Source organism: Agrobacterium sp. 22094 (assembly GCF_052046015.1).
GTDB classification, from domain to species: domain Bacteria; phylum Pseudomonadota; class Alphaproteobacteria; order Rhizobiales; family Rhizobiaceae; genus Agrobacterium; species Agrobacterium cavarae.
This window is the reverse complement of the sequence record NZ_JBQEPX010000008.1, coordinates 1-57,671: the sequence shown is the minus strand read 5'-3', so window position 1 is coordinate 57,671 and position 57,671 is coordinate 1. Positions and strand designations below refer to the sequence as shown.

Sequence of the window (57,671 nt, the reverse complement as noted above, 5' to 3'; positions counted from 1 at the left end):
GCTTGCAGCCGCATTTCTGCTCGAAGGGGGTGTAGACGAGTTCCTTGAACTCGTCCTGCGCGAAGGCATAGACGGAGATCGTCAAGGTCTTGTCCTGTGCCTGCGCGGCCCCGAGCGACAGCATCAGCGCCGTGCCGGATGCGAAAAGGATCTTTTTCATGATGTATGTTCTCCAGCTGTGGGTTTTTTATCTTCAGTCTGCTTCTCGTTATTGGCGGCGGAGGAGCGACGAATGACGAGCTCCATCGCCACTTTGGAAATATCCGCGACCACGCCGCCCGCGGCGGGCCGGTTCGCAGGGTCATCACCATCAATGGCGCGAACAAGAGCGGTAACGGCGACTTCCGCAATGCGTGCCATATCCATGCGAATGGTGGTGAGGGACGGCGTGACCACGGATGCCCAGATGAGGTCGTCAAAGCCGGTGACACTTGCCTCGTCCGGCACGGCAATACCCTCATCCTGAAGTTCGGTGAGAACACGCAAGGCATGCAGATCCGATGCAGCGGCAAAGGCGGTAAACCCCTGGCGCACCTTGTCCGCCACGCCGAGCCGGCAGCCTTCACCATGGCGCTCTTCGAGCGACGCGATCCAGAGCGTTTCAGTTCGGGCAGAAGCAGTCAGTCCGGCGCGAATGCCGCCGATGCGATCGTTCTGCACATTGGAATCCGAATTTCTGGCGATCATCACGACATTGCTGTGTCCGAGCCCAGCAAGATGCCGACCGATCTGCACGCCGCCATCCCAGTGGTCGGCGGCCACCGTGTTGCCGGGCGTGGAAGGAGAGTCGATCACAGCGACCGGGCAATCCACATCGGCAATCCGCGTACCACGACGGGGGACGACGACCATGCCTTCGACCCCACGTTCGATCAGCCGGTTGATTGCATCCGTCTGCTTGGCAATCTCCCCATGGGAGTCGGCGATCAGAACACCGTAGCCGGCATCGGCCGCGGCCTTCTCGATGGCTTGAGCGATTTGTGGAAAGAGCGGATTGCCGATATCGGGAAGCACGAGGCCAAGAACGCCACTGCGCCCCGTGCGAAGCGCGCGGGCGGCAGGACTGGGCACATAGCCCATCTCCGCTGCCATCTTACGAATGCGCTCACCAAGCTCCGCCGAAACACGCCCTTTACCGGAAAGGGCGTTCGATACCGTCGCGCTCGAGACACCGAGAGCAGCGGCAATTCCGTGCAGATTTGCGGCGGGCTTTTGCAAAGCCATGATCTTGCGCCCTTGCTTAATCGTTTAAGCAAGCTAGTGGAAACCGTCTCCAATGTCGAGTCCGGCTTGCGATTTTTCATGACTTCGTGCGTGTCGACGATCCGCGACGATACAAGCCAGCTATGACCGTTACTCCGCGGTCGCGGCATGCAGGCGCTGTTTGAGCAACGACAACGCCAGGATCATTCTACAAAATTGATCAACAATAAAATCTTTTGGCTGTGGTGTGGGCAAAGGCATTGCTACGTTTGAGCTGCTTGGGGAACACGCGCTGAAAGGTGGAAACGATGACAGCGACAGTGACTTACATTCACGAGGAGCGGGAGAAACTCGCCCTGGAAGCTGCGGAATTGAAAACGGCCATGCGCCAGGTCGCAGGCAGTGTCAGCATCATCACGGCTGGTCATGGCGTCCATCGCACGGGAGCGACCGTCACGTCAGCCACTGCGCTCTCGATGGAGCCGCCAACGATGATCGTCAACATCAACCGGTCGTCTTCGACATGGCCGGTCATCGCGCGCTTCAACCACTTCTGCGTCAACATCCTGTCCGGCGAACAGGAGGATGTCGCATCCCGCTTTGCAGGCGTTGGCGGACTGAAGGGTGCGGAGCGCTATGAAGGAGCCGACTGGTTCGATCTGGAAAGCGGCGCTTCGGGCTTACACGGCGCGCTCGCGGTCATCGACTGTGCCGTAGAGGATGTCGTGGAGCGTCACACCCACGCCATCGTCATCGGCCGGGTTCTCTCCGTTACCCGTGGAGACGGACGCCCGCTTCTCTACCACGCCGGACAATATCTTCAGATCTGACGAGAGTGACGCTTGCGCAGCGCGATTGCATCACGCTGTCTTGTTCACCGGCTCTTCACCGGTGTTCGCCGCAAACTGCTCAAGCGTCATCGTGTCGAGAACGGCTGCCATGGCATCCCGGACATCCGTCATCGACCGGCGGACCTGACAGGCCGCCGGATCGGAACAGTCCTCGCAGGCTTCAAAGGCCGTGCGGCTGGCGCAGCGAATAGGGGCGAGCGGCCCATCCAGCGCGCGAATGACCTGGCCGATATAGATATCGGATGCCGGCTTTGACAGCGCATAGCCGCCGCCCGGTCCCTTCTTGGACCGCAGCATGCCCTCATTGCGAAGCTCCAGCAAAATCGCGTCGAGAAACTTCTTCGGGATATTGTTGCGCGCGGCAATGTCGCTGACGAACGCGGTCTGCCCCTTATCGAGGCTCGCGAGGTCGATCATGGCCTTGAGACCGTATTTACCCTTTTTCGTCAGCATCGGCGTCTTTCACATCCAGCAGGTCGCGTTTCATCAAGCAGTAGCTTGACCGGACATACTGCTCGGCACCTGAACTTTCAATGAATTCCATGAAAATTATCGAATAGAACGGCCCCGGTAACTCGAAAACGTTCTATTCGAGCCAAACGGCTAGCCGCCCTGCGGGCCGCGGCTCGGCCGGGCATTTTGCGCCGTGGCAAGGCCCCGGATCGCATCCGCATTGCCGGTTGCCGCAGAAGCCTCGAAGACCTGTACGGCTTCACCGTAACGCTTCATGTTGAGATAGGCGTAGCCGCGAATAACCATGAGATCGATACGCTCGGTGGCATATCTCGCCCGCTGATCAAGAAGGATCAGCGCCTCTTCGTAGTGCTTGCTCTCATAGGCCGCCAGCGCGCGGTCGGTGAGGATTGCCACTTGAAGCTCGGTGGCCTTCTGGCGATCCATCGAAGATTTTGTTGCGGAAACGGCGGCATTGTCCGTCAGACCCATGCGAAGATAGGCAAGGCTCTGGCCATAGGCCGCATCACTGCGAACCGTCGAATCGCCGTTCTTGAGAGCCGCGGAGAAAGCTTTCACCGCCTCGGCAGGCCGGTTAGCCTCCATCAGACACCAGCCTTGCTGGAGTGCACTCTGCGCAGAAAGCGCGTCCGGATTGAGGCTCACAGAGCAACGGCCGGACTGGCGCGCACCCCGAACGGCGCCCGCTTGGCGCGGCGGCGAAGGCTCGTAAGCGACGGTGGTCGCTTGCGGAGAGACCATGCGCGGTGCGGTGGTCATTGCGCGAGATTGGGGCTGTACGGGCGCAGGTGTCGTGACTGCGGGCGCGGCAGCGATCACGCCCGCCTGAGCGGTCGGTCGGCCGATCTCCAAGATACGCTGCGACTGGTTACCCCATTGGCTCTGAAGCCGACTAACCTCCGCCAGATTGTTGAGCTCCTGGTAGGTGAGAGCCAGACCATAGGCCGATGGCTCATCCTCCGGCTTCCACTGCAATGCGGTGGAGAACCATTGCTGCGCCATCTGCGGCTGCTGGAAGGCGCGAGAATACCAGCCAAATTCCTGTGCGGTCGCGGCATCTTTCTGCGCTACGGTTTCCGTTGCAATGCGCTGAAGAATATCGGGCTCCAGCGCGACAGGCGGATCAAGTGCCAGGAGGTTGGCGGCTGCAGCGAGATAAGTTGCGCGCGCACCATCGGAGGAACTACGCCATTTGAACATGATGTCTTCGGCTTCGCGGGGTTCTCCACGCGCAACCAGCGCAAGCGCTAAGCCTTCCGAGGCGGAGGCGGAATCCTCCACATCCCTTGCGCGGCGGAACCACTTTTCCGCGTCGTCCATCTTCTCACGGCCGACATTGTACCACCCAAGCAAGAGCGCATCGCTTGCAAGCTTGTTGGTTTCCGCCAGCCGTTCCATGCGGGAGAGATAGGCAGGCGGTACTGTGACCTTGGGGTCTTCACCCGCCTTTGCAACGAATTGACGCGCGAGATCGTCCTTGACGGGCTCGAACTCGAGTTGGCCATCCGGTCCGGGTTTTTCCCGCGAGAGGAGGTCTTCCATCATCTCGATTGGCAGAAGCGTCGAGGCCTTTTGCACGGTTGCCAGACGTTCCGCCGGATTCTGGCAATTGGTCAGCAGGTAGCCATAGGCATCGCGTGCACGCGCCGGCTTCTCCGTCCGCGCGAAGGCTTCCGCCACGCGCCAGAGAACATCGACTTCGCTGCAGGTCAGCAGGCCCGGGTTTTCGGCCGCCACGCCGAGCACCGCATTATACTGTTTCAGATCAGAGGCGTTCACCAGACGCTGGCGCGCTTCGGCAAGATCCAGCATCTCGGTCAGATTGGCGGGCGGCTGCCAACCAGCTTCCGCAGCCTGACGGTCGGCGATAGCCTTGCGCGCCTCTGAATAGCGACCGGTGGCATAAAGTTGCCAGATCCCGTCCAACTGCGGATCGCCCGTGGGTGCGGCAGCGGTAGGATCGGCAGGCGGTGTCCAATTTGGATAAAGCGCTTTCAGACGTGCGATCTCAGCTTGAAGACGCGCCGTGTCGCCGCGTGTGGCGAAGTAACGGAGAGCGCTTTCATCGACGACCGGTGCGGCATCGCCCGTGCCGGTCTGAGGGGCCGGATTTGTGTTTTGAGGCGCCTGCTGCGGCGTTCTCGGTGTCTGCGCAAGATTGGTCGAGGGGGCAGCGCGGGATTGCGGCTCTTTGGTGCCGAGGGAAAGCGGGCTGTCACCCTTCTGGACGTCGGCATTGTTCATGCCCGCGGCGAAGGCGTGCGTCCCGACTGCCTGCATCGGGGCGGAATGAACGGCGCTGACGTGGCCGAGAAGCGCATCGCGCGACTGGAAGATGCCAGCGGCGCACAGTGCCAAGACGGCAGCGGACAGCAACAGTGGCTTCTTGTTCATAGGCACTCCTGATTCGCCTGCGCTACGAAAGACAAAGCCAAGAGATGCAACGTAGATGGATAATAAAGTGTTGACGCGTAGGTTCTCAGTTCCTGTGGAATGGGTTTTTTGCTGGCTTTGCAGGCCAGAAGTGCGGGCATGATGCGATAGCCTGCATCCGAAAGCACATCCTTGGCTGCACCGGACTTCAGATCGAAGGTCGCGATATTGCCGTCCTCGAGCGACATGCCAGCCGCCATCCTGGCGTAGAGATCGGGCGAGCCTGACGCCCCTCTGACCAGATAGAGCGGAATGCGAACGGAGTTGTAGCCGAACTCCTGCGCAAAACCATCGGCCGGACGCGGCTTGGTGCGCACGGATACCCAGTCAGCCGGTAGCTTTCGCGGGCCGAAGGCAAAGCCGTTGATCGCGACGAGACCATCGGCCGCAAGCTTGCCCCATAGAGGTGACGGCGAAAGCTCGTTGAGAAGCGGAAAGGCTTCAAAAATATAGTAGGATGGATTGACGACAGGCCCATCCGGCCGGTCGCTATCGGCAAAGCCGGAGGCGGCTGGAAGAAGAAGGGTTCGACCGCCGCGCTCCACCACCGCCTTGTCGAGCACCGCCTTGGCGATTCCTCGACCGGCGTCTGCAAGGTCCTGGCGTCCCCATTGTCGGGCAGCGAGCGCCAGCGCCTGCGCGATCAGAATATCGCCGTCCGTGGCATTGTTGATGTCCGAGACATGGGGCGTCGATTGCGGATCCCATTTCCAGGCAGCAAGACCATCGTCTCGCACCAGAAGTTCGGTCTTGGTAAAAGACCAGATCAGCTCGAAATTCGCCTGGTCGTCGGCAAGAACGGCGAGCCACATGCCGTAACCCTGGCCTTCGCTGTGGCTGATCCCGTTATTGCCTGTATCGATGATGCGCCCGGACGGGTCGAGAAAGGCGGCTCGATAGCTCTGCCAGTCCGCCGCGTTGATGGAGGCTGCCTTGACGCTCAGCGGGATCATCAGCACCCCCAGCAACAACACCATTCTTGTCAGTGATCTGGCAAATGTCATCACGGCTTGCGTCCCAACAGCCTCAGAAGGATGAAGGTAACCCATCCGAGCACTGACAAAAAGCCGATGAACACCAGCGCGTAGGAAAGCGTGTTGCTGGACAGCCAGTTGGCTGCAATCAGCCGCCAATTGGAAAACGTCGCCGGGCCGGTGTCGAAGAAGGTCTGCTGTTGGGCGACGATCGTCTCAACCTTGTCGGCAGCAGGATCAAAGGTGGCAATACGTCCAGAGAGCCCGCTCCATCGCTTCAGTTCCGTCATCGATTTGACGCCGGATCTCAAAGTGTCGATGGCCGGTGCCGTGGCAAGCGTCCACACACCCTCGCCACCGGGGCTCAACCCCTGCGCCAGCATGAAGCTGACATTTCCTGGCGGTGTGTAGACTTGCTCCGCGCCTGGAAGAAACCGGAGAGTGTCCCTGCTGATATCGAAGTTGCGCCTGATCCACTCCTCGAAGGAGGATATCTGCCCTTGCCAGACACCGCCATCCACGCGCTCGCGCCAGTTTTCAAACAACTGATCGGTCTGCTCGACGGGTGGCGTTGCGCGCCCTCCCTCACCCCAACTCGTCTGGCTGGCCAGAGCGATGTTGAATTGGGCAGCCAGTGCTGGCGGTATCTGGGCCAGCGTACCGATGAAGACCGCGTCTCTGTCTCCCACGGCAGCAATGGAGCTGACGAGATCGATCGCGAGTGGCTGACCGGCAGCGAGTGACATACGGCCGAGAAGCGTCGCCGCAGACGACATGACGTCCGGATCGATCCGCTCCATATAGACCGCAACGGGCTGCTGCGAGGCGTGATAGGGCTGTATCACACCACGATTGGCGGCCAAATCTGGGGCGCGACCAATTCTCGCGAAATTGGGCATGTGGAATTCGGACGTGTCGAACAGCGCAAAACGCGGTGTCCCGCTTGCCGTCGTTCCCGGCAAGCAATCCGAATCCGCCTGCGTCTGTATGACGGCCTCAATGGCAACCGTGTTGGCGCCCGGCACGAAATGCCGCAACGTGACCTTGATCGGCAGGTGTCGGAAGATGCCACCGCCGCGGTTCGAAATCGGCACGGTGGAGGCAATATTGCCGTTCACATAGACATCGATATGGCTCCCGGGAAGCACGTCGCTGGCATAGGCCGCGTCCAAAAGCAGCGTCGCTTCACCATAGGCGGCAGCGTAGAAATCAGCCGGAATGCCAATGGTGAAATCGGTGCGGAAGCGCCGTCCCGAAAATTCCGCACTTTTGACGCCAAGCGACGAGAGCACCAGGCGGCGGTTTCCGACAACCAGTGGCGCATCCGGGGTGTGCCAGTTGCGTGTAGACAGAAACGAACGCACCGATCCGGCCGGACGTTCGGCCGAGGCAACGAGACTGTCGATCGCCGTTTGTAGCGCTTGAGGTGTCGGGCCTCCGACGATCAATGCTGAAAGATTGCTGACGATGTTGCTCTCAAAGCCGGCATACGGGCCAGCCAGGACTTCCGGCGGAACGGAACTTGCGACAGCGGCGATTTCGCGCGATGTGCCGGCCAGCACGATCAGCGAACCCGCCTTCCGCTCCTTCGGCACCGTCGTGTGGAAGGCGATTTGCTGATTGGGCATCTGCGTGCGCAGCGCCAGCGCCTGCGACAGCTTCAGCAACGACTCCGCCATCACCGGGTTCGCCAGGCCGGGAGCCACGATATCGATGGAGGTGAGGCCTTCGCTGCCAGCGCCGATCGCCTGGATGTCCTCGATCGTCTCGAAACGGTTGGCAACATCGGCATTGAGCGTGATGAAGGTGCCGGCGGGATTGATATCAGTCCACAGATCATAGGTGGATTCGACCGTGCAATCGGTCCTGTGACGCTGCTTGACGCCAAGTGTCACGACATTGGCGCCCGCCTGAAGCGTGCCTGGCGGGATGGGAATCGAGACGCTTCCCTCCGCATCGGGAGACGCGATGCTCTTTTTCTCCAACGGCACATTGTTGATCGCGATCTCCAGGCTCGAGCTTTCCGGCGCAACCACCACGGCGTTTTGATACGCGATCGTGACGGCCTGCGCCGCCTGCGCCTGCTGCTCTGTCAGGTAGATCGTCCATTGCCGCTGATCGATCTCACCGGACAGGCTGAGTTCGCTGAACGGCAATATGTAACGGCGGCGCGGATCGACGGATGTCTGGACGGGTAGCGATGGCGCCTGCGTCGGCTGAGCCTGGGTCTGCGGTTGTGATGGCGCACCTTGGGGATAAGATGGTGGAGATGGCGCGGGAGTGACCGGAACGGGCGAGAGCCGTGCCGGTGCCGGCTGCTGTGCAGGAGGCACCATTGCAGGCGGCGAAACAGCGGGCGGCGCAGCCGGGATTTGCGGCATGGACGGTGCGTTTGGCACTGGCTGTGGCGCGGGCTGCACCGGAGCCGACCTTGCCGCAGGCGGGTTCGCCGGGCGCTCGGGAGACATGTCAAAGGGTGCGCTTTGCCCAAACGCGCTTGCCGACAACATGGCGTAAAAGCTTACGAGGAGGAGCGGCTTTCTCATCACTTGGCAACTCCTGCCGCAGCCTTCTGTCGCGCTCTCGATCGGAAGGAGCGCATGAAATAAAACAGGCCGCGTTGTGTCTGGAAAAGCGCGATGCCCATGAAGGTGATCGTGCCCCGGATCAGGCCGGGATTACCCCTGCGTGCGCGCTGAAATTCGGTCCATTGCTCTGAATTGGCGAAGATCAGATCCGCTATCAGGCGGTGTTCGATATTTTCCTTTGGCGCAAAGGTGCAGCCGACCGAGGTAAAGCCCTGCTGCTTGACGGTTCGGACGATATCGATCGTCATCGACGAGGGCGCCCCAGGGCTATAGGGGTCGACGCGAATAATCGCGGGGCGGCCCTTCTCGACGACATCCAGATCCTTTTCGAAAATGTTGATCAGCATGCCGTGGACGGACACGTTCTGAACCGTTGCCGGCAACCAGGGGCCGTCTTCCTGCAACTGCAATTCGCATCGGCGCTTGACGGTGATGCGCCGCGACGCGGATTTCTCTCCGCGTTCGGACACAACGCCGAGAGCACAGCCGGCAAAGATGATGTTGAGCAGGTTCCAGCCGCCAACGACGAGCGTGACGTCCGCCTTATAGGGCTCGGCATAGATGCGATAGATCGCAAAGATCATTGCGATGACCAGCACGAAGAAGATGACGAAGAACGGCCGGCTGATTTCCGACAGGCGGGCTTCGCTGATGGATTCGTCCTTCGCCGTCACCTTGAAGGTCGGCTTGCTGGGGTTGAACAGCACCGAGACCACGGCAGGCAAGAGATGCACCGTCTGCACATATTCATAAAGCTCGGAAATCCACGGCCAGCGGAAACTTCCATAGAGGAAGTTCTGTATCATCAGGTTCACCAGCATGTAGGCCGCCGTATAGGCCAGGAACTCGCCCCCGGATGCAACGAAGATCTGCAGGTCGAAGAAGAGATAGAAGAGCGGCGCGAAGAGGAAGATGGTGCGCGGGAACGGGAAGAGCCAGAACAATGTCGAGGACATGTAGCAGAGCCGCTGGGGGAAGGAGAGCCCTCGGCGGAAAAGCGGCTGGCGGAAGATCAGGATCTGCATCATGCCTTGCGCCCAGCGGCTTCGCTGGCCGATGAAGCTGGTGAAGGTCGCGGGCTGCAGACCGGCAATCAGGGGCTTATCGACATAAAGGCTGTTCCAGCCGCGCGAATGAAGCGCAAGTGCCGTCTCGCAATCCTCGGTAATGCTGACGCCGCTGAAGCCATCGGTTTCTTTGAGCGCCTCGCGCCGCAGAACCGCTGCCGATCCGCAGAAGAAGGCACCGTTCCATTTGTCCAAGCCGCGCTGGATGATGCCGTAGAACATTTCGTTCTCGCTCGGCATGGTTTCGAAGGTGCGCAGATTGCGCTCGATCGGGTCCGGATTGACGAAGAAATGCGGCGTCTGGACGAGAAAGAGCCTTGGATCTTCCCCAAAATAGCCAACCGTTTCGAGAAGAAAATCGCGCGCGGGCGCATGGTCGGCGTCGAAAACGGTGACCAGTTCACCCGTCGAATGATCCAGACCATTGTTCAGATTGCCAGCCTTGGCATGGACGTTGCGCTCACGCGTCAGATAGTTGACGCCGAGATCGGCGCAGAGCTTTTGCAATTCCGCGTGGCGCCGGGTCGCGGCTTGCGCTTCCAGCCCGTTCGGCGCATTGCGTTTCTGCACCGTGCCGCCATCATCCAGCAGCCAGACGGTGAACCTGTCCGCCGGATAATCCATGTTCTTCGCAGCCGCCAGCGTGTTGGCGAGAAGCTCCGCATCCTCGTTATATGTTGGCACGAATACGTCGACCGTCGGCACATAGCCGGGCGAACCAGGACGGCCCTTTCGCGACGGCAACGGCATCGAGACAATGACAAGGCTGAGCGCCAGCATCACCACGCTGTACATTTCGGCGAGATAGAGCAGGAAGCCCGGGATGAAGTTCTCGAGCTGGTTGACGGGCGGCAAGGTGCTGGTCGTGCGCCAATACACGTAGCGCAGAACAATGGCCGTACCGAAGCCAAGACCGATGAGCCGCCAGGCGCCCTTGCCGTTCAGAGACTTGATGGTGGCAAGCAAGGCCAGCGAAATCGCCGTGGCGATGAGATGCGTCTGTAAGCTGACGGGCAATGTGATGATCAGCAAGACACAGGCTGACACGAACAGCCAGAGGGTGAAAGCGATGACCTTGCTCATCAGCAAACCTTTACATCAAGTCGATAAGAAGCGGACCGCTCCCTGGCCTCATGCCACTGGCCCCTGACTGCGACGAAGAGACCAAGTGGATCAGTTACACCTGAAACAGTTAATTGCAGGTTTGTCCGTTCGCCTGACCGGCAACGCAGGCAGGCGAAGGAATGGCGACCTGTTTCGTTTCGATACGCCGCGCTGGCGGGGGCACGTCTGCCGGTCTGCTGCCAGCCGCCCTTGGCGCTGCCGGCGACGGGATGAGGACAGCCGGCCTGGAGGATACGGTGGGCTGCGGCTGCACAACGACCGGCGCCGCTGCGGGCGAGGCTGTCACCGCAGGTCGCGGCTGCGAACGAACCGGAGCCGAGATGGGCGTCTGCGTTCCCGGCTGCATGGGCACGGCACCCGATACGGGATAGATAGGATTGCCGGCACGTCCGAGGCTCTTGTCTGGGTCCTGTGCGGTTCCGTAAGGATTCCAGTTGGTGGACAGATAATTGCCGGTAATCGTGTAGTTATACATCACCGCCAGGAGATCGCGCGTCGTGACACCCGACTGGCAGAGCCGCAGCGTCACATTGATGCGACCGAGATTCTTGAAGCTTTGGCGCGCGCTTTCCGGCGACCTGATCTGCTGCCATCCGTAAATGCAGGCATCGTTGCCATAACCTCTGCCTGAGGCATAGGAAAACGTGCCGTAATTGTTCTGCAGATATTCGGCAGACGTCGCCATCGCCACACCGGGAAATGCGCTCCTGATCTCCCGCGAGATCGAAGAAACACGCAGACTGCTTTCCGACAGCCCGCCCCTTCCGGTATCCTCTGCCTTTTGCGGCCCGAAAAGCTGCACCTTCAGATAGTTCTGACCAGGGGTCGCCGCATCCGAGCGCAGGATCACGTCCTGCTGAACGGCATTGGCGTAATTGCGGTTGATAACGGTGAGGACTTCCGGGCCGCCGGGCGGCGGAAAGATCAGTGCTTCTTCCGGCGCCAACATCTTCGGCCCGCCGGATTGCTGCACGCCGGCCGGCGTATTGCAACCTGAGAGCGCCAGCGCCATGCCACATGCCAATGCTGTCGCAGTGGCGGTGTTCATCACCCCACCACGCCCCTTTGACCGGGATCGAACATCGCGAATCACATGTGGCACAATCATAGTTACGAAATACGTGAGCGCGATGAATTAGCAATCCGAATTGTCGATGGCATAGAGTGATGCCGCATGTCGCGGCGCGATCCTCGATCGGCTCACGGGAACTTTATCGTCTGACCAAGATTGGGCGGATGGTTCTCTACTTGGGCGACGGCCGCTATGACGACTTGACGGACGGCGCGAGGGAATCAAAATACGGAAAGAGAAACAGCATGGAAGAGCAGACCTTGAGCGCCACAACACAACTGACGGACGAAATCACCGCATTGCGTCGATGGCTGGAGGAGGCTGCTTTGCCGCTGTGGTGGGAGGCCGGAGCAGCAAAACCCGACGGCGGCTTTCATGAAAGGGTCGATCAGGACGGAAAGCCGGTTCTTGGCGATAATCGTCGCGCCCGCGTGCAGCCCCGTCAGGCCTATTGCTACGCGGCAGCCGGCGAAAACGGCTGGACCGGCGACTGGCAGCGCGCCATCAATCACGGTCTCGACTGGTTTGACAAAGTCTATCTTCTGGAGAGCGGACTTTACGGCAATCTTGCCGATGCATCTGGAAAGCTGATCGATCCGTCCTTCGATCTTTACAATCAGGCTTTCGCCCTCTTTGCTGCGGCCCAAACGGCGATGGCGTTGCCGGAGAGGAAGCACGAGATGCGCGAGCGCGCGCTCGGCATCCTCTCGCTCCTCAAAGAGCGTTATGCCCATTCCGAACAGGGCTTCGAGGAAGACAGTCCGTCTCGCTATCCGCTCTGCTCCAACCCGCATATGCATCTTTTCGAGGCCATGCTGGCCTGGGAGACGGTCGATCCAACCGGCCCCTGGACGGCTGTCGCCGATGAGATTGCAAATCTCGCGATGACGCGTTTCATCGATCAGGAGAATGGCGGCCTGCGCGAATTCTTCGACAAGGATTGGACCCCAGCACCCGGCGAAAAAGGCCGCATCATGGAGCCTGGCCATCAGTTCGAATGGGCCTGGCTTCTGGTCAGATGGGGGCTTTTGCGCAACAGCTTCGATGCCATTCAAAAGGCAAAGCGGATGTTCGACATCGGGGAGAACCATGGCATCTGCCTACGCCGCAAAGTCGCGGTGATGAGCCTTCTCGACGATTTCAGCATGCATGATCGCCTGGCTCGTTTCTGGCCGCAAACCGAATGGCTGAAGGCCGCCGTTCGCCTGGCCAGTGCCACCGAAGGCGAAGAGCGGCATCGCTATATCACCTCCGCATCGCGGGCGGTGATGGCGATCCGGCCCTTCCTCGACACACCAGTGAAAGGCCTCTGGTTCGACAAGTGGCCCGCCGATGCACCGATGATCGACGAACCGGCACCGGCCAGCACCTTCTATCATATCGTCTGCGCGATTTACGAAGCCGACAGCGTGCTGAAGGCACTGGCCATCAAGACAGCGGGGCCGCGATAAGGCGTCGGCTCCTTCTGCCCTCGACCATGCCTCTTTGATGCCGCGAACGATTTTCGCGGCCTCTTGGATGATGATGAAAAGATTTGCCTCGCGGATTTGAGGCGGCGTGAAAACATTGCTGTCAATGCAATGGCTTCCCATGGACACTGAAGCCGTCATGGTCCTAAATGGCACCATGACGCCGCCCACAATCCGAACCCGGAGTCCCTCATGCCGCCGTCCCCCCTTTCGCGCCGCTCTCTTTTAAAAACCGCAGCCTTGCTCGCAGCCTCCACCACGCTGATGCGGACCGATCTGGCCTGGGCGGCAGGCAGCGGCGAACGACTGGTCGTGGCGGCAGATTCGGAGCCTAAGAACCTCAATCCGGCGATCGTTGCCTCCAACGGCGTATTCTACATCTCCAGCAAGATCGTGGAGCCCTTGGCGGAAGCATCGTTCAGCGGCAGGAACGGTTTGGAACCGCGTCTTGCGACGTCCTGGGAAGGATCGCAGGACGGTTTGAGCGCGACCTTTAGACTGCGCGAGGGCGTGACCTGGCATGACGGCAAACCCTTCACCTCGGCCGATGTGGCCTTCTCGGCCCTCTCCGTCTGGAAACCGCTTCAGAACCTCGGGCGTCTGGTCTTTGCCAATCTGGAGAGTGTCGATACGCCAGATGAGCATACCGCCATCTTCCACTTCTCCAAGCCGACGTCGTTCCAGTTGATCCGCAACGCGCTTCCGGTGGTGACGAGTGTGCTGCCGAAGCACCTGTATGACGGCACCGATATTGCCACCAACCCATTGAACACCAAGCCGGTCGGTACCGGGCCTTTTGTTTTTGCCGAGTACAAGCCCGGCGAATATTACCGGTTGACGCGCAACGAAAAATACTGGGGCAAGGGTCAGCCGAAACTGGACGAGATCATCTATCGCGTGCTTCCGGACCGAGCAGGTGCCGCAACCGCGCTGGAAGCCGGCGAGATCCAGCTCGCGGCCTTCTCCGCCGTGCCGCTGACGGATCTTGCCCGCATTTCCAAGGAACCCGGTATCAAGGTCATCGCCGATGGCTATGAGGCGCTGACCTACCAGCTCGTGGTGGAGATCAACCACCGTCGCAAGGAGCTTGCCGATCTCAAGGTTCGGCAGGCCATTGCCCATGCGATCGACAAGAAGCTCGTCGTCGATACGGTGTTCCTGGGCTACGCTACCAATTCCACCGGTCCCGTGCCGAAGAACGCGCCGCAGTTCTATACGCCTGACGTGAAACTCTACGACTTCAATGTCGACAAAGCAAATGCCCTTCTCGATGAAGCAGGCTATCCGCGTGGCGCCGATGGCAACCGCTTCTCGCTCAAACTGTTGCCCGCGCCGTATTTCAACGAAACCAAACAGTTCGGCGCCTATCTTCGCCAAGCACTGTCTGCCATTGGCATCGATGCGCAGCTGGTGAACAACGATGCGGCCGCGCATCAGAAGGCGGTCTATACGGATCACGCCTTCGATCTCGCGGTAGCACCCACCGTCTTCCGCGGCGATCCCGCCATATCCACCACCATCCTGGTAAAATCAGGAACACCCGCCGGCGTGCCCTTCTCCAACCAGGGCGGTTACGAGAACAAGGAACTCGACGCCATCATCGACAAGGCGGCGCAAACGGTGGACGAAAAGCAGCGTACCGAACTCTACAAGGTGTTCCAGCAGAAGGTCAAAGAGGACCTGCCGATCATCAACGTGGCCGAGTGGGGCTTCATCACCGTGGCCCGCAATACGGTGAAGAACGTCGCCAGCAATCCAAGATGGGCGGTTTCAAACTGGGCGGACACCGCCATCGAGGAGTGAGGTGGGAGGCGCAGGCCGCATTCTCCGTCGCAGGCTGATCAGCGCCATTCCGGTGCTGATCATCGTGCTCCTCTTCACCTTCCTGCTGTTGGAAAATGCGTCGGGCGACGCAGTCGACGCCTATCTGGTGTCGATTGGTGGCGGAGATGCCAGCCTGCGAGACAGCCTGCGGACGCAATATGGGCTGGATCACTCGGCCCTATGGCGGCTGTGGCTTTACGCCACCTCCGTCCTGAAACTCGATCTCGGCTGGTCGGTCGCCTTCGACCGCCCTGTGCTGTCGCTGATTATGGAGCGTTTGCCGAACACGCTGCTTTTGATGGGAAGCGCGACGCTCTTGTCCTTCATTCTTGGCACTGCTCTGGGGATTGTCGCTGGAGCAAAGCCGGGAAGCCTGCTGGACCGTGCGCTATCATCTGTATCACTTGCACTGTATGCCGTTCCAGGGTTCTGGCTCGGTCTCGTCCTGGTGCTCGTCTTCGCAGTCAAGCTTCGCTGGCTCCCTACATCCGGTCTGGAAACCATCGCTTCCGGTAAGCAAGGTTTCGCACGCGCCCTCGACATTGCGCGGCATCTCGTTCTTCCCGTTGCGAGCCTTGGCCTGATCTATCTCGGTCTTTTCCTGCGCGTGATGCGAAGCGCCATGGGCGAGATCTGGCGGATGGAGTTCGTCTCCTTTGCCCAATCGAAAGGACTGTCACGCGCGCGGGTGGTGCTGCGTCATGTTGCCCGCAATGCCGCCCTTCCCCTTCTCACCGTGCTTGGCCTTCAATCCGCTATGATGCTGGGCGGCTCCGTTGTGATAGAAAGCGTCTTCGCCATTCCGGGCTTCGGCAGATTGGCGCAGGAGGCGGTGGCAGGGCGGGATACACCCTTGCTGATGGGAATCATCCTCGTCAGCGCCGTTTTCGTCATCCTCGTCAATCTGATCGTCGACTTGCTCTACGCGCTTCTCGATCCGCGTATCGGCGCCGGGGAGGAAACGGCGTGACGGTTCTTAGCCAAGTGTTCCGCAGCCGCGAAGGCCTGGTCGGTCTCGCAATCCTTTTCGTCGTGGCAGCTTCTGGCCTTTCAGCGCCTTTTGTCTTTCCCAACGATCCGCTTTCCATCGTCGCCGCGCCACTCATTCCGCCATTCACCGACCGCGCCCTGCCGCTCGGAACCGATACGCTTGGACGCGATGTTCTGGCCTGCCTGTTCCACGCTGCGCGCAGTTCGCTGCTCGTCGGTCTCTGCGCTGCCGCCGCAGCCCTTCTGATCGGCACCGTCATGGGAACGCTTGCGGGCTTTGCTGGCGGTATCATCGATGAGGCGTTGATGCGGATCACCGATGCCTTTCAGATCGTGCCGAGCTTTCTTCTGGCACTTGCCTTCGTCAGCACCATCGGTCCATCGCTGCCCATCGTGGTCATTGCCATCGCGCTCGGCGCCTGGGCCGACCCGGCGCGATTGACACGCGCGCAGGTGCTGTCGATCCGCGAGCGCGACTATGTGGCCTCGGCGCGCACCATCGGCATGCACCCAATGGAAATTGCCTTCCGCCAAATTCTCCCCAACGCCTTGCCGCCGGTTATGGCGCTCGCCGCCATCATCGTCGCTGCGGCAATACTCACCGAAGCCGCGCTCTCCTTTCTCGGACTTGGAGACCCGAACATCGTGACCTGGGGTGGGATGATTGCCGAGGGGAGAAACGTGCTTCGCTCGGCGGCCTACCTCTCCATTATCCCCGGCATGGCTCTGCTCGCTACTGTCCTTGGGGTCTATCTGCTGGGTGAGGGCATCAACAAGGCGTTCGCCGGTCAAGGGGCTGCGCGATGAGCCTTGCCCCGCTTCTGAAAATCGAAGGGCTCAGCGTCACCTACCACTGCGCCGCGCAACCGTCCTTGCGCAACGTATCGCTTCAGCTTCAGGAAAAGCAGCGCCTGGCGATCATCGGCGAAAGCGGATCGGGCAAAAGCACGTTGGCACGCTGCATCGCCGGCTTGTTGCCGCGCGGAGCCAAAACCGAAGGTCAGCTGATCTGGAATGGACACCCCGATAAGAGCCACCAAGCACGATTCCCAACGCCGGGCCGCGATATCGCCTATATCTTTCAAGACCCGAGCGCCAGCCTCAACCCGGTACTGACGATTGGCGAACAGGTGGCCGAGGCTGCGATCCGTCATCTTCGCCTCACCCGAAAACAGGCGCGGGCTCACGCCCGGGATTTGCTGACAGAGGTACAACTGCCGAACCCTGATGCCTTGCTGTCGGCCTATCCGCATCAAATCTCCGGCGGGCAGCGGCAACGTGTGGCAATTGCGGCCGCCATCTCCGCAGCGCCCAAAATCCTTATTGCCGATGAGGCCACCAGCGCGCTCGACACAATCACGCAAGCGGCGATCGCCCGGCTTCTCGGCCGCCTTGTCAGCGCCAATGGCATGACGCTGATTTTCATTACCCACGATATCGCGCTGGCCTCCAGCCTTGCGGACGAGATCGCGGTGTTCCAATCGGGCCGACTTATAGAGTCGGGCAAGGCGCAGGATGTGCTCTCGAATCCGGCAAGCGGCGATACCAAACGTCTCCTCTCATCGCACCTTGATCTGACCACCCCACCGCAGATCCGGAGGGCTAGTTGATGGAGCCTTTCTTCTCCGTCAACCACCTCTCCAAGCGCTACCAAGCGCGCGGACGAACGGTCCAAGCACTCGACGATGTTTCCTTCACGCTGGCGCGCGGCGAAACGCTTGGGCTGGCAGGCCCGTCCGGGTGCGGGAAATCGACGCTCGCGCGCATTATCATGCGGCTTTCGCCCGCAGATGGCGGCGAGGTGCGCTTTCAAGGCCAGAACTGGCTGGCCCTTTCGGGTCAGGAGCTGAGAGCCGCCCGTCGCCATGTGCAGATGGTGTTTCAGGATACCCATGGCGCGTTCAATCCGCGCGCCACGGTGGCAGATGCGATCGGTGAACCGTTACGAATCCACAGGATCGTCGCGCCCCGCGATCGACAAGCCGAGATCGTCCGGCTGTTGGAGCGGGTTGGGCTTGGCGCGGACTACGCTGCACGTCCTGTTCTCCAACTGTCGGGCGGCCAGCGACAGCGTGTCGCAATCGCCCGGGCCATCGCCTGCCGCCCGTCCCTGTTGGTGATGGATGAGGCCGTTTCCGCGCTCGACGTTTCCGTCCGCGCCCAGATCCTCGAATTGCTGGTATCCCTTCAAAGCGAGACCGGCCTTTCCTGTCTGTTCGTCTCGCATGATCTCGCGGTCATTCGTGCCGTCTGCCATCGCGTTGCCGTCATGGAGATGGGGCGCGTCGTCGAACAGGGAGAGACGGACAGCGTGATCTCGAACCCACAGTCGGATACAGCAAGACGGCTGATCGCCGCCGTTCCCACACTTCGTAAGGACCAAAGCCATGCCTGATCGCAACTGGAGCCATCTGCTCGACGTGCCCGCCTTTCCTTCGGAGCGTTACGCAAAGCTTGCAGACCGATTGGCGGCCCTTATGAAGACACGTAACGATGTGCTTCTCATTCAGGCCGAGGCAGTCTTGGCGCTGGAAGCCGTCGCCACCAGCCTTGCGCGAACTGGCCTGAAAGCGCTGAACATCGTGACGAGCCCCTATGGTGCATGGTTCGGCAACTGGCTGAAGCGCGGGGGCAGCGATGTCATCAATCTCGTGGCGGAGCCCGGACGACCGGTCGCGATAGAGGCTGTGCGACAGCACCTGGACCAACATCACGATATCTCTGTGCTGTCACTGGTCCATGCCGAATCCGCCACCGGCATTCTCAATCCGCTGGAAGATATCGTTCGGCTTGCAAGTGAAAGAAGTGTGCTTACGATTGTGGATGCGGTCGCATCGATTGGCGGCCATGCTCTCAATGTGGATGGAGACGGCATCGATATCGTCGTGATCGGTCCGCAAAAATCGCTCGCAGGGCCGGCGGGCGTCTCGGCAATCTCGGTCAGCGACCGCGCCTGGGCGATGCTGCAGCATGAGGGCGCGCCACGCAATTCGATGCTGTCCCTTCTCGATCAGAAAGAGCAATGGCTCGAGACCGGCAGAGGCGCTCTGCCCGGCACACCTTCGCCGCTCGAATTCTTCGCGCTAGACGCCGCACTCGAGCGTCTGGAAGCCGAAGGCATCAATGCGGTTGAAGCGCGGCATCGTCTGGCGGCGAAGGCGACGCGAGACGCTTTGCGCGCGCTCGGTGCCGAGGTCTGGGTCGACGACCATCTCGCTTCGGCACTGGTGACAGCCGTCAAGCTTCCGGCGAACATCGACCATAGCAATTTTCTCCAGGCCGCGAGGCTAAATGGGGCAGATATTGGCGCAGCGGTCGGACCGGGCTCAGATCGACTGGTCCGCCTCAACCATACCGGCCAGCGTGCCAGCAAGGAGGCGGTGCGTGCCAACATCAAAGCCTTCGCCCACGCCCTGCAATTCCAGGGCCACTCAAGACCGGTCGAAAAAGCCTTTAAGGCGCTGGATGCCATCTATTCTTTGTGAGGCGATGATTGAACCGCCTTTCAGACCCGTGAAAAAATGCTCTCACTGAAACGCTGCTATTGGAAGGATCTTTCCCTCCCGTCCACAGCAGTGACACAGGAATCCCTCCCGCAATCTTGACGAAATCGTGGCAAAGCGCGAAACTTTACACATTGTTAAGTTTGGTGACAGGAGGAATGAAAATGGTTGCTGGTTTCAACATGCTTTCCTTCGATCTCTTCGGCCTTGGCCGTCGGGCACAGGAAGAAAAGCTCAAGCGTGAGAGCGGATCGAAAAAGGACCAGGTCACGCGCGACGAGTCCGAGCAGCGCGATCGCGATCAGGAACATGATCTGTTCTTCTGGTCGCTCTATCCGGTGATCTGAGGGACGCGTCCAAAACCGCGCAGTCTCACGTCCCTCAAAGGCGATCCAGTTCCTCGCGATGTCGATACATTGCGAGGAATTTATTGTAATCGCGCTCATAGACGGATGCGCGTGATCGATCCGGCTGGCGCTCCTCACAGCCGGGATACATGGCAGCACCCGCCTTCGCCAGGCTGTCATAGACGCCGCCCGCTGCAGCAGCGGTCATGGCCGTTCCGAGAAGAACAGCATCGCTGGTCTGTGGCACCACGACCCGTTTGCCTGTCGCGTCGGCATAGAGTTCCATCAGCAGCGGATTGTGGATGTGCCCACCCGCGACGTGAAGCGTGGTGGTGCGATATCCGAACCCTTCCATCGCATCCAGAACGTGGCGCGTGCTGAGCGCGATCGACACAGCCGTGCGCCAGTACAGTGCACAGAGGCTGTCGAACGAGGTATCGAGTGTCAGGCCACTGATCACACCTCTGGCATGCGGATCGGCAAGCGGCGATCTGTTGCCATGAAAATCCGGTAGGACATGCAGACGGCTGGCAAATCCCTCTCCCTCCCCTGCCCGCAACACCATGACGCGGTCGACGATGCGACGGTGAAGTGCCGCATCCGGCTCTCCCCCCGCGGCATGCATGCGCACGATATGGTCGAGCAGCGCACCCGTTGCCGATTGTCCGCCCTCGACCAGCCAGTGATCCGGCAAAACAGCTTGCCAGTAGGGTCCCCACAGGCTGCGACCATGAATGCGATTGGGCGTCAGCGCCACAAGGCAACTGGATGTGCCAGCGATCAGCGCGACGTTGTTTTCCACATGGTTGTCGAGGCTCCCGCCAAGCGCACCAAGCGCGCCCGCATAGGCGTCGATCATGCCGGTCGCGACCCGGCATTGCGTATCTAGCCCCAATTCATCGGCAGCCTTGGCCGAGAGGGTACCAACGGCCTGACCTGGTGCTACGGCGCTTGCAGGCAGCGAGGCACGTTCTTTCAGATCGCCGATACCGGCAATTTCAAGATAGTCGTTGCGCCAGCCTTGCTGTTCATGCGCCAGAAAATTCCATTTTGCCGTCAATGTACAGTTGGAGCGCGCAGCACTGCCGCTTGCCTTCCATGTGAGAAAGTCGGCAAGGTCGAAGAAGTAAGCGGCTCTCGACCAGCTTTGAGGCAGGTGTTTCTTCAACCACATAAGCTTCGGTATCTGCATTTCGGGAGATATCGATCCGCCGGCGAAATCCAGAACCGGATGATGCGACGCGGTGAGAAAATCCGCCTCGTTGATGGCGCGATGATCAAGCCAAACCACCGTGTCGAACCGGTCTTCGCCGGTGGTCGAGACCGACACCTGCTCGCCAGACTTGCCGCGCGCAACCAGCGAACATGTGGCATCAAACCCGATAGCAGCCACACGCGCCGGATCGATCGCCGCGTCCGCCATGGCAGACCGCACCGAAAGGCAGACCGCCTTCCATATGTTCTCGGAATCGTGCTCGGCGTGGTTTTCCCTCGGCCTTTGCATCAGGATGGGATGAGTGGCGCGAGACAGCATTGCACCATTACGATCGAACACCCCGGCGCGCGCGCTGCCTGTTCCGACATCGACCGCAACGAGATATTGGCGCATGAAGCTAGTTTCCCATCCCTGTTTTGCCGAAAACCGGGAGAGAACCGTTCCGTGTCTTCACCTGCACGTCAACCAGCCTCTGCTCTTGAGCCTTGGCGGCCCTTTCGGTCGCGCACAAGGTGGACCAAATCCGGCATCGCGTCAAACACGAGATCTGGCTCAAGCGCTGCGATCTGTTGGCGGAATGCGGGGAAGCGTGCGTGAGAGCCTCCTGTAAAAGCAAAAACGCACATGCCAGCAGCCTTAGCTGCCGCAATACCGGCCGGACTGTCTTCAATGACGATGCAATTGGCGGGCTCCGCGCCCATTTCGTGCGCGGCATGCAGGAAGAGATCGGGTGCCGGCTTGCCGTTCTTCACCATGGTCGCGCTGAAAATATGCGGCTCGAATTTTTCGATGAGTCCCGTAAGGCCCAACGAGTAGCGTATGCGTTCCGGCTGACTGGACGAGGCCACGCAGCGAGGCACGTCGAGCCGGTCCAAGGTTTCGGCAATGCCTTCGATGGCCTTTAATTCGAGGCGAAAGCGTTCGAAAAGCGCGCTTCGCATGTGTTCGAGGAAGTCGATATCGGTCTCGATACCGTATTCTTCCCAAAGCGTTGCAGTCATGTTGGCGAGGCTGCGGCCGAGAAACCGTTGATAGGCCTCTTCCTCGGTCATCTGAACACCCAGATGCGCCAGCATGTCGATCAGCACGGCAACTGAGACCGGCTCACTATCGACGAGAACGCCATCGCAGTCGAAGATCACCAAGGGGCCGGTTCCGGTTGGCATGATGTCAGCTTTCGATGAGTTTATCGTCCAGATAGAGTTGCAGCGTCTTTGCCGTTCCCTGCTGCCACAATGTCTTTAGAGCATGGGCAAAGCGCTTGCGGAAGAGGTCGGAGTCGGCAACGTCGCTGAAAATGTCGCTCAGTGCAAGGAACGCCATCGGGTCGTCCTTTGCCTTGATCGCTGCGGCCTGCAGGCGCTCGGCACTCGCATCGTTGAAGACGATCTGCTTCCCGCTGTCCGAGGTGCCGTAGAAGTAGCGGCACCACAATGCCGAGACCAGCGACAGACCGACAATATCGAGGCCTTGGGCGAGACGATCCGAAGTCGAAGGCAGGATGAATTTTGGTTGGCGGTTGGAGCCGTCTTGCGCCAGGCGCGGAATGGTGTCGCCAATCTTCGGGTTGAGGAAACGGCGCTCGATCAGCTCGAAATATTCGTTGAGATTGGTGTCCGGCACCGGCGGAATGATCGGGATGATCTCTTCCTTTTCGAGCTTCGCGAGGAAGGCGCGGATCAATGGATGCTCCATCGCCTCATGGACGAAGTGAACATCAAGAAGTGCTGCGGGATAGGCAATAGCCGCATGGCCGCCGTTCAGGATGCGGATCTTCATGTGTTCATATGGCGCCACGTCGGACACGAACTGAACGCCAACTTTCTCCAGCGCCGGGCGACCGGCGGGGAAATTGTCCTCCATGACCCATTGCTTGAACTCTTCGCAGAAGACCGGCCAGTTATCCTCAATGCCGAAGTCGTCGCGGGCAATGGAGCGCTCGCGATCGCCGGTGGCCGGCGTGATGCGATCCACCATGGAATTGGGGAAGGAAACGTTCTCACCGATCCAGGTGGCGAAGGCTGGATCGGACAGGGCCGCAAGGCCGACCACGGCATTCTTCGTGACCTTGCCGTTGTGAGGAATGTTGTCACAGGACATGACCGTGAAGGCCGGGATGCCTCTGTCGCGGCGTGCTCTTAAACCAGCAACGATGAGGCCGAACACCGTCTTCGGTGCTGCCGGGTTCTTGCCGTCCTCGGCAATGGCTGGATGCTGCGGATTGAACGCGCCGGACGCATCGATGAAGTAGCCGCCCTCGGTGATGGTCATCGAGACGATGCGGATCTTCGGGTCGGCAAGTGCCTCGATAATCGCTTTGGCGTCGCCGACCGGCAGGATGTCGATCATCGGTCCGGTAACGCGGGCGCCTGTTCGGTTATTGTCCTGCTCGACGACCGTCGTCAGGAAATCCTGATCGGCGAGCTTCTCGCGCATGACAGCATCCGAGGGCAGCACGCCAGCCCCGATGATCGCAAAATCATGATCGGCACCGGTGTTGAAAAGATCGTCGAGATAGATGGCCTGATGCGCACGGTGAAAGTTGCCGACGCCGAAGTGAACGATGCCGGCCGAAAGGTCGCTCCGCACATAGGAGGGAACCTGGGCGGTGGCCTTTGCCTGATCAAGCGTTGCAAGCGAGAGTTTGCAGGTCATGAGACAATCCTCGAATAATTCGCAATCGAACCGGCGCGCAAAACGCGCTCAAGGTCCATGTCGTGACGGCTTTCGCCGAATGCCGGCGTCCAGGCACTACGCCCGGATTGCCAGACCATTGGTGTCGAACCTGTGGACCTTGGTCTCATCCGGCGTGATGAAGACGATATCGCCGTGCTGGCAGGCGAATTCGCCACCGGCGCGCGCGGTGATCATGCCGATATCTTCGACGTCGATGTGGAGGAAGGTATCCGAACCAAGATGCTCGGCCACGTTGACCTTGCCCTTCCACAAACCGCTGTCCTTCGACAGCAGCAAATGTTCAGGCCGGATCCCGACCGTCTCCGCCGACTTGCCAAAGGCATAGGCACCCTTGACCAGGTTCATGCGCGGAGAGCCGATGAAGCCCGCGACGAAGAGATTGGCCGGGCTGCGGTAGAGATCGAGCGGCGAACCAACCTGCTCGATATTGCCGCGGTTCAGAACCACGATCTTGTCGGCCATGGTCATGGCCTCGACCTGGTCGTGGGTCACATAGATCATCGTCGTCTTCAGCGTGTTGTGCAGCTCGGAGATTTCCAGCCGCATCGTGCCACGCAGTGCCGCATCGAGGTTCGACAGCGGTTCGTCGAAGAGGAACGCGGAGGGCTCGCGGACAATGGCGCGACCGATGGCAACACGCTGGCGCTGACCGCCGGAGAGCTGCGAGGGACGGCGATCGAGATAATCGGTCAGATTGAGGATGGCTGCGGCGTCATTCACCTTCTTGTCGATGGCGGACTTTTCCATCTTCGCCATCTTCAGCGGGAAGCCGATATTGTTGCGCACGCTCATATGCGGATAAAGCGCGTAGGACTGGAACACCATGGCAAGGCCGCGCTCGGCCGGTGCCTTTTCGGTCACGTCCTTGCCGTCTATGATGATCTGGCCGCCGCTGACGTCCTCAAGCCCGGCAATCAGACGCAACAGCGTGGACTTGCCACAACCAGACGGGCCGACGAAGACGACGAACTCACCGTTTTGAATGTCGAGATTGATGGATGGGATGACCTTGGCTTCGCCAAAGACCTTCGAAACATTTTTAAGCGAAATGCTGCCCATTGTTATGATCCTTATTTCACAGCGCCGAAGGTCAGGCCGCGCACGAGTTGTTTCTGGCTGAACCAGCCGAGCACCAGGATTGGCGCGATCGCCATCATCGAAGCCGCAGAAAGCTTTGCCCAGAACAGGCCCTGCGGCGATGAGAAAGAGGCGATGAACGCCGTTAGCGGTGCTGCGTTTGTGGTCGTCAGGCGAATGGTCCAGAAAGACTCGTTCCAGGCCAGAATGATGTTGAGAAGCAGTGTCGAGGCAATGCCGGGAACCGCCATCGGTGTCAGGACATAGACGATCTCGTTCCACAGCGACGCGCCATCCATCCGGGCGGCTTCCAGGATTTCACCTGGAATTTCACGGAAGTAGGTGTAGAGCATCCACACCACGATCGGCAGATTGATCATGGTCAGCATCAGCGTCAGGCCGAAGCGGGTGTCGAGAAGGCCGGCATTGCGGAACATCAGATAGAACGGCACCAGCACGGCAACGGCCGGCATCATCTTGGTGGAGAGCATCCACATCAGGATGTCTTTCGTGCGCTTCGTCGGCGAAAATGCCATGGCCCAGGCCGCCGGAATGGCGATGAGCAGAGCCAGGATCGTGGAGCCGACCGATAGAACGACCGAGTTCATGAAGGGCTTGAAGTAGTCGCGCTGCGTGTTCACCGTCACATAGTTTTCCAGCGTCCCCGACGGCCAGAGGCTGAAGCCTGCAATCGCTTCCGGCTCCGTCTTGATGGAGGTGAGGAAGGCATAGAGGATCGGGAAGAACAGGATGAGCGCAACCACCCATGCCGCGATGGTAAAGCCGATCTTCGAACGGGTAGAGACTTTACGAGCCATGGGACGTCTCCTTAACGATCGAGGTTCTTGCCGACCGCGCGCATCAGGAAGATGGCGACGATGTTGGCGAGTACGATGGCGATGATACCGCCGGCTGAAGCACCACCCACGTCGTAACCAAGCAGCGCGGTCCGGTAGATCAGAAACGGCAGGTTGGTAGAGGCATAGCCGGGTCCGCCATTGGTGGTGACGAGAATTTCCGCATAGACGCCCAGAAGAAAGATGGTCTGAATGAGGATGACCACCGTCATGGCGCGCGCCAGGTGCGGCAGCGTCAGGTAGATGAAGCGGTTAAAGAAGTTTGCGCCATCCATTTCGGCGGCCTCTCTCTGTTCGCCGTCGAGAGACTGAAGGGCAGTCAGCAAGATCAGCGTCGCAAAGGGAAGCCATTGCCAGGCCACGATGATGACGATGGATAAAAGCGGGAAGCGCGAGAACCAGTCGATAGGTTGAAAGCCGAAGAACCTGTTCAGGTCCGCAAGCACACCGTAACCGGGGTGCATAATCATGTTCTTCCAGATCAGTGCCGCGACCGGTGGCATGACGAAAAAGGGAGAGATCACCAGAATGCGAACGATGCCCTGGCCGAAGATTGGCTGATCAAGCAGAAGCGCAATCGCAACGCCGCCGATAATGGTGATCAGCAGCACACCGCCGACGATGACCAGCGTGTTCCAGATGGACTGGAAGAAGGCCGGATCGGTATAGAAGAATTTGTAGTTGAACAAACCGGCGAAACTGACATTGGCCGGGTTCAGCAGATTGTAGTTCTGGAAGGAAAACCACAGCGTCATCGCCAGCGGCACGATCATCCAGATGAGAAGCAGGAAAACGGATGGCGCCATCATCACGCGCGCCAGGTTCCTGGTGTTCTGCGTTGCCATTCGCTGTCCTCCCAGTATCGCGCGCGGGAATAATACCGCAGGCGGTGCATTCTTTTGATTATGAAGACGATCGAGAAGATCCGCCGCCCGGCAATGGCCGGGCGGCAGGCTTCGGGAGGATTACTTGATGTAACCGGCGCGGGTCATTTCGCGCGTCGCGGTGGACTGAGCGCCTGCGAGCGCATCATCAACCGAAGACTGGCCTGCAACGACTGCCGAGAACAGCTGGCCGACCGTGGTACCGAGCGACTGGAACTCGGGGATCGCCACGAACTGGCCACCGGTGTAAGGCACAGGCTTGACCGTTGGCTTGGTGATGTCGGCTGCATTCATGGCTGCAAGCGTCGTCTTGGCGAATGGTGCCGCCTTCTCGTAGTCAGCGTTCTTGTAGAGCGAGGTGCGCGTGCCCGGAGGAACGTTGGCCCAGCCTTCCTTGGAGGCGACGAGATCGGAATAGTCCTTGCTGGTTGCCCAGGCGATGAACTTCTCTGCCGATTCAGCCTTCTGCGAGCTCTTCGGGATCGCAAGGTTCCAGGACCACAGCCAGTTGCCATGGTTCTTCAATTCGCCATGCGTCGGGAAGAGCGCGTAGCCAACCTTGTCCGCAACCTTGGAGTCCTTCGGGTTCGACACGAAGGAAGCAGCAACGGTAGCGTCGATCCACATGCCGCACTTGCCTTGCTGGAAGAGCGTCAGGTTTTCGTTGAAGCCGTTGGACGCAGCGCCCGATGGACCGGCATCCTTCATCAGATCGACGTAGAACTGCAGGGAGTTCTTCCACTCGGGCTGATCGAATTGCGGTTTCCAGTTTTCATCGAACCAGCGGCCACCGAAGGAGTTGGTAAGCGCGGTGATGAAGGCCATGTTTTCGCCCCAACCCGCCTTGCCGCGCAGGCAAATGCCGTTGACGTCGGCCTTACGGTCGGTGATCTTGCGGGCCGCATCGCCGATGAATTCCCAGGTCGGGTTTTCAGGCATTTTCAGGCCGGCTTTTTCAAACAGGTCCTTGCGATACATGATCATGGCAGATTCGCCATAGAAGGGCGCCGCATAGAGCTTGCCTTCAACCGTCAAGCCACCACGAATGGATGGCAGCATGTCGTTGACATCATACTTGTCGCCGAGCTTTTCCAGCGGCAGAAGCCAGCCTTGCTTGGCCCAGATCGGAACTTCGTAGTTGCCGATGGTCATGATGTCGTACTGGCCGCCATTGGTAGCGATATCCGTCGTGACGCGTTCGCGCAGGACGTTCTCTTCCAGTGTGACCCACTCGATCTGGATGTCGGGGTTCTTGTCGGTAAATTCCTTCGTCAGTCCCTGCATGCGGATCATGTCACCGTTGTTGACGGTGGCAATGGTCAATGTTTCTGCAGACGCGAGGCCGGAAAGGGCGAGAGCCGAGCATGCGCCCAGCAGAAGTGTCTTCAATGTCATGATCTTCCTCCCAGAAGAAAAATGAGCATTCGCTTTGCTCGAGGGCAATTACTCACTTATCTCGACGCAAAGTCAAGCATCCTCCTGCGCTGCAACGCAAAAGAAGGAGCTAATATACTGATTCAAATGATATATTTTTGCTCAGTGCGTGAGCAGATATTCAGCCGATTGCTCATCGGTGATGACGCCGTTGAGCAACCCACCGCGCAAAGCGGCCAAAATGGCGGGCGATTTCTTTCGTCCCTGAGCGATACCGACCACGGTGCAAGTCTCCCTCGGCGGCACGGGAACGGAGGCGACGCGATCATTGATGGGATTGTTCATGATCTGCCCATCCCCATCGAAGAACCAGCCGCAGATTTCGCCTGCGGCACCCTCGGCGATCAGTTTTTTCATCTCGTCAACGGCGAGGAACCCATCGAGACAGAGCGGCGCGTTTTCTCCCAACTCGCCAACTCCGACGAAGGTCACATTCGCGGCAGCACCCAAAGCCAGCGTTGAGCGAACCATGGGTTGGTCATGCAGCAGGAGGCGCTCTTCAGACGATGAGCAAAGAACCGGCAGCGGCATGGGAAAGTGGCGAGCCTTGATCGCATCCGCCATGGAGAAGATGACGTTGTAGTAGGCGGCCGAGCCATCGGGACCGATATTGCCGGTGAGTGAGACGATGCGATGCTGCGGACAATCCATCGGCGGCAATTGATCCACCGCGGCTTTCAGCGTGCGCCCCGTTCCGACGGCCAGCACGATCGGATCTGGCTGGCGCAACCAGCGCTCGATTTCCGCCGCACCCGCCTCGGCAATTCCAACGGTGGAGGAGGTTCCTGCCGGATCGCTCGGGACGACCTCGACATGCTTTAGCGAAAAGCGTTCACGCAGCGCCTCTGCCTTCTCCAGACAGGCGGCAATCGGGTGATCGAGCCGCACCTTGATCAGACGCTCGGCCACCGCCAGTGAGACGAGACGCTGCGCAGACTGGCGCGAAATTCCCATGGCTGCGGCGATCTCGTCCTGCGTGCGACCGGCCACATAATAGAGCCAGCCGGCGCGCGCCGCATCGTCTAACCGTCCACCGCTATCGGATCGCCTGGCCATGTCTCTGCCCTAACTTGTCTGCTCCCCAAGTGCTGGCATTTTTTGCAGTAAAAAGTCAAACCATGAGACACGACAGACGGCTGTTGATCGCGGGTACGAGCCTTCAGCTTGCTTCCTGTACGAGATGACCGGCGGAAACCTCGCGGTAATGGCGCGGCGGCTGCACGTAACCGACAGGGCGGATCGGGCTTTTGATCTCGTCGGTGGCCATGTTGCGTCGAATATGCCGTCGTGAAGGGTCCGGCACCGGAACGGCAGACATCAGCTTCTTCGTGTAAGAGTGCTGAGGATTATCGAAAACGGCGGCGCGCGGACCAATCTCGACAATCTCACCGAGATACATCACCGCCACACGATGGCTGACCCGCTCCACCACGGCCATATCGTGCGAGATGAACAGGAAGGCCAGATTGAGGCTCTGTTGCAGATCGAGGAGAAGGTTGCACACCTGCGCCTTGATCGAGACATCGAGCGCCGAGACCGCCTCGTCGGCAACAATGACCTTGGGGTCGAGCATCAAAGAGCGCGCAATGGCCACGCGCTGACGCTGGCCGCCGGAAAATTCATGCGGGAAACGCCGCATCATATCAGGATTAAGGCCCACTTTCTCTAGCAGATCCGCAGCCTTTTCACGCGCCTGCTGCTTGCTGCCGAGGCGGTGCTCGATGAAGGGTTCCATGATTGCTGCACCCACGCTCATGCGTGGGTCGAGACTGGCGAAAGGGTCCTGAAAAATCATTTGCACACTGCGGCGCATGGCGCGCAAGGTAACTTTGTCGAGCTGCATCACCTCATAGCCATCGAGCATCACATTGCCGGATGTTGGCTCGATCAGTCGAGTGATCGAGCGGCCGGTGGTGGACTTACCGCAACCCGACTCGCCAACGAGCGAAAGCGTTTCTCCTTCGGAAAGATCGAAGGAGACCTTCTCCACCGCATGCACGGCACCGGATTTACGACCGAGAAGACCAGAGTGGATATCGAAGCGGGTCGTCAGATCCTTGACCGAAAGGATGGGCGTCTTGCCACCCGAAACCGTATCCTTGACCTCCACCGCTGGCTGGCTCTCGCCCGTCTTGATATCAATGATCGGGAAACGGGCGGGAAGCATGCGCTCCTTCATCGAGCCGAGCTTCGGGACCGCAGAAAGAAGCGCACGCGTATAGGGGTGCTGTCCGCGGTGGAAGATATCATCCGTGGTGCCGGTCTCGACCACATCGCCGCGGAACATGACGATGGTGCGATCCGCCACTTCGGCCACGACACCCATATCATGGGTGATGAACAGAACCGACATGCCCTCCTCTTCCTGCAACTGCTTGATGAGGTCGAGGATCTGGCCTTGAATCGTGACATCGAGCGCCGTCGTCGGCTCGTCGGCAATCAGGAGCTTCGGCCGGGAGGCAAGTGCCATGGCAATCATCACGCGCTGGCGCATGCCGCCGGAAAACTGATGCGGATAATCATTAAAGCGGCTTGTCGCATTGGGAATGCGCACCTTTTCCAGAAGGCGGATGACCTCTGCTTTTGCGGACGATGAGGAGATATTCTGATGCACGGTCAGCGCTTCGGCGATCTGCTTGCCGATCGGAAAGATCGGATTGAGGCTGGTCATCGGCTCCTGGAAGATCATCGAGATCTCCTTGCCGCGAACCTTGCGCATCTCCTCTTCCGGCAAGCTCAAAAGATTTCGCCCGCCGAGCATGACCTCCCCTTCGATGCGGCTCATCTTCTTATCGAGAAGCCGCATGATGGAGAGCGACGTAACGCTCTTGCCCGAACCGCTTTCCCCAACGATTGCCACCGTTTCGCGCGGCGCGATCTCGAAACTCATATCTCGCACGACGGATTTCCATCCGCCATCGACGCGAAAGGACGTGGTGAGATTTTGAACCGACAGGACCGGGGTCACAGACCCGCCGGTTTCTTCCATGGACGTTCCGGCCAAAAGCATGCTGATCTCCTTAAAGTTCGACCGCACAATCGCATGTCGGCATCATGGTATTCCTCGTTTCGGGTGCCACGGCTCGGCTTGAAGCATCGCCCAGCACGCTAACGCTTGCAACCTCGGCGCATGCCTGATCAGCCTCGCGCTGGTGGCTGCGGCCACTTTTTCACACCGCCACTCCAGTCCTCGAAGGCCTTGGACAACTTCATAACAAAGAGATCCTCAAAGCGCGGGCCAACGATCTGCAGGCCGATCGGCATGCCGGACTTCGAGAAGCCGCAATTGATCGAGGAGGCCGGTTGTTCCGACATGTTCCACGGCACCGTGAAGGCAATGTGTTCAAAGGGCAGTTGCGGGTCATTGGTGGGAGAAGCCCAGTCTGCCGGATAGGAGACGATCGGATTGGTCGGCGAGATGACGGCATCGACCCTCTGCATCAGCCGGCCGCAGCTCTTGCGCATTTCCATGGTCTGGTTGAAGCCGAAGACGGCGCGCGACCCTGACACGTCCGCACCCTTGCTTGCCCATTCCAGAATATAGGGAAGGATCAAGTCCCGGCGTTCCTCGCTGAGCGCCACCATGTCGCCCCAGAATTTCGCCCGCCAGAAATCATCCAGCCCATCCAACATGTCGCGCGTCAGCACCGGCTCGACGGGAACGATGATGGCGCCCGCCGCTTCGAAGAGCTTGGCAGCAGAGAGGACAGCGTCACGTACCTCGTCATCCAGAGGGAGGCCGCAGCCCGCATCCAGCATCAAACCGATCTTCAGGCCCTTTACATCGGCGTTCAGGTCGAGCCAATCGATTTCGTTGGGAGGCAGCGATGTGCCGTCGCGCCAGTCCGGTCGCGACAGCGTCGCCATCGCATAAGCGGCATCGGTGACGGTGCGGGTCATCGGCCCGGCGCAACGACCGGTGTAGAAGGGATCGACCGGAATACGGCCTTGGCTGGGCTTGAAACCGAATAGACCGGTCCATCCGGCGGGAAGACGCACGGAGCCGCCGATATCCGTGCCGATATGGAGTGTGCCGTAACCGGCCGCCCCCGCGGAGGCCGCACCGGCGCTGGAGCCGCCGGGGTTCTGTGTCGGATCCCAAGGGTTGCGGCTAAGCTTATGGAAGCTGGAAAGGCCCGACGAAAGCATGCCGTAATCCGGGCAGGTCGTCTTGGCATAGAGGATCGCTCCGTCTTCGCGGCAGCGCGCCGCCACCGGTGCATCCTCACCGGCTGGAACCAGTTCGACAGCCTTTGTGCCAAGCGGCACCGGCTGGCCCTTGGTGGCGATGAGCTCCTTGAGCGAGACCGGAAGACCATCAAGCGGACCGAGCGTTTCTCCCTTGAGCCAGCGCTGCGTCGAGGCTGCCGCCTGCCTGCGGGCATCTTCCGGATCATAGGCATAAAGCGCGTTGACGATCGGCTCGAATGCCTCGATGCGTGCCTCCACGGCCTGCCAATATTCCAGTGGGGACAGTGCCTTGTCGCGGTAGAGCGCCAGAATTTCGAGCGTGTTGAGGTCTATGAGATCGGTCATGGAATCGTCTCGTCAAAAATAACAGGAGATGAGGGTGATATCGTCTTCGGGCGATCAGCTCGTATCGCGCGGGTCGAGGAGATCGCGAAGGCCATCGCCGAGCAGGTTGAGGCCGAAGACGGCAAGCGCGATGGCAAGGCCCGGCATGATGGCAAGCCAGGGGGCGACGCCGAGATAGGTCTGGGCATCGGCGAGCATCCGTCCCCAGGTGGCCGCGGGTGGCGGCATGCCGAGACCGAGGAAGGAGAGCCCGGCTTCCGTGAGGATCGCAAGGCCAAGCTGGATCGTCACCTGCACGATGATCTGGTTGGAGATATTCGGGACAACGTGAAGAAGCGTGATCTTGGCGCGGTTCTGACCGATGCTGGTTGCTGCTGTAATATATTCTCTCGCCCATATCTGCAGCGCGGCACCCAGCGTCAGCCGGGCAAAGACCGGTATCATGAAGGTGGCGATGGCAATGATGGCGGTGAACCGGCCGGTGCCGATAAAGGCACCGAGCATCATCGCCGACAGGATGGGCGGCACGGCGAAAATGATGTCGCATATGCGCATCACCACGGTTTCGGTAAACCCTCTGACGGCTGCGACCGTGACGCCGATGGCGGTGCCGATGAAGGCGCCGATGGCGACGGCAGCAATCGCCGTCGACAGTGAGTTCCACGCGCCCGCCATCAACATGGAGAGCACGTCGCGTCCGAAGTGATCCGTGCCGAGCCCACCATAGACGAAGGGCGACTTCAGCTTCTGAACGATCTGCATTTTGGTGGGAGAGAGCGGCGTCCAGACCAGGGACAGCAACGCGACCGCGATCAGAAAGCTCGTAACAGCAATACCGATGACGAATGCCGGGCGGCGGCGGAGCAGTCGCATCATCGCGCACCTGTCCGCAATCTTGGATCGATGAAGAGATAGGCGATATCGACCAGGAAATTCATGATGATGACGAGTGCTGAGAAGAACAGCACGACGGACTGCATGACGACGATATCCCTCTGGGTCAGCGCCTGATAGGCAAGCCGCCCGAGGCCTGGCAGGTTGAAGACATTCTCCACCAGCACCGCGCCGGCAATCAGAAAGGTGAATTGCAGGCCGATCATGGTGACGACCGGGATCATCGCGTTTGGTACCGCATGCCGCCACAGCGCGACCCGCTCGCTCAAACCCTTCGCCCGGGCGGTGCGAACGAAATCCTCATTCATCACCTCCAGCACTGCAGAGCGACAGACGCGGGTCAGAACACCGGCCTGTGAGACGGCGAGCGCGATGGCTGGCATAAGGAGCGCCATGAGACCGGCGGAAAGGCTTGGCGTCCAGCCGGGAAAACCGCCAGCCGGCATCCAGCCGAGCGTTGTGGAGAAGAGAATGATGAGCAGCAACCCGACCCAGAAGCCAGGCACGGCAATGCCCACATGGGAAAACAGCCCGGCGGCGAAATCCAGCGCGCCATTGCGGTTTCTCGCAGCCGCCACACCGAGTGGAATGGCGATGGCGACCGAAAGGCACACGGCAAGGAAAGCAAGCGGGAGGGTAACGGCCAGTCGCTCGACGATCAGGCCTGCCACGGGCACACCGTAGGTATAGGACTGTCCGAGATCGCCATGCAGCACGCCTATCAGCCAATGGACATACCGAAGCGGCAGCGGCTGATCGAGGCCCATCTGTTTCTGCAATGCGGCGAGGGTATCGGGGCTCGCAGAGGTGCCGAGCATGATGGCCGCCGGATCACCCGGCAGCAGGCCCATGATAAAGAAGATCAGGCAGGAGACCGCCAGAAGCGTGACGAACAGACCAAGGATACGTTTGAGGATCAGGGTCGTCATGATCTGCAATCACTGGTGACGCGTTGTGAAAGGCGCGCGCCCCTCTGTCCTGCCGGACATCTCCCCCTTGAGGGGGGAGATTGGAAAAAAGGATACCCATGCCCCATCTCGACCATCCGGGAAAAGCGAGAGGGTGACCGCCAATCGATTCCCCCCCTTGAGGGCGAGATGTCCGACGGCACAATGTGGGGTATGGGTGCGCCTCGCTCCATGATGTTCAATCTTCCCAATGAACGTCCGTCAACACGTTCGACGGTATAGGTTCATCCTGCCAAAGTCCCTTGACCTTCTTGTCCCAGACACCGAGCTTCGGCATCACGAAGAGAAAGAGCGCCGGCACGTCTTCGGCAAGAATCTTCTGTGCCTCACCGTAGAGCTTTTCCTGCTCACCAGAGTCGGCCGTCTTCTCGACATTGGCAATGACCTCGTTGAAGGTCGGGTTCTTGTAATTGAAGTAGTAGGGGTTACGGGAGTAGATATCGATGTCCATCGGCTCGGCATGGGCGACGATGGTCATGTCGTAATTGCCGCCCTTGAAGACATCCGCGACCCACTTGGCCGGAAACTCGGTGGTCTCGATGGTCATCGTCACGCCGATTTCTGCCAGCATGGCCTGGAGAACCTGTGAGGTGCGCTGCGCATAGGCCATTTGCGGGGCCTTGATGGTGAAGCTGAAACCATTCGGATAACCGGCTTCGGCCAGCAACGCCTTGGCTTTCTCGACATCGTAGGGGTGCACACCGGTCATATCGATATAACCGCGGTCATTGGGCGTATAGTGGCTACCGATGGCGGTGCCGAGACCGGACCACGCGCCTTCGATGACGGTAGGACGGTCGACCGCCATCATCAACGCCTGGCGCACACGCTTGTCGTCGAAGGGCTTGCGGGCATTGTTCATGCCCGCAACGACCTTGAGTTCGGTGTTGCCGATGAAGGTACCAAGACGTGCGTCGCCCTCGAAGGAGGACATAAGCTCGGGCGCACCAAATTCCGGGAATGCGTCGATATCGCCGGCTTTCAACGCGGCCGCCTGGGCCTGCGCATCGGCGACGAAGCGGAAGGTGGCTTTCTCCAGCTTTACCGCAACGTTCTTGTCCCAATAGGAAGGGTTCTTTTCAAGCTCGACCTTGTCACCCTTTGCCCAGCTGACGAATTTGAATGGGCCGGTGCCGATCGGCGTCGTGCGGTTGTTTTCTGCGCTCTTCGGCGCGACCATGACTGAGGCTGGCCAGCCGAGCCAATAGATGAGGCTGCCAGCGGGCTGCTTCAGTTTCAACACCAGCGTTTCAGGGTCCGGCGTCTCGATGGTGTCGATGGAAGCAAAGAAGCGTTTCTGCGGATTGACAGAGCTTTCGCCTCGGGCACGATCCAGCGAAAATTTCGCAACCGAGGAATCAAAGGCCTCACCGTCGTGGAAGGTCACGCCCTTGCGCAGCTTGAACGTATAGGTCTTGCCGTCAGGAGAGATCTGCCAACTTTCAGCGAGCTGCGGCTTGACTTGCCCCTTGCTGTCAATGGTGACAAGGCCTTCGAAAATGTTCTGCCACGTGACCTGACCGATGGCGACCGGGGCTGCGATCGTCGGGTCAAGGCCGGTCGGCTCGATCGCCATGCCAAGTGTTAACGCCGTCTTGGGTGCGGCCTCAGCTTCGACAGCCGAGAACGGCAGCCAGAGTGCGGTCCCGAGCGCAAGGGTCAGGGCGGTGCGGCGAGAAAGCTTCGCCGCCTGCGAAAAATAAGTGCGTGGCATCATTATCCCCTGTCGGACGGCCCGGGCTTTTTGCCCTTTGAAAGACCATCTGTTGCAAAAAGAGTGGCACGGTGACGGCGCACACACAATCTGCATTTTTGTGTGCTCCGCGTAGCGGAAAACGCTACACGGTCTTGGGGAGGAAAATCAACCGATAGACGATGGACGACGGGCGACAAAAGAAAGACGTAAAGCATCGGACGCGCATCTGAAAGATCGCGATGCGCCTTATGGTGAGGTCGTTGCCTCACGCATGAAACGTTCAATGAAGTCGGCGAGTTTGGAGGCCGAAAACGATAACTGGCGATCCGGTGCGACGCAGAGGTCGATCTGTGTGTGAATGCCCTTCTTGCTCGCCAGAGGAACGGCGACCATCTGGCCGCTGCGCAATTCTCGCGCCACCGAAAGGGCGGGCAAAAGCGTCGCGGCAGCGTTCCCCAGGACCAACTCCTTCAGCATCTCCAGAGAGCTGGTGATAAAGACCGGATCGAGTTCGATGCCGGCATCCGCAAAGAGGGCATCAAAGGCCTGACGTGCGGCAAAGGTTTTGTCCGGCAGGGCAAGCGGAAGTCCGGCCAGTTCCTTCAATGTCACTTCGGGCTCGCTGGCAAGTGCATGTCCCGCCGGGAAGATGGCATCATAGCTGATACGCGTGCGCGAGCGCACTTTGACGCCGGAGAGCTTCGGCGCAAACAGGCTGACGACAAGATCGGCTTCCGCGGTTCCCAACGCCTCCATCGCCTGGCGCGCGCTGGTGATGTTGACCTCGAAACGCAGCTTTGGATATTTGAGGCTGAATTGCGCCAGGACGGGTGCCAGCAGATTGGCCACCGTGGCACCATTGGCATAGATCGTGACGCGGCCGCGTTGCAGACCCTTCAGATCGTCGATCAGCTGGTTGACATGGTCCAGCTCCCGCAGCGTCTTGCCGGCACGTGCTGCAAGGAGCTCGCCCGCTGCCGTCAGCTTCACGCCGCGGCTGGAGCGCTCGACCAGCGGTGTGCCGAAATAATATTCGAGATTTTCGATCTGACGACTGACCGCAGTCGGTGCAACATTCAGGTTCTCGGCCGCCGCGCGCATGGAATTGGTGCGGACGAGTTCATCGAAATACATCAATGCGCGCAATTGCATGGAGCGATCATCCCCGATGTTCGATCAAAGGCTGGTGGGCAGGGTCAACCAGCGCCCCCTCACTGCTGCGGTCATACACCAGGTGTAAGCTGGCCTCAATCGCGCCTGAAACCTTCGCTCGCTACCATCAGCTGTCTCGTGTAATCGGCGGAAAACTCTCTGGTTTCCAGCTGGTGGACATCCATCGACTCGACGATCCTGCCGCTTTTCATCACCGCCAGCCGGTCGCACATGTGGCTGATGACGCCGAGATCATGGCTGACCATGACGAAAGTCAGGTTTCTGTCCTTGCGCGCCTGTTCCAGCAGATTGAGGATTTCCGCCTGGATCGAGGCATCGAGCGCCGATGTCGGCTCGTCGAGAAGCAGGATCTTCGGCTCGAGGATCAGTGCGCGGGCAATGGCGATACGCTGGCGCTGGCCGCCCGAAAGCTGGTGCGAGTAGCGGAAGCGGAAACCCGTGCCAAGACCGACCTCGTCGAGCGCACGGGCGATCCGTGCTTCCTTGTTGTCTACCCCATGAATGACGAGCGGCTCCAGCAAAATGGCATCCACCGTCTGGCGCGGATGGAGCGAGCCATAGGGGTCCTGGAACACCATCTGGACATCACGATAGAAGCTCTTGTCACGTGACTTGCGGCTATAGGTCCGCCCGTCCACCGTAAGAGCGCCTTCTTCAAAATGGTTGAGGCCGGCGATTGCACGCAAAAGCGTCGACTTGCCGGAACCGGATTCACCCACAAGCCCGAAGGATTCGCCCTTCGCCACCTCGATGCTGACGCGGTCCAAGGCCAGATAACCGTCGAAGTCTACGACGATATCCTTGGCAGACAATACGACCGTCATAGACGCCACTCCGCTTGGCGTTGAAGGACCGGCAGCGGATGCCGGTGCTCGCCGATTTTCGGCAGACAGTTGAGAAGCCCTTGCGTATAGGGATGTTTCGCGTTTTGCAGATCGGCGGATGGAAGCTCTTCCACCACGCGCCCCGCATACATGACGAGCACCCGGTCGCAGAAGGACGAGACAAGGCGCAGGTCGTGCGAGACGAAGATCAGCCCCATGCCGCGCTCGCGCACCAGCTTGTCGAGAATATCCAGCACTTCCAATTGCACAGTGACGTCGAGTGCCGATGTCGGCTCGTCGGCGATCAGGAGTTCCGGACCGCAGACCAGCATCATGGCGATCATGACGCGCTGCCCCATACCACCGGAAACCTCGTGCGGATAGAGATTGAAGACACGTTCGGGATCGCGGATTTGCACCGCCTCGAGCATGTCGAGCGCACGCTTCTTCGCCTCGGAATAGCCGATCCGCTCATGCGTCTTCAACGTTTCGACGATCTGGCGCCCGATGGTCATGACCGGATTGAGCGAATATTTCGGGTCCTGCAGGATCATCGCGATCCGCTTGCCGCGGATCGTGCGACGCTGCTTTGCCGGTGCCGTCAGGAGATCGATATCGCCAAAGCGAAGTGCATCGGCCGTAATCTTCGCATGCCCTGGGGTCAGACCCATGATGGCGCGACCGGTCTGCGATTTGCCGGAACCGGACTCGCCGACAATGCCGAGACGTTCCTTGCCGAGCGTAAAGGATACCCCTCTCACGGCTTCGACAAGGCCGGTTCTGGTCGGAAAGCTGACGCGCAGATTTTCGACCGTCAAAAGAGGCGTGGTGGAAGATGAAGTCACTGGCCAGCCTCCTTTGGATCGAACGCATCGCGAAGCCCGTCACCCAAGAGGTTGAAGCCTAGGCTGACGATGAGGATGGCGGCACCTGGCATCGCTGCAACCCACCACTGGTCGAGAATGAAGCGGCGGCCAGAGGCAATCATCGCGCCCCATTCGGGGAGTGGCGGCTGCGCGCCGAGACCTAGGAAGCCGAGACCGGCGGCGGTCAGGATGATGCCAGCCATATCCAGCGTCACACGCACGATGAGCGAGGAGAAACAGAGAGGGATCACATGTTTGAGCACGATGCGCCAGGGAGATGCCCCCATCAGCTTGACCGCAGCGATGAAGTCGGAATTTCGAAACGTCATGGTTTCGGCGCGTGCAATACGGGCATAAGGCGGCCAGGAGGTGACCGCGATCGCCAGCACCGCATTCTCAATGCCAGGACCAAGTGCTGCCACGAGCGCAAGCGCAAGAACGAGCTTGGGAAAGGCAAGAAAGATATCTGTGATCCGCATCAGCACCGCGTCGATCCATCCACCGGCATAACCGGCGACGGTGCCGACGATGAGACCGATCGGGGCGGCAATGATCGCCACCAGCACGACGACGAAAAGCGTCAAACGCGAGCCGTAGATCAGGCGGGACAGAATATCTCGCCCCTGATCGTCCGTGCCGAGCCAATATCCGTCTGTCCCCGGAGGCAACAAGCGGGCATTGCGAAGATCGCCCTGAACCGGGGAATGCGGCGCCAGGACATTGGCGAAGATTGCGACGAACACCAGCGCCAGGATGATGCCGAGTCCTGCTAGCGCCAGACGATTTTCGGAAAAGCGCCGCCAGATGACATAGGCGCGCCCGAGCCGCGCCTGCTTTCGCGAGGTCGGGCGGTCGGACAGAAGCCACTCGCGGCTGTAGGGTTTCACAATGGACATGGTATCCGTCATCGGCTGCGCGTCCTTGGATCGAGCGTCCGGTAGAGCAGATCGGACAAGAGATTGATGCCGATGAAGACGGCGCCGATCACGATGGTGCCGCCGAGAACGGCATTCATGTCCGCATTCTGCAGGGAATTGGTGATGTAGAGGCCAAGGCCCGGCCAGGAGAAGATCGTTTCCGTCAGAACCGAACCCTCCAGCAGACCGGCATAGGAGAGCACGATCACCGTGAGCAGAGGGACTGCGGCGTTCCGCAGAGCGTGGAACCAGATGATGCGCGTTTCCGACAGACCCTTGGCGCGTGCGGCGACGATGTATTCCTGCGCCAGTTCATTCAGCATGAAGGAGCGCGTCATGCGGCTGATATAGGCGAGCGAGAAGTAACCGAGCAGTCCTGCGGGCAGGATGATGTGGCGGAAGAGATCCCAGAACACATCCCACTGGCCCTGCCAAAGGGCATCGAAGAGATAGAAACCGGTGGTTGGTGTGAAGGTAAACTCGTAGACGATATCCATACGGCCGGGATAGGCGACCCAGTTCAACTTGGCATAAAACACCAGAAGCGCCAGAAGGCCGAGCCAGAAGATCGGCACGGAATAGCCGATCAACCCGATGACGCGAACGATCTGGTCGATGATGCTGCCGCGCTTGACGGCTGCCAGTACGCCAAGCGGAACGCCGAAGAGCGCTCCGATCAATGTACCAAGCGTCGCAAGCTCGATGGTGGCCGGGAAGACGCGCTTGATGTCGTCCATCACCGGATTGCTTGTCAGCACCGACGTGCCGAAATTACCGGTCAGCGCCTGCTTCAGATAGATGAAGAACTGCTGCCAGAGCGGCAGGTTCAGGCCGAGTTCCTCGCGCACGCGCTCCACAACATGGGCAGGCGCGCGATCGCCGACGATCGCCAGCGCCGGATCGATGGGAATGACGCGACCAATGAAGAAGGTTACCGCCAGCAAGCCTAAAAAGGTCGTGACGACGGTAACGATGAAGCCGAGAACGGCCATGCGGCGCCTGTTGGCACGGCGTTTGCCGTGCCTCAGGCTTGCGGGGGTTTCAACGATACTCAATGGACCGATCCTGCCGGATCATTCCTTGGAGATGTTATAGACATAATTGGTATCGAAGCTTGGGCCGAGCTTCAGACCCTTGAGCTTGCTGGAGTAACCCGCAACTTCCGTCTGCTGGAAGATGATGACGAAAGGTCCGGTTTCGAGAACCTTCTTCTGCAGGTCCTCATAAATCTTCGCGCGCTTGGCGCTGTCCTTCTCCAGAAGTGCAGATTGCGTTTCCTTCGTCAGCTCCGGAACGTCCCAGGCATTGCGCCAGGCAAGCGTCTTGTTCTTGCCTTCGTCGGAATTGTCGTAGTTGATGGTGAAGGTTTCGGCATTCGAGTTCGGATCGAAATAGTCCGAGCCCCACTGACCGATATAGATGTCGTGCGTGCGCGCACGGAACTTGGTCAGCGTCTGCTTGCCATCGCCCGGGATGATTTCCAGCTTGATGCCGGCTTGCGCCAGCGTTTGCTGAACGTTCTCGGCAATACCGGTCACGGGCTGGGTGTTGCGCACATCCATGGTCACGGTAAAGCCGTCTTTCAGACCAGCCTTGGCCAGCAGTTCCTTCGCTTTGGGGACATCCAACTTGTAAGGGTTCTCGTCAAGCGCACCCAGCTGGCCCTTCGGCAGGAAGGTCTGATGGATTTCGCCAATACCCTTGATCAGGGTCGCACCGATACCATCGTAATCGACAAGATATTTGAAGGCTTCGACAACTTCCGGCTTCTTCAGATACTCGTTCTTCTGGTTGAGGCTGAAGTAATAGACGGTGCCCTTAGGAGCGGAGGTGACGGAAAGACCTTCCTTCTTGGAAACGGCCTCCATGTCGCCCGGCTCCAGGTTACGCGCCACGTCGATGTCGCCGTTTTCCAGCGCCAGGCGCTGACCGGAGCTTTCCTTCATGTGGCGATAGACGACACGCTTCAGCTTCGGCTTTTCGCCGTAGTAGTTCGGGTTGGCTTCAAGGATGACGGCTTCGTTGGCCTTCCAGCCAAGGATCTTGTACGGGCCGGAACCGGCATAGCCGGTCTTCAGGAATTCATTGCCGAAATCGGTGTCGTATTTGTAGTCGGCAGTCGGCGTCATCGCCTTGGCCTTTTCCATGACGAGCTTCTTGTCGACGACCGAGGCGACGGTCGCGGTCAGAACGTTCAGGACGAAGCTCGGCGCATAGGGCTTGTCCACCGTCAGCGTGAAGGTATCGGGCGCGGTCGCCTTGGCCTTTTCGTTGACATTGTCGCCCTTCAGGCCGAACTGCGTAAGAAGGAAGGCGGGCGACTTGTCGAGCTTGACGGCGCGCTCAAAGGAAAACGCGACATCTTCCGCCGTTACCGGGTTACCAGATGCAAATTTGAGGCCGGGCTTCAGCTTGAAGGTGTAGGTCAGACCATCGTCCGACGTCGTCCAGCTTTCGGCCAGATCGCCCACGACCTTGGAGGTGTCGTTGAGGTCGATCGAGACCAGCTTGGAGTAGGTGTTGCCGGTGACTTCCGCAGCCGACAGCTCGAACGCCTCACCCGGATCGAGCGTGATGATGTCATCGATGGCAAAACCTTCCACCAGCGTATCGGCGGGCGTGGCGGCAAAGGCCTGAGGCGCGGACAGCGCGATCAGCGACAGCGCGGCGCTGGTTGCCAGAATGCGGGCCATTTTATTGAGCGACTTCGTCATTGTTCTCCCCTTCATAGGTTCATATCACTCTTGATCAGGTCGGCTCATGCCAAGCTTGAGCCAGAACACGCAGCCAGTTTTCCCGGCAAATTTTAGCAAGCTCTACTTCAGAGTAGCCAGCAGCCTCGAGAGCGGCAACCAGATTCTGATTGCCCGCCGCATCTGCGATGTCCGCAGGCACGGTCGCGCCATCGAAGTCGGAACCGAGCGCAACACAATCGATGCCCATGCGCTCGACCATGTAGTCGATGTGGCGAACCATGTCGGAGAGCGGTGTCTTCGCATCGTCGCGCGCATCCGGACGCAGCATGGTCACGGCGTAATTCAGACCGACGAGCCCGTTTCTTTCCTTGATCGCGTCCATCTGGACGTCGGTCAAGTTGCGGGCAACACCGGTCAGGGCATGCGCGTTGGAATGGCTGGCGATCAGCGGCTGATCGCTGGTCTTTGCCACATCCCAGAAACCCTTTTCGGTGATGTGAGCCAGATCGATCAGAATGCCGAGCTGGTTGCAGCGCTTGACGAGTTCGAAACCGGCATCGGTCAGGCCGGGCGCGCTATCCGGCGACATAGGAAAGGCGAAGGGAACACCATGGCCGAAAGCGTTATGGCGGCTCCAGACGGGTCCGAGCGAGCGAAGACCCGCGGCGTAGAAGACCTCCAGCGCATCCAGATCTTCATCGATCGCCTCGCAGCCTTCCATATGAAGGACCGCAGCAAAAATGTCCTCTTTCATGGCTTTGCGGATATCGGCTGTCGAGCGGCAAATTTTCCAGCCGCCTGCGCGCTCCACGCGATAAGCGATCGCCAGCTTTTCCATTGCGATATCGAGAGAGGGCTGACGCTGAAGAGGTGCGGCGAGCGGCGTGACATAGTGGCCGTTCTCGTCCGGCTCTTGCAAAATCAGATCGCCGGAAGGGATGTAGACGGCACACAGACCGCCAGCCAGACCGCCAGCCTTGGCACGCGGCACATCGATATGGCCTTGCGACGTTCCGTCGATGAATTCTGCGACTGGGTCCCCGCCTTTTTTACCGTTGTGCCACAGACGCAGCAACACATCGTTATGTCCGTCGAAAACCAATTGCATTTCAAGTTATTCCAGGATTGACGCAGACTTTTATCGTTATAAACCAGAGGCTTATCGACGGATGGGATGATACGAGCAAAGGGTGATCGGCGTCGTGCCGCAATTCAACCAGTCCTCGTCGCAGGCGATCTAGGACCATATTCCAGGTCTTCGCAAGCTTAAAATTGATGCAGGATGAAATTCCCGCCACAAGCATCGGCTTGGCCTTGAAACTCTGCAAACAGAGCGAGAACTAGCCAGCCGTCTGCGCGCGAAACGTTTCACTTTCACTGAGCAGCCAGCGCCTGAAGAGGACGACGGGACCGTGGTTGATGCGCGACAGCGGAGCGACGGCATAATAGGAGCTGGGACTTTTGACCGGGTGATCGAAGGCCTGGACGAGTTGCCCTGACTTGAGCTCGCTTTCGATCAGAAACAGCGGCATCAGGGCAACGCCGAGACCTGCGATGCAGGCTTGGGCAACACTTGAAAACTGCTCGAAGCGCATGGCGGGCGTCTGGTGCGCGACGATACCCAAACTCTTGAACCAGTGATCCCACGCACCGGGCCTTGATGCCATATGCAGCAGAGCAAGACCGGCAATGTCGTCAGCCCTGGCGATTGGATGGCTGGCGAGGAAAGCCGGGCTGCAGACAGGCGCGACCATCTCGTCCATCAGAAAGATACTTTCTGCCGCAGGCCAATCCGGCTGGCCAATATGGATTGCCATATCCAGCCCTTCCTTTTCGAAATCGAACTGACCGATCCGCGTGGCAAAATTCAGCGTGATCTCGGGATGGGCAGCGACGAATTTTGGAATGCGCGGCAACAGCCAACGCGTGCCGAAGGTGGGCAGCATGGCGAGATTGAGCGTATTGGCATGCGTTTTGGTCATGACCTGAAGCGAGGCGGAGCGAATATCGCCAAGCGCAATACCGATCGCTTTCGCATAGATTTCGCCCTCTCGCGTCAGCGAAACGCCCCGCGCTCCACGCTCGAAAAGCCTGACCCCAAGTTGCTCTTCCAGCGACATGACCTGCCTGCTGATCGCCCCTTGGGTCAGGGAAAGCTCGTCCGCCGCCAGCGAAAAACTGCCAAGCCGCGCCACGGAATCAAAGGCGGCGAGCGCGCTGGTGGAGGGCAGGAGTTTGCGGCTGAGTGACGTCATGGCGCATTCCTATCGGTAATAGCCGGATGAGTAAACATGGCTTGCCCGGCGACGATCGATTGCCAATAATCGCAGCAACAAAAGTGGAGACTTCATCGTGAGCGAACGTGCATCATTCAACTGGCAGGACCCGTTTCTGCTTGAGGATCAACTCAACGACGACGAGCGGATGATCCGCGACTCCGCCGCCGCCTTCGCCAAAGCCGAACTTCTCCCACGCATTCAGGACGCTTATCTCTCCGAAACATCGGAACCGGAACTCTTCCGCCTGATGGGTCAGGCCGGTCTGCTCGGCGTGACGCTGCCGGAGAAATACGGCGCAGCCGACGCCAGCTACGTCGCTTACGGTCTTGTCGCGCGTGAAGTTGAGCGTATCGACAGCGGTTATAGATCCATGATGAGCGTCCAGTCCTCGCTCGTCATCTACCCGATCTTTGCCTATGGCTGTGAGGAGCAGAAGGACAAGTATCTGCCGGGTCTGGTTTCAGGCGAGCTCATCGGCTGCTTCGGCCTGACCGAGCCGGATGCCGGCTCTGATCCCGGCGGCATGAAGACGCGCGCTGAGAAGATCGAGGGCGGCTATCGTCTGCGCGGTTCGAAGATGTGGATTTCCAACGCACCGATCGCCGACGTCTTCGTCGTCTGGGCAAAATCCGAAGCGCATAACAACGAGATCCGCGGCTTCGTTCTGGAGAAGGGCATGAAGGGCCTCTCCGCGCCGAAGATCGGTGGCAAGCTGTCGCTGCGCGCTTCCATCACCGGCGAAATCGTCATGGATGGCGTGGAGGTGGGCGAAGACGCGCTGCTGCCAAACGTCTCCGGGCTCAAGGGCCCGTTCGGCTGCCTCAATCGGGCACGCTACGGCATTTCCTGGGGCGTGATGGGTGCTGCGGAAGACTGCTGGTTCCGGGCGCTGCAATATGGGCTTGACCGCAAGCAGTTTGGCAAGCCGCTCGCTGGCATGCAGCTCTATCAAAAGAAGCTTGCCGACATGCAGACCGAAATCGCGCTCGGCCTTCAGGCATCGCTGCGCGTTGGTCGTCTCTTCGACGAGCATCGCATGGCACCGGAGATGATCTCCATCATCAAGCGCAACAATTGCGGCAAGGCGCTCGACATCGCGCGGCAGGCCCGAGACATGCATGGCGGCAACGGAATTCAGATCGAATATCACGTCATGCGCCACGCGCAGAACCTGGAAACGGTCAACACTTACGAAGGAACGCATGACGTGCATGCGCTGATCCTCGGCCGCGCCCAGACAGGCCTTCAGGCGTTCTTTTGAGCCACACACGTACCCTCAAGACCCGGTCCCAAACCGGGTCTTTTGCAATGCGAAATAAATCATACTTTTAGAAGTTACCGGTTGAAACCGCGACCGGGCGAAATAATATAAGAGGCTCACCACCGTCTTCGGTTTACCGAAGACATCCCGTTCCGCTTCAGGCGGCAATCGATTTGCTGATTGAACGAAATGCACCGGCGCCCTGCCGGTCGGTAAAATCGCGAAGGTCTTCACATGCACAGCTACCCCGACGTTAAACTCTTCATCAATGGCGAGTGGCGCGACGCGCTCTCCGGCAAAACGATCGCCGTTTCCGACCCTGCGACCGATGAGATCATCGGCTCCATCGCGCATGCGGAAAAGGAAGATCTGGATCTGGCACTTTCCGCCGCCGACAAAGGTTTCAAGGTCTGGCGCGATACCTCCGCATTCGAACGTTCGAAGATCATGCGCAAGGCCGCCGATCTTCTGCGTGAGCGGATCGATTACATCGCCTGGCTGATGACCCGCGAACAGGGCAAGCCGATCGCCCAGTCTAAGGGCGAAATCAACAACGCTGCCGACACCATCGACTGGTTCGCCGAAGAGGCACGCCGCACCTATGGTCAGGTCATTCCCGCGCGTTTCGGCGGCGTCTCCAACCTGGCGATCAAGTTCCCCGTTGGCCCGGTTGCAGCTTTCACGCCCTGGAACTTCCCGATCAATCAGGTAGTCCGCAAGCTTTCGGCAGCGGTCGCAACCGGTTGTTCGATCATCGTGAAGGCCCCTGAAGAAACACCTGCCTCACCGGCAGAACTCATTCGCGCTTTTGCCGATGCGGGCGTGCCGGCAGGCGTCGTCAACCTCGTCTATGGCGTTCCCGCCGAGATTTCGGAGTATCTCATTCCGCATCCGGTCATCCGCAAGATTTCCTTTACCGGCTCCACCCCGGTCGGCAAGCATCTCGCAGCACTCGCCGGCAAGCACATGAAGCGCGCCACGATGGAACTCGGCGGCCACGCACCCGTGCTGGTGTTTGAGGATGCCGATCTCGACAAGGCAGTCGAAGTCTCGGCTGCAGCCAAGTTCCGTAATGCCGGACAGGTCTGCGTCGCACCCACACGCTTCCTCATCCAGGATAGCATTGCCGACAAGTTCATCGACGGCATCGTCAAATATGCCGAAGGCCTGAAGATCGGAAACGGTCTGGATGCCGACACCGGCATGGGACCTCTGGCCAATGAACGCCGCATTCCGGCGATGGAAGCGCTGATTCAGGACGCCGTTTCGCACGGTGCCACGCTGAAGACCGGCGGCAAGCGCATCGGCAACAAGGGTAATTTCTTCGAGCCGACGGTTCTGACCGACGTACCGACAAGCGCCAAGATCATGAACGAAGAGCCCTTCGGTCCAGTGGCGATCGTCAACCGCTTCTCCACGATGGAAGATGCGATCGAGGAAGCAAACCGCCTGCCCTTTGGCCTGGCCTCCTATGCGTTCACCGGCTCGGTGAAGACCGCGCACGCTCTCGGCCAGCGCGTTGAAGCCGGTATGCTGACGATCAACCACAATGGCCTTGCCATTCCGGAAGTGCCCTTCGGCGGCGTGAAGGATTCCGGTTACGGCACGGAAGGTGGTTCAGAAGCGGTCGAGGCCTATCTCGAGACCCGCTTCGTCAGCCAGATGAACTGATCATATCGATCGAAATTCGAAGGCCCGGCCAAAAAGCCGGGCCTTTCGTCATTTTCCACCATGCCACTCGGCCAACTCGCGTTCGGCTCTTTCCAGTGCACTGTAGTTGAGAAGCTTGCGCAGGTAGGCAATGGTGATGGCGCGGGTACGCAGATTATATCGCCCTTCCGCCTCGTCCTCACCAGTCGACTGATGCACGTTCAGTTTCTCGTAAAGGCTCTGCAGGCGGTTCTGCACACTGCGCAGCGACAGGTTCCGACGCCGTGCAATGGCCTTGTCCGTCAACCCCAGCGCCATATCGATCAGGATTTCATATTCAGCGTCGGAAAAGCCATGCGCCTTGCCGAGGCTCTTTTCCTGCAGCCCCCGGACTTCGCGATCGATGACGCATTGCGCTTCGATGAAGATGCTGCGTAGCGCCAGCCTCAAGCGGTCGTCCGAGGCGGATTTCAACACGTAACCATAGGCGGCACCTTCGGGCACTATGCGGGAGACGCCACGCACATAGGCTTCGTCCGAATAATTGGACCAGAAGAGAATGCGAGTGTCCGGCCTCTCCTTCCAGATGGTTCGCGCGGCTTCGATGCCGTTTCGCTCGTTCATCTGCAAATCCATAACGATGTGGGCGGCGCGATTTTCCCGCGCCAGCTTTTCACCTGCCCTACCGTTCTCCGCCTCCAGTACCGTGCCACATTCCGGCAGAGCCGCCCTCACCGCTTCGTTGAGATAGGCGCGATGCAGAACATCGTCCTCGATGATCAAAACGTCCATCTTATGCCTCCTCAGGCTTTTCGCCGAGCCCAGTCGGTAAGGTCAGGGTGATGCGGGTGCCAGTCCCCCGAGCGTTGGGGCCGAGATGAAAATGCGCCGAAATCAGTCGCGCACGCGTCTTCATGTTGCCGATGCCAAGGCCTCCACCGGAGCCGCTATCGTCGGGAACGCCGCAACCGTCGTCCGACACGGTGACACGCAGCGCGTCATCCGCCTGCGATAGCACCACTTCTATCTTCGTCGGTTGTGCATGGCGGATGGCGTTGTTGACCGCCTCCTGGACGATGCGCAACAATGAGACGGCGACCGAGTTATCGAGGTTGTCGACAAGCCCGTCCGTGGTATCGGAGACAGACCAGTCGATCGGCGATCCGCTGTCCCTCACCGACCTGTCGAGATAGGTTTCGATCGCTTGAACCAGGCCGAAGAGCTGCAGGATGGATGGCTTGGCTTCTTCGATGATGCCGCGCAGATCCTGCATGCATTGCTGCAGGCTACGCATCACCGGCTCAAGCATTTCTCCCGACACTTCGGTCGCGTGGCTCATGCGTTCGACACGACGTACAAGCCGTGTCAGATCCGCCAACGTCTGATCGTGCAAATCCATGCCGATCCGCTGACGCTCGGCCTCCAGTGCCTCGGTCAGTTGCAGCGCACCGAGGCGCAAGCCCTCCTCCCGGGCATTGGCCTGCGCCTCTTCGATGGCCGAGCGCTTGGCCTGCTCGGCGGCGCGGATCGCATAGAAGTAGGGCGCCAGAAGGTCGGCAACGGCACGCGCATTGGCAACATCCTCCATCGTATAGGCGTTGGACTGATGGCACGAGCAGCTGAGTGCTCCGATGATATCGCCATGCACCTTCATCGGCACGTGCAGACGGCTGTGCAGATCGAGTTCGTGGATCGGGCTGGAGAACGCACCGTCGAAATGAAAGCGTGGGTCGGCGCAGGCGTCCCCGCTCAGGAGATAATCGACCTCCCCTGACAGAACCGAGCGTATGGGGCTGCCCGTCAGAAGCGCTGGAGGCTGGAGGCTCCACGCACTGGCAAGGCCGCTTTCATAGGCTATATGATATTTGTCATCGAGCTGCTTGATGCAGACATCCATGTGGTCATGCGGGATGATATGGCTGATCTCGGTCGCCACGGCCTGGATGATGGCGTTGAATTCAAGCTGCCCGGCGAGCAGACGCGAAATGCCCATATAGTGGTGAAACAGCGTGCTGCTCGGTTTATCCAGCATGTGCCGATGCCCTCCCAAGCATCTTCCCTGACGGGCGGCGATCTATCGAAAGCGCCCGTTTCGCATTCTGCGCTCCGCAACGCTCTTCGTCTTGCGGGAACCCGCAAGCTTTGTGCGTAAGTCCGCACGAAGATTGCCGTGATGCGCCTATACAAGCCGAACCTTCTTCGTCATTTTAGCTCTTACTGGGGAAAGGAGCTCCAGTGCAACGGAATTGCGTTTCCGCCGTGGGGAAGGTTTGCGGCGAAACATATTCCAGGCTCCGAAAGAGCAAGCCACAGGGAGGAAAATCAATGGCTTTTAGAAAGATGCTTCTCGCATCGGCGGCTGTCCTATGCGCCGCGATGCCCATCACCGCTCACGCCGATACATCGGCGAAGAAAATCGCGCTCTCCAACAATTATGCCGGCAACTCCTGGCGTCAGGCGATGCTGACGAGCTGGGACAAGATCACCAAGCAGGCGGTTGCCGACAAGCAGGTCGCAGCCGCGGACGCCTTCACCACTGCCGAAAACCAGGCAACGGAGCAGGCAGCCCAGATCCAGAACCTCATCCTCCAAGGTTATGATGCGATCGTCATCAACGCCGCTTCTCCCACAGCGCTGAACGGCGCGGTCAAGGAAGCCTGTGATGCCGGCATCATCGTCGTGTCCTTCGACGGGATCGTCACCGAACCTTGCGCCTGGCGCATCGCCGTAGACTTCAAGGCCATGGGCGAGAGCCAGATCGATTATCTTGCAAAGGCCATGCCGAAGGGCGGCAACCTGCTTGAAATCCGCGGTCTCGCAGGCGTCTCCGTCGACGACGAGATCCATGCGGGCATCGCCGCAGGCGTTGCCAAGAACCCGCAGTTCAAGATCGCCGGTTCGGTCAATGGCGATTGGGCTCAGGACGTCGCACAGCGCGCCGTCGCCGGCATCCTGCCAAGCCTGCCTGAAATCGCGGCTGTCGTGACCCAGGGTGGTGACGGTTACGGTGCTGCCCAGGCGTTTGCCGCTGCCAAGCGCCCGACCCCGACCATCATCATGGGCAACCGTGAAGATGAGCTGCAATGGTGGAAGCAGCAGAAGGATGCCAGCGGATACAAGACCATGTCGGTCTCGATTGCGCCCGGCGTCTCGACGCTCGCCTTCTGGGTGGCACAGCAGATTCTCGACGGCAAGGATGTGAAGAAGGATCTCACCGTTCCCTTCTTGCGTATCGATCAGGACAATCTCGAAGAGAACCTGAAAAACACCCAGAAGGGTGGCGTTGCCAACGTGGATTACTCCCAGGCTGATGCGCAGAAGGTGATTGCCGGCAAGTAAGGCCGAAGATCGCCTCCTATCCGCTGCGGCTGACGTGTCGCCGCAGCGGCCATCCCTTTTTTCATCATTTCAGATCGTTGGCGTTTTGCTCATGAATGACATCATCGAGACGGAAGAAGTCGTCGCCGCACGCGGCGTCAAAGTCGTCTTCGGCGCCGTCAAGGCACTGGACGGCGCCGATCTCATCATCCGCGCAGGCGAATGCCTTGGCCTGGTTGGCCACAATGGCGCAGGCAAATCCACCATCGTCAATGTCATCAATGGTGGCCTGACGCCGCATGAGGGCACGATTTCCTATGGCGGAGCACCGGGTAGGCAGGGTATTTCGGCAGCACGCGCCGGCGGTGTTCGCTGCGTATTCCAGGAACTATCCCTTTGCCCGAACCTGACGATCAGTGAGAATGTGCGGATCATGCATCCCGGCATGAGCGGCCGGAACTGGCGCGGACGCGCGCTTGCCGCGATACGTCAGACCATCGACGACATCTTTCCAGGCCACGGGATCGATTGCGAAGCGACGATTTCCGACCTTTCCATCGCAGAACGCCAAATGGTGGAAATCGCAATCAATTTCTGCCGCACGCCGGACACGCCGCGGCTCGTCATCCTCGACGAACCGACCTCTTCGCTCGATGCAGGTCTAGCGGAGCAACTCATGGCCTATGTGCGCCGCTTCGTGCGCGAGGGCGGCTCGGTGCTGTTGATCTCCCACATTCTCGGTGAGATCCTGTCGACCGCCACCCGCATTGTCGTGATGAAGGATGGCCGCGTCGTCGCGGACCGTCTAGCCGGTGAATTTACGACACGGACGCTGGTCGAAGCCATGGGCAGTGTCGTCAAGGATCAGGACAGGCAGAAGACTGCCCGCGTCCGGTCCGGTGAAAGAGTCCTCTCCATGGCGCCACGCCGCGGTTCAGAGATCGCGTTTGAGGCCTATCGCGGCGAGATCATTGGTCTTGCCGGCCTTGGCGGTCATGGCCAGACGGAAGCGCTGCTCGATCTTTATCTGGCAAAGAACAGCAGCTGGCTGCCCAACCGTAAGGCCGACCTCGCCTTCGTTGCTGGGGACCGCAGCCTGAACGGCACCTTCTCGCTTTGGAGCATTCTTAAAAATCTGTCGGTCGCATCACTGCGGGACATTTCGTCCGGTGGATTGGTGGACAGGTCACGTGAGAGCGAACTCGGCGCCGAGTGGAAGAAGCGGATCGAAATTCGTACCCCCGACATGGGCAACAAGATTCTCTCACTTTCCGGCGGCAACCAGCAGAAGGTGCTCTTCGCTCGCGCGCTGGCGACGACCGCCAGCACCGTGCTGATGGACGACCCGATGCGCGGCGTCGATATCGGCACCAAACAGGAGGTCTACGACATCTTGAGAACGGAAGCCGCGCACGGCCGGACCTTCATCTGGTACTCGACGGAGATGGACGAGATTCGCTTGTGTGACCGCGTCTATGTGTTCCGCGATGGTGCCATACAGGCAGAACTTGTCGGCGACGACATTACCGAACAGAATGTGCTGGCTGCATCCTTTTCCGGGGAGGCGCAGCCATGAAAGTTTCAGCCAACACCCTTCGCCTTGTCATTCCCGCCGCGTCGCTGGCTTTCCTGCTAATTGCGGTCTTCTACATGCAGCCGCGGGCCATGAGCTATACGGGCATGAACCTGCTGTTCAATCTGGCGGTGCCGATTGCACTTGCGACCATCGCGCAGATGCTGATCATGTCCGTCAACGATCTTGATCTGTCGATGGGCACCTTCGTCAGCTTCTGCGCCTGCGTGACCGCAACATTTCTTCAGGATTCTCCCGTCATCGGAATCGGCATTTTCGCAGCGGCGATCGCCGTCTATGCGGTGCTTGGCGCCGTCATTCACCTGCGCGCCCTGCCCTCCATTGTCGTAACACTCGGAATGAGCTTCGTCTGGGGTGGTCTCGCCGTTTTGATCTTGCCGTCCCCTGGTGGACAGGCACCCGCCTTCGTGCGCGCCTTGATGACGGCAAAGCCGCCATTCATCCCGGTCGCCATCATTGCCAGCATCGTGATCGCAGTGGTCGCCCATTACATCGTCATGCGCTCGTCCTTCGGCGTTCTGATGCGCGGCGTCGGCGGCAATCTGCGCTCCGTTGAGCGGTCCGGTTGGTCGGTGGTCGGCATCCGTGCTGCGACCTTTGCACTGGCGGGCTTCTTTGCCGTCCTCTCGGGGATAGCGCTCGTCGGACTGACGACGTCGGCCGATGCCAATATTGCTCTGCGCTACACGCTTTTATCGATTGCCGGCGTCATTCTCGGCGGTGGTGAATTCGTCGGCGGGCGTGTTTCCCCGATCGGTGCTGTGATCGGCGCTCTGACGCTGACGCTCGCGGGCTCTTTCCTGTCCTTCATGCGCATTTCGCCAGACTGGCAGATCGGTGCACAGGGCGCGATCCTCATCATCGTGCTTGCCCTGCGCATTCTGCTCAACCGTCTCGAGAAGCGGGAGAAAAACCAATGAGCCGCCTCGCTGCCTTCACCAAAAAACCGTGGATCTGGTCCTTTGCCGCGACGGTTGCTGTCTGGGTCATCACCGTGATGTTCACCGGCGGCGCAAGCTCCTTCGGGCTTTCCCATGCGGCGCTGACATTCGCGGCCTTCTCGGTCATCGTCGGCATCGGCCAGATGTTCGTCATCACGCTTGGGCCAGGCAATATCGATCTCTGCGTCCCCGCCACCATGACGCTGTCCGGCACGCTGGCGCTAAAGTTCATGGATGTGTCCGACAGTCTTATCCTTCCCGGACTGCTCGTCGCCATCCTCATCGGGATTGCGGTGGGTATCGGCAACTACACCTTGATCAAGCTTTTACGAATCCCGCCCATCATCGCGACACTGTCGATGAGCTTCATCGTTCAGTCGATTGCGATCTGGTCCAATCGCGGGCTGCGGATCAGACCACCTGAAACACTGGCTAACTTCGCTATCTCCAGTACTTTGGGCATACCGAATGTGGCGCTCGTTGCACTTTTCCTTTCGGTCATCGCCTGGGTGCTGCTTGACCGGTCCTTCTACGGGCGCTGGATTTCGGCCATAGGCCAGAGCACCTTTGCGGCCCGCATGACCGGCATTCCCGTCGATGGCGCGCGCTTCACCACCTACGTCTTCTGCTCCGTCCTCGCCGCCATCGCCGGATATCTTCTGGCAAGCTTTTCCGGCGGTGCAGCGCTCAACATGGGGTCGGAATATCTCCTGATGTCGATTGCCGTGGTCGTCATCGGCGGCACAGCCGTTGCCGGCGGCGATTCCAACGTGCCGGGCATCTGGGGCGCATCGCTCTTCATGTTCCTTGTGGTCTCGATGCTGAACACTTATGGGTTCGGTGCTGGCGCGCGCCTTATCCTCACTGGCCTCATTATCATTTCCGTGATTTTTCTGGCGAGCGGCCCCAAAGCCACCCGCTGAACCAACGCAACACTTTCAAGCCGATTGACGCCCATGACCAAAGATCAAAGCTCCGTTTATGACATTCGCGACGACCGCTTCCGACATCTGATCGTCGGCAACGCCGAACTGGAAGAACTCTATTCCGGCTGCCGCTGGAGCGAGGGACCGGTCTGGTTCGCCGACCTCAACTGCCTGCTCTTCAGCGACATTCCAAACGAGCGCATTCTTCGCTGGGTGCCGGATGGCGGAGTTTCCGTTTTCCGCCAGCCGTCCAATTTCGCCAATGGCAATACGCGAGACCGTCAGGGCCGGCTGATCTCCTGCGAGCATGGCGGCCGTCGCGTGACGCGGACCGAAATCGACGGCTCGATCACGGTGCTGGCGGACAGCTATAATGGCAAGCGGCTGAACTCACCTAATGATGTCGTCGTCAAATCCGATGGCAGCATCTGGTTCACCGACCCGACCTACGGCATTCTTTCCGACTATGAAGGCTATAAATCCGAGCCGGAACAGAAGACCCGCAATGTCTACAGGATCGATCCTGCATCCGGCGAGGTGGAGATCGCCGTCGACGACTTCGTGCAGCCGAATGGCCTGGCATTTTCCCCGGATGAAACAAAACTCTATGTTGCCGACAGCTCCTACAGCCATGATGTCTCACGCCCGCGTCATATCAGGGTGTTCGACGTGGTCGATGGTAAGACGCTGACGAACGGCAAAGAGTTCTGCCACCTGGATAGTGGCCTGCCCGACGGCTTCCGCCTCGATACGGCCGGTAACCTTTGGACGAGCGCCGGCGACGGTGTCCACTGCTTCTCACCAGAGGGTACGCTTCTTGGAAAGATAAAGGTGCCGCAGACGGTGGCGAACCTGACTTTTGGCGGTGCGAAGAAGAACCGGCTCTTCATCACGGCGACCAAATCCCTTTACTCCGTTTATCTCGCGACGACGGGTGCGCAAACGCCGTGAGGCCAGCCCGCGTCATCGACGTCGTTGGGTCAACTAGGGCACCAAGGGTATCTTTTAAGAAGTCGTCGCGGCCCTCAAATCGAGGGCGAGGTTCCTGGCAACAATTGTTGTTTGCCAAAAGCAGTAACGTTATTTTTACCACAAACCGATAAATTGATTCCATTCAAAAGCTACCCTTGAAATCCTTCAAGGATTGTCTTCCTCGCACGCATGATGCGCACGGGTCTCCTTTAAAGATGCCGCTTGATCCGAGAGCGCCGACCATCCTGGAAGGGTCGATGCGGAGTTTCTAACTCTCATGCGATGAGAAAATCATGCCGACCACACTGATCGAAACACGTCGCTTTGCTGCCTTAGCGTCTGTGCCCTGCGCAGCCGATAAGCCCGATCAACCGCCCTCCAACGCTGTTTCGTAAGCACCTAGAACCACCTTAACTGAATGGCTTTCCTCAGCACTTAGCTGCTTGGTGCCGGGTTACGGGCGCGGAATCTACGACTACCCTTACATAGTATTCATCCCGAAGCCCACTTAGCTGCGCACTTCAACATTCCAGTCGGCGCCACCCACAGCTCGAGCCAATGGCTCTGGCCTGGTGTCTTCTCGACAATAACCTCGCGTTCAAGGACGTCTGATATGCGGTTCACCATCAAAACAAAACTGGCTCTCGCCTTCGGTCTTCTCATTCTCATGCTAGCGGGCACCTCAGGATATGGGATTTATAGCCTGGGCATAGCAAGAGACGCGATGAACGAAGTGGTTGAAGGCACCGTTCCTCGTCTCGACAAGGTCCACCAGATAAATGCCTTGTCGCTTGTGACGATCCGGGCGCAGAAAAACATGATCCTGGCGAAGTCCCCTGCGGAAATGCTTCAACACAAAAAGGTGGGTGATGAAAGCAAAGCCCATCTCACGGAACTCTTGAATGAGATGGCGGCAACGGCAAGTTCTGAGACGCGCTCCTACTGGGCGGATCTGCAGACGATCACAACAGCCTTCGAAGCCAGCGACAATCGCGTACGTGCTCTGATAGACGAAGGAAACACCGCTGCTGCCGAGGCTTATTCTGCCGGAGAGGGACGCGACGCCGCCAACGCCCTGACGAAGAAGCTCGATGAAGGCGTCCAGATGAACAGGGCACGACTGCAGGAGTCTAAACAGGTAGCTTCAGACGACTATAATCAAACCAGATTTATGCTGATTTCATGCTCTGTAGCAGCGATTCTCATTGCAGTCCTCACCGCCTTTTGGATTGCCCTGGGTATCAGCTCGGGGTTGCGCAAGGTTATGACGGTAGCGGAAGCAATTGCTGTGGGCGACCTTGAGCAGAATGTTCAGATCCGTAGCAACGACGAGATCAAGGACCTTGTCGATCGCGTTAACACAATGACTCGTAATCTCCGTGCAACAGCCGATGTTGCTGGCACGATTGCGGCTGGCGATCTGTCAAAGGACGTGCAGCCTCTCTCCGAGAAGGACACGCTTGGCATCGCGATGCTGAACATGGTGACCAATCTGCGCGAAACGGCAACGGTTGCGGACAAGATTTCGAACGGTGATCTGACCGTCACTCCGAAGCCACTGTCGGAGCGTGACACGCTCGGCATTGCTCTTCAGTCGATGGTTGAGCGCCTGCGCGGCGTCGTCGGCGATGCGCTCGCTGCGGCAGACAACGTTTCCTCCGGCAGCCAGGAACTGTCTTCGTCTTCCGAGCAGCTGTCGCAGGGTGCCACCGAACAGGCATCCTCTGCTGAAGAAGCCTCCGCTTCGATGGAAGAAATGGCCGCAAACATCAAGCAGAACGCTGACAATGCGGCCCAGACCGAGAAGATCGCGCGTCAGTCTTCCAAGGATGCCGAGGCCAGCGGTGAAGCGGTTGGCCGTGCCGTCGTCGCCATGCGGACCATTGCGCAGAAGATCTCCATCGTCCAGGAAATCGCACGTCAGACCGACCTTCTGGCACTCAATGCCGCTGTCGAAGCCGCGCGTGCCGGTGAACACGGCAAGGGCTTTGCCGTCGTTGCTTCTGAAGTGCGCAAGCTCGCAGAACGCAGCCAGGCGGCCGCCGCTGAAATCTCTTCGCTTTCCGGCGAGACGG

The 57,671-nt window shown here is 59.4% G+C and carries 48 protein-coding genes (1 of these 48 running past the window's edge); 17 read left to right on the top strand and 31 right to left on the bottom strand.

The window, feature by feature from the left end:
* Nucleotides 1-160, bottom strand: partial view of an ABC transporter substrate-binding protein gene (locus ACTJK5_RS22300; RefSeq protein ID WP_062443566.1) — the 5' end (the start) only. Its footprint begins 863 nt before the window's first position; the window shows 160 of its 1,023 coding nt (coding positions 1-160); the start codon lies at nt 158-160; its stop codon lies beyond the left edge, outside the window.
* Nucleotides 157-1,224 (bottom strand): LacI family DNA-binding transcriptional regulator, encoded by a 1,068-nt coding sequence (locus ACTJK5_RS22295; protein WP_113226030.1) that lies wholly within the window; start codon nt 1,222-1,224, stop codon nt 157-159. Before ACTJK5_RS22295 ends, ACTJK5_RS22300 begins: the two co-directional genes overlap by 4 nt.
* A gap of 287 nt (nt 1,225-1,511) precedes the next feature.
* On the opposite strand from ACTJK5_RS22295, the gene ACTJK5_RS22290 reads away from it, so the two are divergent.
* Entirely contained in the window at nt 1,512-2,033 is a 522-nt protein-coding gene (locus tag ACTJK5_RS22290; protein ID WP_440598759.1) for a flavin reductase family protein, read from the top strand.
* A gap of 30 nt (nt 2,034-2,063) precedes the next feature.
* Here ACTJK5_RS22290 and ACTJK5_RS22285 read toward each other — a convergent pair whose 3' ends face one another.
* The 6 genes from ACTJK5_RS22285 to bcsN form a co-directional block, all read right to left on the bottom strand.
* Nucleotides 2,064-2,507: an RrF2 family transcriptional regulator gene (locus ACTJK5_RS22285; RefSeq protein ID WP_062423567.1), complete on the bottom strand. Its 444-nt coding sequence runs from the start codon at nt 2,505-2,507 to the stop codon at nt 2,064-2,066.
* Between the two features lie 150 nt (nt 2,508-2,657).
* Nucleotides 2,658-4,922, bottom strand: coding sequence for a tetratricopeptide repeat protein (locus tag ACTJK5_RS22280; protein ID WP_440598760.1), 2,265 nt, complete (start codon nt 4,920-4,922; stop codon nt 2,658-2,660).
* The gene (locus ACTJK5_RS22275) at nt 4,919-5,965 is read right to left on the bottom strand and encodes a glycosyl hydrolase family 8 (protein ID WP_313590482.1); all 1,047 of its coding nucleotides are present in this window, start codon (nt 5,963-5,965) and stop codon (nt 4,919-4,921) included. Before ACTJK5_RS22275 ends, ACTJK5_RS22280 begins: the two co-directional genes overlap by 4 nt.
* On the bottom strand, nt 5,965-8,481 hold the full coding sequence (locus ACTJK5_RS22270) for a cellulose biosynthesis cyclic di-GMP-binding regulatory protein BcsB (RefSeq protein ID WP_440598761.1): 2,517 nt from the start codon (nt 8,479-8,481) through the stop codon (nt 5,965-5,967). The genes ACTJK5_RS22275 and ACTJK5_RS22270 overlap by 1 nt, the downstream gene beginning before the upstream one ends.
* Nucleotides 8,481-10,673: a UDP-forming cellulose synthase catalytic subunit gene (bcsA, locus tag ACTJK5_RS22265; RefSeq protein WP_440598762.1), complete on the bottom strand. Its 2,193-nt coding sequence runs from the start codon at nt 10,671-10,673 to the stop codon at nt 8,481-8,483. The genes ACTJK5_RS22270 and bcsA overlap by 1 nt, the downstream gene beginning before the upstream one ends.
* A gap of 109 nt (nt 10,674-10,782) precedes the next feature.
* Nucleotides 10,783-11,763, bottom strand: coding sequence for a cellulose biosynthesis protein BcsN (gene bcsN, locus ACTJK5_RS22260; RefSeq protein WP_440598763.1), 981 nt, complete (start codon nt 11,761-11,763; stop codon nt 10,783-10,785).
* 269 nt (nt 11,764-12,032) lie between these two features.
* On the opposite strand from bcsN, the gene ACTJK5_RS22255 reads away from it, so the two are divergent.
* From ACTJK5_RS22255 to ACTJK5_RS22220, 8 genes are all read left to right on the top strand, one after another.
* The gene (locus tag ACTJK5_RS22255) at nt 12,033-13,238 is read left to right on the top strand and encodes an AGE family epimerase/isomerase (RefSeq protein ID WP_440598764.1); all 1,206 of its coding nucleotides are present in this window, start codon (nt 12,033-12,035) and stop codon (nt 13,236-13,238) included.
* A gap of 210 nt (nt 13,239-13,448) precedes the next feature.
* Complete coding sequence (locus ACTJK5_RS22250; protein ID WP_440598765.1) at nt 13,449-15,059, top strand: ABC transporter substrate-binding protein; 1,611 nt, start codon at nt 13,449-13,451, stop codon at nt 15,057-15,059.
* Nucleotide 15,060: 1 nt separating this feature from the next.
* Entirely contained in the window at nt 15,061-16,050 is a 990-nt protein-coding gene (locus ACTJK5_RS22245) for an ABC transporter permease (RefSeq protein ID WP_427929183.1), read from the top strand.
* Nucleotides 16,047-16,877 (top strand): ABC transporter permease, encoded by an 831-nt coding sequence (locus ACTJK5_RS22240; protein WP_427929184.1) that lies wholly within the window; start codon nt 16,047-16,049, stop codon nt 16,875-16,877. Before ACTJK5_RS22245 ends, ACTJK5_RS22240 begins: the two co-directional genes overlap by 4 nt.
* Complete coding sequence (locus ACTJK5_RS22235) at nt 16,874-17,680, top strand: ABC transporter ATP-binding protein (RefSeq protein WP_440598766.1); 807 nt, start codon at nt 16,874-16,876, stop codon at nt 17,678-17,680. The genes ACTJK5_RS22240 and ACTJK5_RS22235 overlap by 4 nt, the downstream gene beginning before the upstream one ends.
* The gene (locus ACTJK5_RS22230) at nt 17,680-18,465 is read left to right on the top strand and encodes an ABC transporter ATP-binding protein (protein ID WP_113227230.1); all 786 of its coding nucleotides are present in this window, start codon (nt 17,680-17,682) and stop codon (nt 18,463-18,465) included. The genes ACTJK5_RS22235 and ACTJK5_RS22230 overlap by 1 nt, the downstream gene beginning before the upstream one ends.
* Nucleotides 18,458-19,555, top strand: coding sequence for a pyridoxal-phosphate-dependent aminotransferase family protein (locus ACTJK5_RS22225; protein WP_113227231.1), 1,098 nt, complete (start codon nt 18,458-18,460; stop codon nt 19,553-19,555). Before ACTJK5_RS22230 ends, ACTJK5_RS22225 begins: the two co-directional genes overlap by 8 nt.
* Before the next feature lie 182 nt (nt 19,556-19,737).
* Entirely contained in the window at nt 19,738-19,920 is a 183-nt protein-coding gene (locus tag ACTJK5_RS22220; RefSeq protein WP_207773752.1) for a hypothetical protein, read from the top strand.
* Nucleotides 19,921-19,954: 34 nt separating this feature from the next.
* Here ACTJK5_RS22220 and ACTJK5_RS22215 read toward each other — a convergent pair whose 3' ends face one another.
* From ACTJK5_RS22215 to ACTJK5_RS22115, 21 genes are all read right to left on the bottom strand, one after another.
* Nucleotides 19,955-21,529 (bottom strand): FGGY-family carbohydrate kinase, encoded by a 1,575-nt coding sequence (locus tag ACTJK5_RS22215; RefSeq protein ID WP_113227232.1) that lies wholly within the window; start codon nt 21,527-21,529, stop codon nt 19,955-19,957.
* Between the two features lie 68 nt (nt 21,530-21,597).
* Nucleotides 21,598-22,302: an HAD family hydrolase gene (locus ACTJK5_RS22210; RefSeq protein ID WP_062423578.1), complete on the bottom strand. Its 705-nt coding sequence runs from the start codon at nt 22,300-22,302 to the stop codon at nt 21,598-21,600.
* A gap of 4 nt (nt 22,303-22,306) precedes the next feature.
* Nucleotides 22,307-23,791, bottom strand: a complete 1,485-nt coding sequence (locus tag ACTJK5_RS22205; RefSeq protein WP_440598767.1) for a mannitol dehydrogenase family protein — start codon at nt 23,789-23,791, stop codon at nt 22,307-22,309.
* Nucleotides 23,792-23,887: 96 nt separating this feature from the next.
* Nucleotides 23,888-24,892: an ABC transporter ATP-binding protein gene (locus ACTJK5_RS22200; protein WP_112359366.1), complete on the bottom strand. Its 1,005-nt coding sequence runs from the start codon at nt 24,890-24,892 to the stop codon at nt 23,888-23,890.
* A gap of 11 nt (nt 24,893-24,903) precedes the next feature.
* Complete coding sequence (locus ACTJK5_RS22195) at nt 24,904-25,728, bottom strand: carbohydrate ABC transporter permease (protein ID WP_062423581.1); 825 nt, start codon at nt 25,726-25,728, stop codon at nt 24,904-24,906.
* Between the two features lie 11 nt (nt 25,729-25,739).
* Nucleotides 25,740-26,612 carry a carbohydrate ABC transporter permease gene (locus ACTJK5_RS22190; protein WP_062423582.1) on the bottom strand — a complete coding sequence of 291 codons (873 nt, stop codon included), beginning with the start codon at nt 26,610-26,612 and terminating at the stop codon, nt 25,740-25,742.
* A gap of 120 nt (nt 26,613-26,732) precedes the next feature.
* Nucleotides 26,733-28,046 carry an ABC transporter substrate-binding protein gene (locus ACTJK5_RS22185; protein ID WP_062443612.1) on the bottom strand — a complete coding sequence of 438 codons (1,314 nt, stop codon included), beginning with the start codon at nt 28,044-28,046 and terminating at the stop codon, nt 26,733-26,735.
* Between the two features lie 141 nt (nt 28,047-28,187).
* Nucleotides 28,188-29,141, bottom strand: coding sequence for a sugar-binding transcriptional regulator (locus ACTJK5_RS22180; protein ID WP_062443615.1), 954 nt, complete (start codon nt 29,139-29,141; stop codon nt 28,188-28,190).
* Nucleotides 29,142-29,244: 103 nt separating this feature from the next.
* The gene (locus ACTJK5_RS22175) at nt 29,245-31,095 is read right to left on the bottom strand and encodes an ABC transporter ATP-binding protein (protein WP_440598769.1); all 1,851 of its coding nucleotides are present in this window, start codon (nt 31,093-31,095) and stop codon (nt 29,245-29,247) included.
* Between the two features lie 128 nt (nt 31,096-31,223).
* The gene (locus ACTJK5_RS22170) at nt 31,224-32,621 is read right to left on the bottom strand and encodes an amidase (protein WP_440613271.1); all 1,398 of its coding nucleotides are present in this window, start codon (nt 32,619-32,621) and stop codon (nt 31,224-31,226) included.
* Between the two features lie 54 nt (nt 32,622-32,675).
* A complete protein-coding gene (locus tag ACTJK5_RS22165; protein ID WP_062423587.1) occupies nt 32,676-33,497 on the bottom strand; it encodes an ABC transporter permease in 822 nt (273 codons plus the stop codon).
* Nucleotides 33,494-34,444, bottom strand: coding sequence for an ABC transporter permease (locus tag ACTJK5_RS22160; protein ID WP_440598771.1), 951 nt, complete (start codon nt 34,442-34,444; stop codon nt 33,494-33,496). The genes ACTJK5_RS22165 and ACTJK5_RS22160 overlap by 4 nt, the downstream gene beginning before the upstream one ends.
* A 217-nt stretch (nt 34,445-34,661) precedes the next feature.
* Nucleotides 34,662-36,197 carry an ABC transporter substrate-binding protein gene (locus tag ACTJK5_RS22155; protein ID WP_440598772.1) on the bottom strand — a complete coding sequence of 512 codons (1,536 nt, stop codon included), beginning with the start codon at nt 36,195-36,197 and terminating at the stop codon, nt 34,662-34,664.
* Between the two features lie 228 nt (nt 36,198-36,425).
* Nucleotides 36,426-37,331: a LysR family transcriptional regulator gene (locus tag ACTJK5_RS22150; RefSeq protein ID WP_440598773.1), complete on the bottom strand. Its 906-nt coding sequence runs from the start codon at nt 37,329-37,331 to the stop codon at nt 36,426-36,428.
* Between the two features lie 95 nt (nt 37,332-37,426).
* Nucleotides 37,427-38,176 carry an ABC transporter ATP-binding protein gene (locus ACTJK5_RS22145; RefSeq protein ID WP_440598774.1) on the bottom strand — a complete coding sequence of 250 codons (750 nt, stop codon included), beginning with the start codon at nt 38,174-38,176 and terminating at the stop codon, nt 37,427-37,429.
* Nucleotides 38,173-39,021, bottom strand: a complete 849-nt coding sequence (locus ACTJK5_RS22140) for an ABC transporter ATP-binding protein (RefSeq protein WP_062443627.1) — start codon at nt 39,019-39,021, stop codon at nt 38,173-38,175. The genes ACTJK5_RS22145 and ACTJK5_RS22140 overlap by 4 nt, the downstream gene beginning before the upstream one ends.
* The gene (nikC, locus tag ACTJK5_RS22135) at nt 39,018-39,950 is read right to left on the bottom strand and encodes a nickel transporter permease (protein ID WP_440613270.1); all 933 of its coding nucleotides are present in this window, start codon (nt 39,948-39,950) and stop codon (nt 39,018-39,020) included. Before nikC ends, ACTJK5_RS22140 begins: the two co-directional genes overlap by 4 nt.
* Nucleotides 39,947-41,014 (bottom strand): ABC transporter permease, encoded by a 1,068-nt coding sequence (locus tag ACTJK5_RS22130; protein WP_062423593.1) that lies wholly within the window; start codon nt 41,012-41,014, stop codon nt 39,947-39,949. The genes nikC and ACTJK5_RS22130 overlap by 4 nt, the downstream gene beginning before the upstream one ends.
* Nucleotides 41,015-41,032: 18 nt before the next feature.
* The gene (locus ACTJK5_RS22125; protein ID WP_440598775.1) at nt 41,033-42,673 is read right to left on the bottom strand and encodes an ABC transporter substrate-binding protein; all 1,641 of its coding nucleotides are present in this window, start codon (nt 42,671-42,673) and stop codon (nt 41,033-41,035) included.
* A gap of 34 nt (nt 42,674-42,707) precedes the next feature.
* On the bottom strand, nt 42,708-43,763 hold the full coding sequence (locus tag ACTJK5_RS22120) for a dipeptidase (RefSeq protein ID WP_440598776.1): 1,056 nt from the start codon (nt 43,761-43,763) through the stop codon (nt 42,708-42,710).
* A gap of 232 nt (nt 43,764-43,995) precedes the next feature.
* A complete protein-coding gene (locus ACTJK5_RS22115; RefSeq protein ID WP_440598777.1) occupies nt 43,996-44,910 on the bottom strand; it encodes a LysR family transcriptional regulator in 915 nt (304 codons plus the stop codon).
* 97 nt (nt 44,911-45,007) lie between these two features.
* Between ACTJK5_RS22115 and ACTJK5_RS22110 the strand changes: the two genes are divergently transcribed.
* Both ACTJK5_RS22110 and ACTJK5_RS22105 read left to right on the top strand, forming a co-directional pair.
* Nucleotides 45,008-46,195 carry an acyl-CoA dehydrogenase gene (locus tag ACTJK5_RS22110; protein WP_440598778.1) on the top strand — a complete coding sequence of 396 codons (1,188 nt, stop codon included), beginning with the start codon at nt 45,008-45,010 and terminating at the stop codon, nt 46,193-46,195.
* A gap of 234 nt (nt 46,196-46,429) precedes the next feature.
* Nucleotides 46,430-47,866, top strand: a complete 1,437-nt coding sequence (locus ACTJK5_RS22105) for an NAD-dependent succinate-semialdehyde dehydrogenase (RefSeq protein ID WP_111849751.1) — start codon at nt 46,430-46,432, stop codon at nt 47,864-47,866.
* A gap of 48 nt (nt 47,867-47,914) precedes the next feature.
* Here the strand turns inward: ACTJK5_RS22105 and ACTJK5_RS22100 are convergent, their stop codons facing one another.
* Together ACTJK5_RS22100 and ACTJK5_RS22095 are read right to left on the bottom strand one after the other, a co-directional pair.
* On the bottom strand, nt 47,915-48,637 hold the full coding sequence (locus ACTJK5_RS22100) for a response regulator transcription factor (protein ID WP_062443644.1): 723 nt from the start codon (nt 48,635-48,637) through the stop codon (nt 47,915-47,917).
* A gap of 1 nt (nt 48,638) precedes the next feature.
* Entirely contained in the window at nt 48,639-49,877 is a 1,239-nt protein-coding gene (locus tag ACTJK5_RS22095) for a GAF domain-containing sensor histidine kinase (RefSeq protein WP_440598779.1), read from the bottom strand.
* A 293-nt stretch (nt 49,878-50,170) separates the two neighbouring features.
* Between ACTJK5_RS22095 and ACTJK5_RS22090 the strand changes: the two genes are divergently transcribed.
* From ACTJK5_RS22090 to ACTJK5_RS22065, 6 genes are all read left to right on the top strand, one after another.
* Entirely contained in the window at nt 50,171-51,184 is a 1,014-nt protein-coding gene (locus ACTJK5_RS22090) for an ABC transporter substrate-binding protein (RefSeq protein WP_062423601.1), read from the top strand.
* Nucleotides 51,185-51,275: 91 nt separating this feature from the next.
* On the top strand, nt 51,276-52,739 hold the full coding sequence (locus tag ACTJK5_RS22085; RefSeq protein WP_440598780.1) for an ATP-binding cassette domain-containing protein: 1,464 nt from the start codon (nt 51,276-51,278) through the stop codon (nt 52,737-52,739).
* On the top strand, nt 52,736-53,677 hold the full coding sequence (locus ACTJK5_RS22080) for an ABC transporter permease (RefSeq protein WP_440598781.1): 942 nt from the start codon (nt 52,736-52,738) through the stop codon (nt 53,675-53,677). Before ACTJK5_RS22085 ends, ACTJK5_RS22080 begins: the two co-directional genes overlap by 4 nt.
* A complete protein-coding gene (locus ACTJK5_RS22075) occupies nt 53,674-54,621 on the top strand; it encodes an ABC transporter permease (RefSeq protein WP_440598782.1) in 948 nt (315 codons plus the stop codon). The genes ACTJK5_RS22080 and ACTJK5_RS22075 overlap by 4 nt, the downstream gene beginning before the upstream one ends.
* Nucleotides 54,622-54,654: 33 nt before the next feature.
* Complete coding sequence (locus ACTJK5_RS22070) at nt 54,655-55,575, top strand: SMP-30/gluconolactonase/LRE family protein (RefSeq protein ID WP_440598783.1); 921 nt, start codon at nt 54,655-54,657, stop codon at nt 55,573-55,575.
* 634 nt (nt 55,576-56,209) lie between these two features.
* Nucleotides 56,210-57,671, top strand: a 1,462-nt coding sequence (locus ACTJK5_RS22065; RefSeq protein WP_440613269.1) for a methyl-accepting chemotaxis protein, incomplete at its 3' end; no start/stop codon positions are given.

Excerpts from the sequence above, each read along its gene's own strand:
- ACTJK5_RS22295 (WP_113226030.1), bottom strand. The coding sequence starts at position 1,224 with ATGGCTTTGCAAAAGCCCGCCGCAAATCTGCACGGAATTGCCGCTGCT.
- ACTJK5_RS22290 (WP_440598759.1), top strand. The coding sequence starts at position 1,512 with ATGACAGCGACAGTGACTTACATTCACGAGGAGCGGGAGAAACTCGCC.
- ACTJK5_RS22285 (WP_062423567.1), bottom strand. The coding sequence starts at position 2,507 with ATGCTGACGAAAAAGGGTAAATACGGTCTCAAGGCCATGATCGACCTC.
- ACTJK5_RS22280 (WP_440598760.1), bottom strand. The coding sequence starts at position 4,922 with ATGAACAAGAAGCCACTGTTGCTGTCCGCTGCCGTCTTGGCACTGTGC.
- ACTJK5_RS22275 (WP_313590482.1), bottom strand. The coding sequence starts at position 5,965 with ATGACATTTGCCAGATCACTGACAAGAATGGTGTTGTTGCTGGGGGTG.
- ACTJK5_RS22270 (WP_440598761.1), bottom strand. The coding sequence starts at position 8,481 with ATGAGAAAGCCGCTCCTCCTCGTAAGCTTTTACGCCATGTTGTCGGCA.
- bcsA (WP_440598762.1), bottom strand. The coding sequence starts at position 10,673 with ATGAGCAAGGTCATCGCTTTCACCCTCTGGCTGTTCGTGTCAGCCTGT.
- bcsN (WP_440598763.1), bottom strand. The coding sequence starts at position 11,763 with ATGAACACCGCCACTGCGACAGCATTGGCATGTGGCATGGCGCTGGCG.
- ACTJK5_RS22255 (WP_440598764.1), top strand. The coding sequence starts at position 12,033 with ATGGAAGAGCAGACCTTGAGCGCCACAACACAACTGACGGACGAAATC.
- ACTJK5_RS22250 (WP_440598765.1), top strand. The coding sequence starts at position 13,449 with ATGCCGCCGTCCCCCCTTTCGCGCCGCTCTCTTTTAAAAACCGCAGCC.
- ACTJK5_RS22235 (WP_440598766.1), top strand. The coding sequence starts at position 16,874 with ATGAGCCTTGCCCCGCTTCTGAAAATCGAAGGGCTCAGCGTCACCTAC.
- ACTJK5_RS22230 (WP_113227230.1), top strand. The coding sequence starts at position 17,680 with ATGGAGCCTTTCTTCTCCGTCAACCACCTCTCCAAGCGCTACCAAGCG.
- ACTJK5_RS22225 (WP_113227231.1), top strand. The coding sequence starts at position 18,458 with ATGCCTGATCGCAACTGGAGCCATCTGCTCGACGTGCCCGCCTTTCCT.
- ACTJK5_RS22220 (WP_207773752.1), top strand. The coding sequence starts at position 19,738 with ATGGTTGCTGGTTTCAACATGCTTTCCTTCGATCTCTTCGGCCTTGGC.
- ACTJK5_RS22215 (WP_113227232.1), bottom strand. The coding sequence starts at position 21,529 with ATGCGCCAATATCTCGTTGCGGTCGATGTCGGAACAGGCAGCGCGCGC.
- ACTJK5_RS22210 (WP_062423578.1), bottom strand. The coding sequence starts at position 22,302 with ATGCCAACCGGAACCGGCCCCTTGGTGATCTTCGACTGCGATGGCGTT.
- ACTJK5_RS22205 (WP_440598767.1), bottom strand. The coding sequence starts at position 23,791 with ATGACCTGCAAACTCTCGCTTGCAACGCTTGATCAGGCAAAGGCCACC.
- ACTJK5_RS22200 (WP_112359366.1), bottom strand. The coding sequence starts at position 24,892 with ATGGGCAGCATTTCGCTTAAAAATGTTTCGAAGGTCTTTGGCGAAGCC.
- ACTJK5_RS22195 (WP_062423581.1), bottom strand. The coding sequence starts at position 25,728 with ATGGCTCGTAAAGTCTCTACCCGTTCGAAGATCGGCTTTACCATCGCG.
- ACTJK5_RS22190 (WP_062423582.1), bottom strand. The coding sequence starts at position 26,612 with ATGGCAACGCAGAACACCAGGAACCTGGCGCGCGTGATGATGGCGCCA.
- ACTJK5_RS22185 (WP_062443612.1), bottom strand. The coding sequence starts at position 28,046 with ATGACATTGAAGACACTTCTGCTGGGCGCATGCTCGGCTCTCGCCCTT.
- ACTJK5_RS22180 (WP_062443615.1), bottom strand. The coding sequence starts at position 29,141 with ATGGCCAGGCGATCCGATAGCGGTGGACGGTTAGACGATGCGGCGCGC.
- ACTJK5_RS22175 (WP_440598769.1), bottom strand. The coding sequence starts at position 31,095 with ATGCTTTTGGCCGGAACGTCCATGGAAGAAACCGGCGGGTCTGTGACC.
- ACTJK5_RS22170 (WP_440613271.1), bottom strand. The coding sequence starts at position 32,621 with ATGACCGATCTCATAGACCTCAACACGCTCGAAATTCTGGCGCTCTAC.
- ACTJK5_RS22165 (WP_062423587.1), bottom strand. The coding sequence starts at position 33,497 with ATGATGCGACTGCTCCGCCGCCGCCCGGCATTCGTCATCGGTATTGCT.
- ACTJK5_RS22160 (WP_440598771.1), bottom strand. The coding sequence starts at position 34,444 with ATGACGACCCTGATCCTCAAACGTATCCTTGGTCTGTTCGTCACGCTT.
- ACTJK5_RS22155 (WP_440598772.1), bottom strand. The coding sequence starts at position 36,197 with ATGCCACGCACTTATTTTTCGCAGGCGGCGAAGCTTTCTCGCCGCACC.
- ACTJK5_RS22150 (WP_440598773.1), bottom strand. The coding sequence starts at position 37,331 with ATGCAATTGCGCGCATTGATGTATTTCGATGAACTCGTCCGCACCAAT.
- ACTJK5_RS22145 (WP_440598774.1), bottom strand. The coding sequence starts at position 38,176 with ATGACGGTCGTATTGTCTGCCAAGGATATCGTCGTAGACTTCGACGGT.
- nikC (WP_440613270.1), bottom strand. The coding sequence starts at position 39,950 with ATGACGGATACCATGTCCATTGTGAAACCCTACAGCCGCGAGTGGCTT.
- ACTJK5_RS22125 (WP_440598775.1), bottom strand. The coding sequence starts at position 42,673 with ATGACGAAGTCGCTCAATAAAATGGCCCGCATTCTGGCAACCAGCGCC.
- ACTJK5_RS22120 (WP_440598776.1), bottom strand. The coding sequence starts at position 43,763 with ATGCAATTGGTTTTCGACGGACATAACGATGTGTTGCTGCGTCTGTGG.
- ACTJK5_RS22115 (WP_440598777.1), bottom strand. The coding sequence starts at position 44,910 with ATGACGTCACTCAGCCGCAAACTCCTGCCCTCCACCAGCGCGCTCGCC.
- ACTJK5_RS22105 (WP_111849751.1), top strand. The coding sequence starts at position 46,430 with ATGCACAGCTACCCCGACGTTAAACTCTTCATCAATGGCGAGTGGCGC.
- ACTJK5_RS22100 (WP_062443644.1), bottom strand. The coding sequence starts at position 48,637 with ATGGACGTTTTGATCATCGAGGACGATGTTCTGCATCGCGCCTATCTC.
- ACTJK5_RS22095 (WP_440598779.1), bottom strand. The coding sequence starts at position 49,877 with ATGCTGGATAAACCGAGCAGCACGCTGTTTCACCACTATATGGGCATT.
- ACTJK5_RS22090 (WP_062423601.1), top strand. The coding sequence starts at position 50,171 with ATGGCTTTTAGAAAGATGCTTCTCGCATCGGCGGCTGTCCTATGCGCC.
- ACTJK5_RS22085 (WP_440598780.1), top strand. The coding sequence starts at position 51,276 with ATGAATGACATCATCGAGACGGAAGAAGTCGTCGCCGCACGCGGCGTC.
- ACTJK5_RS22080 (WP_440598781.1), top strand. The coding sequence starts at position 52,736 with ATGAAAGTTTCAGCCAACACCCTTCGCCTTGTCATTCCCGCCGCGTCG.
- ACTJK5_RS22075 (WP_440598782.1), top strand. The coding sequence starts at position 53,674 with ATGAGCCGCCTCGCTGCCTTCACCAAAAAACCGTGGATCTGGTCCTTT.
- ACTJK5_RS22070 (WP_440598783.1), top strand. The coding sequence starts at position 54,655 with ATGACCAAAGATCAAAGCTCCGTTTATGACATTCGCGACGACCGCTTC.